This is a genomic window from Caballeronia sp. LZ008 (assembly GCF_031451435.1).
In the GTDB taxonomy this organism is placed as follows: domain Bacteria; phylum Pseudomonadota; class Gammaproteobacteria; order Burkholderiales; family Burkholderiaceae; genus Caballeronia; species Caballeronia zhejiangensis.
In genome coordinates, this window is the sequence record NZ_JARUXK010000045.1 from 57,672 (window position 1) to 114,109 (window position 56,438).

Consider the following 56,438-nt stretch of genomic DNA (forward strand, 5'->3'; position numbering starts at 1 on the left):
TCGAACTGCGGTTGATAGACGAGATCGAGCGCACCGCCGTCGACGGCCTTGCGCAATTCCGCTTCGAGATACGCACGGCGATGCGCTGCATTCATCAGTTCACGAGAGAATCCCACGACCATGTTCTTGCCGCGCGTTTTCGCTTCGTATAACGCGATGTCCGCGCTGGCGACAAGGCTTCCGCTGTCGTGCCCGGCCTCCGGAAAGCTCGCATAGCCGATGCTCGCCGTCACGCTGATCTCGTCGCCGTCGATTATCGCGGGCTGGCAGAGTGCGTGTCCGACTTCATTCGCGACTTCCTCAACCGCGCTCCGTTTCCAGGAGCACTCTACCGTTACGGCGAATTCGTCGCCGCCCATCCGGCTCACGATCCCACGACCGCGCACGGCACTCGTCAGCACGCGCGCCACATGCTGCAGCAGTTCGTCGCCGGCCCCGTGACCGAGCGTGTCGTTCACCGTCTTGAAGTCATCGAGATCGATCAGCACGAGACCAAGATGGCGATGCGGGTCCTTTGCCGCCCCGAGCCGCGCCTCCAGCGTTTCATAGAACGTACGCCGGTTCGACAGGCTCGTGAGCGGGTCCGTGCGCGCCAGGTGCTCCAACTCGCGTTCCGCTTCCGTCACTCGTCGCCGCATCCGGCGCATGACGAGTGTCGAAACCCAGAGCGCACCCAGACACGCGACGCCGAGAAAGCACGCATATTGCAGGAGTTGTCGACGCACCAGGTCGCTCGTTGCTACGAGCACCACATGTCCCAGCTTGTGGCCTTTATGCTCGATCGTCGCGCGCACGTAGACGTCACCGAGCGAGAGTGTCGTGCGATGCTCCGTCGACGCGAGCGTACCCTCGTCGATGTGCTCCGCGCTAATTCCTGCGCGCGCGTAGCGAGTGAAGATCCGGTTGTCGTCGCGATATACGCTGACACTCTCGACGTAGGGAACGCGGCGCAGCGATCGCAAGACGTCTGTCATCGACGCTTCGTCATCGAACATCAACGATGCGCTGACGTTCTCTGCGATGACGGACGCTTGCAGCGACGCATCGTCATAGAGAGCGCTGCGGAATGCCACCGCCTGGTACACGAGAAGCACGATACTCGCGACCACCAGCGCAATGCCGACGCTCACGAGATTCGCGTGCACCGTCAGACGCTCGGCGCTCCGACTGCTGCTCCGCATGGTCATTTGAGTCTCCTTGCAAGCCGCAGCAGTTTCGAGCTAAGAACCAGCTTTCGGCGTAAGGCCTCGGTGTTGCTGATGTCGAAGCGCAAATGTTCGTCCTCCGCGATCAGCTTGATGACCGCCTCACCAGGTGCGGTCGCGCCGGCGCCAGCGATGACGAGCACTGCATCGTCCGACCGCAACGCCTCGCGCATCTCCGCGCTCGTGCTGTCGCCGTCGTCCAGGGCAAGCACGTCGCATTCGCCGGCTCCCTTGCCGCCCACGGTCATAAAACGCCACACGCGCGCACCCACCAGCCGCCCATTGAGTCCAGCCAGCGCGTCGCGCAGCGAACTACGCTCGCTCGCACAGACGCGCAATTCGGCGCCGCGAGCGCGCTCAGCGGGCCATTGCGTGAATTGCGTGAAGTTGAAGATGTAGGCGCTCTCGAGCTTTGGCAGATCTACCTGCGCGTGCGCACACCATGCCGCGAGCGAACCGGCCGTGCACAAACAGAGCGCTATGCCTCGACGGATCCACATCTTCAGAACCCGTAGACCATTTTCGCCAGCAGCGTGCGGCTCTGCTGCACGATGACGTTCTGAGCGAAGCCGGGGCCGGCCGGATCCGCATATCGGCGGTCGAAGACGTTATAAACCGACAGCGACACATCTGCCGGCGCAATAAGTTTCCGGCTGTGGAGCGACACGTTGACGACGCAGTAGCCCCCCGCCGAACCCGCTTGTGCGAGCCGGGACGACAGACACTGCGCTTCCGAACCTGCGCGCGCCGACATGGCAAACAGCGGGACGCTCACGTTGACCTTGGCCATGTGGCGCGGCGAGTTTTGAAGCGCGCCGCCCGACACGGAATCGCGCGAGAACTGATAGGCGTAACTGGCCCGCGCGCGCACGCCCGAGGCAAACTGCTGCTGCCATGAGAGTTCCGCGCCGCGTGCCTGCGCGCGATCGACGTTGCGAAACACATAGAGACCCGAATCCGGGTCGATGGACTCGGTGATAAGGTCCCGAAGCGAGTAACGGAACAATGAGAGGGTCACGCGTCCCGTGCCGCCCAATGCACGCTCGTAGACGAACTCCTGCGTGCCGATACGTTCCGACTTCAACCAGGGATTCGCAAGCTGCCCGCCTTCGCCGGGAATTGCGTAATACATCTCGTAGGCATTCGGCGCGCGATATGCGGTGCCGTAGACGAGCTTGAACGTATCGCTTGCGGTCGGCCGCCAGATCAACGCGATACGGGGACTGAAATTGCCGCCGATGCGCGTCTCGCTATCGAAGCGGCCGCCGATGTCGAGCGTCAGCGGCTCGGCGAGTTTGATTTCGTCATCGACATACACGCCGACGCGCTGACTGACGCGATGGTCGTCGAGCAGGCGCTCATACGGCCCAACGTTGTAGTTCCACTGGTCGCGTGCCGTGTTTATCGTGTAATCGACGCCGGCCACGATGCGATTGCGCGGCACCGTGCGCACGGTCGCATGCACATCGCCGCCGTACCACACGGCATGATCGCCATCGACGTTGCTGATGCCCGGCGCGGGCGAGACGAGCTGACGGCTCGTGTAGTCGTAACGCCCCGAATAAAGCTCATAGTCGATCGCAATGTCGTTGCGCAAATGATGCGTGTACGTGGCATCCACGAAGGAATGCGTGTCCGTTACGCTGAAGGGTGCGTTGAAGATAGCGTCGTAAGGCGCGCCAGGAACGTCCTTCGTGCGGTTGCCGTAGCCCGCGCTGATGCGCAAGCCGCCGATGCCGAACTTCGCGAACAACTTCTGGTTGCGCTCGCCATCGAGTCCGCTTGCTACGCCGTTGTTGTTGTCCGGCGTATCGAACTCGGGAAAAAAGAGGTCTTGGCCGTGGCGCTCGTAGGCCGTCGCGGACAGCACGAGGTCCGCGCCGTGCGCGCCATGCCAACCATACGTCGCTCGGGCTTGCTTCTCACCGAAGCTGCCGACAGCGCCGGCGAGTTGAACGCCACCGATCTCGCTGCCCTTCTTTGTGATTACGTTGATGGTGCCAAGCAACGCATTGGAACCATACACGGCCGAGCCGGGGCCGGGTATGTATTCGATACGCTCGACGAGTTCCATGTCGATCGGAAAGTCGGAGCCGACGGGCGCCTGATCATAGACTCCGTCGTTCAAACGCATTCCGTCGACGAGCAGCAGGAAGCGGCTGTTGTAATCACCCGGGCGCTGGAAACCGCGCGCGCCGAGATACGAATACATGCGATCGGAGGTGATATACAGTCCGGGCAGGGTTGCAAGCGCATCGGCCAGCGTGCGCCAGCCGTAGTCGCGTATGTCACGGGCGGTCAGAACGATGACGGCGGCAGGCGCGCTCGCCGCGGACTGTGCGACCCGCGTCGCACCACTCACGGTCATGCTCATCAGCGACTCGAGCGGCATCGAAGCCAGGTCTTCGTTCTCCAGTTGGAGCGATGCGCGCGCGAGCGACGGAGCGGTAGCCGCACACGCGGGCGTCACGCACGCGCCGACGAACGCGGCCATGAACAGTCCGGCGACAAAGTGCAGCGGTGCATCAGCGGAACAAAGACTTGGCGGCTGGGTGAAGATCGACATCTGTACGGCATGTTCTAATGAATTCGAGGGTTCTTTTCTTATCGGCATCCGCACCCGGCCGCTTGAGTCGGACTCCATGCGTCGGCGCGCTTCAGCGGCCGTGTGTCGGTAATATTTTCGCGGCACCCCGCACCGCGCTGTGTGCCGGCGTGAGCGCACGCCAGCGCCGTCGTCTGATCGCTTACCCTGAAGCATGGCGGCACGGATGTTGCGCAACTGCCTTCTCCATCCTCCGGAGAATTCAAGGCGTCTCCTGCCGCGCCTCCGTCCCCATGGCCTCCCCTGAGATCTTCGCAGAAATTTTCGACACGGCGCCCGTCGGGAGCTACTTGCTCTCCCCCACACGGGACGCAATCATCCTTGCGGTCAACGATGCGTTCCTCAAGGCCTCGACGCTTCGCAGAGAAGAGATGGTCGGACGGAGCCTTTTCGATGTGTTCCCGCACAATGAAGCTGATCCGGAAGACACAGGAGTCGAAGCGCTGCGCCAATCGATTGCTCGTGCAATCGAGACGGGTGAACCTCAGACATTGCCGCTACAGCGATTCCCGCTCTGGGTGACCACCGACGACGGGAAGACACGTTACGAGGAACGCTTTTGGAGTGCTGTCAACACGCCGATTTTCAATTCAGAGGGCACGCTGCTCTGCGTCTCCCATACCACGACCGATGTCACGAATGCGCATTTGACCCGGCAAGCGCTCGCCGCAAGCGAACAGAGATTCCGAAGCCTCTTTGATGCGATCAACCAGGCGTTCTGCGTCATCGAGCTATCGTTCGATGAGGGCGCGGAGCCAATGGACTACAAGTTCGTCATGGTGAATCCCGCATTCCAGGCGCACACGGGCTTGGTGGACGTCGTGGGAAAGAACGTTTCCAAAGTGATTCCCGGCCACGACCGCCACTTCTTCGATATCTATGGCGCGGTCGCCAGGAATGGCCTCCCGATTCACGCACAGAGGGAGGCGTCGCAGCTAGGACGCTGGTTCGACATCTATGCATTCCGCCCTGACGCTGCAACGCCTCATCAGGTGGGAGTCCTCTTTTCTGACATTACCGAGCAGCGAGAAGATGAGCAACGTCTGGTCGCCAGCGAGCGGAACGCAAGAAGCGCCGCGCGCGAAGCACTGGACGCTACCCGCCGCCTGGACGCAGTATTGGAAGCCGCGCCGATCGGCATTGTCGTCAGCGACAAAGGCGGTGCGATCGAACGAGTGAATCGATCGTTTGCTCAGTTTTGGGGCGAGAATCATCCGCGCCCACAAAACATCGAAGACTTCGAGATGTGGAAAGGACGCTGGGCCGATCGTTCAGACAGACACGGTCATCCACTCACCGCCCATGAGTGGACTACGGCGCGCGTTTTAAACGGTGAAGCCGCCGCCAGGGATATCGTCTCCATCGAAAGCTTCGATGACCCGCCCAATCGACGGACATTACTGAGCACGGGGGCCCCCATCAGGGACGATCATGGCGCCATCGTCGGCGCCGTTGTCCCACAGTTGGACATCACCGATCGCGTCAACGCCGAAGAGGAGTTGCGTCTCGCCGATAGACGGAAGGACGAATTCCTCGCCATGTTGTCACATGAACTCCGCAATCCGCTCTCGCCTATCGCAAGCGCGGCAGAACTGATGAGGGTCGCACCTAACGATGCGCGACGGGTCAGCAAGTCGTGCGAAATCATCTCGCGACAAGTAAAACACATGACGGGACTCATCGATGACCTTCTCGATGTGTCACGGGTAACGCAGGGACTGATCAACCTCAACGTCGAGGTGCTCGACGCAAATCGGGTTGCGGCTGACGCAATCGAGCAGGTCAGACCGATCATCGAGAGGAAAAGGCATCGTCTTTCGCTGCGTACGTCGTCGACGGCGGCGCTGGTACGGGCAGACGAGAAGCGGCTGACCCAAGTCTTCGTCAATCTGCTCAATAATGCAGCCAAGTACACGCCGGAAGCAGGCGTTATCGACTTCACCGTGAGCTTGAACGACGACTGTGTCAAAGCCGTCGTAGCTGACAACGGCATCGGGATGACGCCGGAAATTGCCGCGCGCGCCTTCGACTTGTTCGCGCAAGGCGAACGCAGTTCCGATCGCTCTCAAGGTGGACTGGGGATAGGACTCGCACTCGTCAAGAGTCTGGTCCAACTCCATGGAGGTACCGTCACCGCGTACAGCGCAGGTCCCGGCGAAGGCAGCACGTTTGTTGTATGCATGAAGCAGGCTGAAACCTCGAATGTCCAACGAAATGACAAGACGGACAATTCTCTCGAGTTGCCTGTGTTATCCCGATTGCGGGTGTTGATCGTTGACGATAACCCGGACGCGTCGGAGACGCTTGCCATGCTGATGCAAACCTTGGGAAATGAAGTACGTGTCGCGGCAAACGGCAATGGAGCCCTGAAGGAAGTCGAACAGTGGAATCCCGACGTATGCCTTCTCGACATCGGCCTGCCCGACATGGACGGATATCAGTTGGCGTCCAAACTCAGGTGCCGCCCGGAGACCGCGCGCAAAGTTCTCATCGCAGTAACTGGATACGGCTTGCAACAGGACAAAGAGAAGGCGATCGCCGCCGGGTTCGATCATCACTTTGTCAAGCCCTTGGACGTGCGGAGACTTTTTTCCCTGCTTGGCGATGTCGCTTCGCGCGCGGATCGCGAATAGAACACCATCGCCCGACAGGCGAATTGCGTTGACAGGCAGGCGTCTGCCGACCCGTAATGGCGGATCTGGCGAAGTTGGTAGATCAAGTCCTGCGCTCCTCCCGATAACGCAGTGCGGAGTTCGGTACTCGGCCCATGCTGTCTATGAAATCGGCACCGCATCGCGGGCGGCGCTTCTCAGCCCGCGCGATAACGCGCGCCGGGATGCGTGTCACGCAGATGCGGCCCGCGTCCCGCGAACAGCTTCTCGCGCAGGGTGCCGTCCGCATACGCCGTGCGGTATCGGCCACGGTTCTGCAACTCCGGCACGACCAGATCGACGAACGCATGCAGGCTCTCCGGCATGACCGTGCGACGCAGATTGAAGCCATCGACGCCGGTTTCATCGGCCCACGCGACGAGTTGATCCGCCACTTCTGCGGGATCGCCGACAATGAACGGCCCGCGCCCGCCGATCTGATCGAAGCGCGTCATGTCGCGCGGCGTGATCGGCCGCCCGGCGCGCTTCGTCAGGTTTTCGACGGTCGATTGCAGCGCATTGCTTTTGACATAGCGGATCGGTTTGTCGAGATCCATCGCCGCGAAGTCGATGCCGGTCCATCCCGACACGAGCACGAGCTGGCCGAGCGTGTCGACATATTCCGCGTATTCGGCGTGGAGTGCCCGAGCTTCCCTGGACGTGCGCGCCACCACGACGGTCGCGCCGAGATAAAGCAGCACGTCGTCAGGCGCGCGGCCGGCATCGACCGCATGCTTGCGGATGTCACGCGCCGCCGCCGCGACGATGGCAGGCGTCTGGCCTTCGAGGAACACGCATTCGGCATGCTTGCCGGCGAACGCCTTGCCGCGTCCCGATGCGCCGGCTTGATACAACACCGGCGTGCGTTGCGGCGACGGCTCCACGAGATTGAAGCCATCGACGCGAAAGTACGGCCCTTCGTGCAACACGCGGCGGATCTTCGACGGGTCCGTGTAAGGCTTGCCCGCGCGCCTGTCATGCACGACCGCGCCCTCCGTCCAGCTTCCTTCCCATAACTTGTAGACGGCTTCGAGGAAGTCCTCCCCCGCCGCATAGCGCTCGTCGTGCTCGCGCGCCTTCTCCAGTCCCATGCCCCGCGCCGCGCTCTCCAGATATCCGGTGACGACGTTCCAGCCAGCGCGCCCGCCCGTCAGATGATCCAGCGTCGAGAAACGCCGCGCGAACTGATACGGATGCTCGTACGTCAAATTGGCGGTCACGCCGAAGCCCAGGTGCTTCGTCGCATGCGCCATCGCGGGCACCGTCAGCAGCGGATCGTGCGATGGCGATTGCGCGGCGGAGAACAGCGTCGCGTCGACGCCGCCGCCGTAGACATCGTAGATGCCGAAGACATCGGCCAGAAAAACGCCGTCGAACAGGCCGCGTTCGGCAGTCTGCGCAAGTTCGATCCAGTAGCCGAGCGTGTTGTGTTCGAGAGAACGGTCGCGCGGATGCCGCCAGAATCCGGCCCACGAATGCGCGGGCGCGTTCATGTGGAACGCGTTGAAATGCAGATGTCTGTTCATGGTACGCGCGCTTTCTCGCGGCCGGCATTTCGGAGCGATACACACTAGGAGAGAGGCCGCGTCGCGCCAACCAAGTTAATCAGCTAAGCAAATTGACCGGTCGCTGGCAAGCCCATTACGCCCATCGTGCAGAGCTTTCGCGAAATGATCCGTTCGTCCTGACGACACGAGGAATCAACATGGAGAGCTTCCATCCCATGTGCATCCGTCCATGTCCAGTCACGATCAGTTCAATGACCGGGTTTTCTGGGTCACAGGCGCATTCGGCGCGCTCGGCGCGGCCGTCGTGCGAAGACTCGCTTGCGCAGGCGCGCATGTGGTCGCGTCCTCGCGCAACATCGATAATCATTTCCCCGGTTCGAGCGTCAACGCCGCGCTGGACCTGCTCGTGCAAGGTCTCGGACGCAAGTACGGGCCGCATGGCGTGCGCGTCAACGCGGTCGCGCCCGGTCCGATCGAATCGCCGCGCTTCGCGTCGATGACGACCGGCCAGGTCGATGCCGAACCCACGCGTCTCACCGCGCTCGACGGCCCCGGCACGCCCGACGACGTCGCGGCCGCGGTCACGTATCTGCTCTCCGACGATGCCCGCTTCGTCACCGGGACGCGTCTCTATGTGGATGGCGGCGGCCCGCCGTACGCCTGATTTCTCGATTCCGCTTCCTACTTTCAAGGACTTCTCTCTCATGTCCCGTTCCGTATCCGCCTCGCAGTTGCGCACGCTCATCGCTCAACGCTCGGAACTCGCCGTGCTCGACGTGCGCGAGGAAGGCGTCTCCGCGCGAAAGCGTCTGTTCTATTCGTCGGTTGCGCCGGTGGGCCGGCTCGGACTGCTGATCGATCGCCTCGTGCCGCGCCGCGGCACACCCATCGTTCTCGTCGATACCCACGGCGAGTACACGCCGCGCGCAGCCGCCTTGCTCGAACGCTGGGGTTATACCGACGTCGCGATCCTCGAAGGCGGCGTCGAAGGCTGGGCGCAGGCGGGCTTCGAAGTTTTTTCGGGCACCAATGTGCCGGGCAAGGCATTCGGCGAAGTCATCGAGCACAAGCTGCATACGCCCAACATCGACGCCTCGACGTTGAAGGCCCGCCAGGATGCCGGCGACGATCTCGTCGTGCTCGACTCGCGTCCGTTCGGCGAATTCAACACGATGAGCATTCCCGGCGGCATCGATTGCGCGGGCGCGGAACTCGTCTATCGCGCGCTCGCTGTCGTGCCGTCGCCGGATACGCTGATCGTCGTGAACTGCGCGGGCCGCACGCGCAGCATCCTCGGCGCGCAGTCGCTCATCAACGCGGGCGTGCCGAACCCGGTCGCCGCGCTCACGGGCGGCTCCATGTCGTGGCTGCTCGAAGGCTTCGAACTCGAACACGGCAAGATCCGCACCGCGCCGCGCCCCGAAGGCGAGGCGCTCGCGACAGCGCGCGAGCTCGCCGCCGCCGCCGCGCGCCGCGCCCGTGTGCCGGTCATCGACCGCGACACGCTCGCCGCGCTCGAACGCGAAAGCGGGGAACGCACGCTGTATCGATTCGACGTGCGCGATCCGCTCGAATACGAAGCGGGTCATCCGGCAGGCTGGCAAAACGCGCCCGGCGGACAGCTCGTGCAGGCAACCGACGAATACGTCGGCACGCTGCATGCGCGCGTCGTGCTGCGCGACGACGACGGGGTGCGCGCGCGCATGACGGCGTCGTGGCTCAAGCAACTCGGCTATCTCGATGTCCGCGTGCTCGACGATGCGGGGAGCGCATCGCTCGTCGCCGAGCACCTCGAAGCCGGTTCGCAGGCCGTGCGCGTGCGTCCGCACGGCGCGCGCACGCGCTGGATAGAAGCCGATGCGTTGTTGCGCGAGATCGAAGCGGGCGCCGTGCAGACCATCGATATCGACAGCAGCCTCGCGTTCCGCCGCGCCCATGTGAAGGGAGCGCGCTTCGTCGCGGCGAGCGCCGTTCTCGCGCATCTGAGCGACTTGCCGCGCGACACGCCGATCGTGCTCACGTCAGAAGACGGCGTGCTCGCGGGACTTGTCGCGGCGGAAATCGCGCAGACGCGCGGCGGCGTATCCGCGCTCATCGGCGGCACGCGCCGCTGGCTCGCGCTCGGACTGCCCCAGGACGCCGGCGACGCGGGCAACCTGACCGGCGACGACGACGCGTGGTACAGCCCGTATCACGCAAAGGCGGATCAGGTCGCCGCGCAGATGAACGCGTATCTCGCCTGGGAGCTGCAACTCGTCGAACAGGTGGACCGCGATGCGATCGCGTCCATCGACGTGCTCGACTTCGAAACGCCCACCGCGCGGCGCAGCCGCGAACGGCTCGCCGACATCGCGGGGCGCGCGGAATGAGCCCCACGTTCGACGGCGCATCGAGCCCGGCGGACATCGAAGGCAGTCCGCTGCACGCGGCGTTCCAGCAACCGCTGATCCTCGGCCTCTTCCTGCCGATCCAGAACGGCGGCTGGTCCATTTCGACGCTGCCGCGCGGCACCGACTGGCGCTTCCACTACAACGCGCGTCTGACGAAGCAGGCGGAAGCGCTCGGCTTCGATCTCGTCTTCGGGCTCGCGCAATGGCTCGGCAAGAACGGTCACGGCGGCGAGATGAAGTATCGCGAGCAGTCGCTCGATGCATTCATCGCGACGAGCGCGCTCGCCGCGATCACCGAGCGCATCCTGCTGATCTCGACGGTTCATGCGCTCTACGGGCCGTGGCATCCGCTGCATCTCGCGAAGTTCGGCGCGACGCTCGATCACATTTCGAACGGGCGCTGGGGCATCAATCTCGTGACCGGTCACGTCTGCACCGAATGGGCGATGTTCGGCCAGCCGATGATCGAGCACGACGAGCGCTATGCGCGCGCGGCGGAATTCGTCGGCGTGCTCGACACGCTCTGGCGCAGCGACGCGAACCTGACGATCCGCACGCCGCGCTGGCAGCTCGACGATGCCTTCGTGAGCCCGCGCCCGCGCTATCGCCGTCCGGTACTCGTCAACGCGACCGGCTCCGATGCCGGCATCGACTATGCGGTGCGCCATTCGGACCTCGTCTTCATCACGAGTCCGGCGGGCGCGGATTTCGACGACGCCATCGGCGCCTTGCCCGCGCACACCGCAAAAATTCGCGAAGGCGCGGCGCGCGTCGAACGGCGCGTACGCACGCTCATTAACCCGACGATCGTATGCCGTCCGACCGAGCGCGAGGCGTATGCGTATCGCGACGCCATCGTCGCGCACGCCGATGAAGGGGCGCTCGACGGCTTCGTCGCGCAAGGCAGCCGCAGCGACGCGAAAGCGTGGTCGAAGCACAAGCGCGAGCAGCGCATCCTCGGCGGCAATCTGCATCTGATCGGTTCGCCCGAGCAGATCGTCGACAAGCTGCTCGCGCTGAAACGCGCCGGATGCGACGGCGTGCAACTGACCTTTTTCGACTTCGAACCCGATCTCGCCTATTTCGGTGAAGCGGTGCTGCCTTTGCTCGTCGAAGCGGGCCTGCGTCGCGACTTCGCCGGATCCAACTCTCCGCACACGACGACATGACCACCACGCGGCCACGGCAACTCCATCTGAACACGAACGTGACCGGCACCGGGCGGCATCCGGCGGGCTGGCGCACGCTCGACAATCCACGTTCGATCATCGATCTGAGCTTCTTCAAGGCGATCGCGGCGACGGCCGAGCGCGGCAAGCTCGATGCGGTGTTTCTCTCCGATACCCTGTCGCTGCGCAATCACGCCGAAGGCCCGTCGCAGGCGCTGGAACCGACCGTGCTGCTGACCGCGCTCGCGGGCGCGACGCAACATGTCGGCCTGATCGCGACGGCATCGACCACGTTCAACGATCCGTTCAATCTCGCGCGCCGCTTCGCATCGGTCGATCATCTGAGCGGCGGACGCATCGCGTTCAATGCGGTGACGACTTACGACACGCACGCCGCCGCGAACTTCAGCCACGAGATTCCGCTCTCGACCGAAGAGCGGTATGCGCGCGCACAGGAGTTCGTCGAGGTCGTGACGAAGCTCTGGGACAGCTGGGAAGACGATGCCTTCGTCGCCGACCGCCCGTCGGGCCGCTATACCGATCCCGCGCGCGTGCATACGATCGAGCATCGCGGCAAGTACTTCTCCGTGCGCGGGCCGCTGTCCGTGCCGCGCAGCCCGCAAGGGCGGCCCGTGCTCGTGCAGGCCGGCTCCTCGGAAGGCGGACGCGCGCTTGCCGCACGCTTCGCCGACGCCGTCTTTACCGCGCAGACGACGCTGCCGACGGCGCAGGCTTTCTACGCGGAGATGAAAGACCGCGTGCGCGCGCATGGCCGCAATCCCGATCATTTCCTGCTGCTGCCGGGGCTGTATCCGGTCATCGGCGGAACCGAGCGCGAGGCGCGCGAACGCAAGGCCGAACTCGACGCGCTGCTCGATACCGATCGCGAAATCGCGCGGCTTGCGGGCGCACTCGGCCTCGCGCCCGACGATCTGTCGATCGATGCGCCCTTGCCCTACGAGCTTATCGGCAAGGTCGCGCGTTCGGACCTGCCGCGCGGTTTCATCGACTCGACGGTCGCGCTCGCGAAGAGCGGGAACCTCACGGTGCGCGATCTGCTCGACCGCAACCCCGGCGCCCACCGGATGATCGTCGGCACGCCCGAGCAGATCGCCGACGATATCGAGCAATGGTTCCAGGCACGCGGCGCGGACGGCTTCAATCTCAACGCCGACGTGTTTCCTTCGGGCCTCGCCGCCTTCGTCGATCACGTCGTGCCGATCCTGCAGCGCAAAGGCATTTTTCGCCGCGACTACGAAGGCACGACGCTGCGCGACCATCTCGGCCTGCCGCGACCGGCCAGCCAGTATGCATCGTCGGCGCGTGCCGCATGAACATCGAGAGGACAGGAACCGCATGACACAGGACAAGCAACTCACGCGCGCGGCGCTCATCCGCTCGGACGACGAAGCCCTCGACACCGCGCGGCGTCTCGCCGCCGAATTCGCCGTCGACGCCGCCGCGCGCGATCGCGATCGCCGGCTGCCGCTCGACGAGATCGAAGTGTTCAGCGCGAGCGGCTTATGGGGCATCGGCGTGCCGCGCGCATTCGGCGGCATCGATGTCTCCGTGCGCACCATCGCGCAGGTGTTCGATACGATCTCGGCGGCGGATTCGTCGCTCGGGCAAATTCCGCAGAATCACTTCGCGACGCTCGAACGTCTGCGACACGACGGCACGCCGAGTCAGCAGGACTTCTTCTTTTCACGCGCGCTCGCCGGAGAACGCTTTGGCAATGCGACCGCCGAACCGGGCGACCGTCTGCCCTCGGAGCACGAGACGCGCGTGCTCCGCCGCGCCAATGGCAACGGCTTCGTGCTGACGGGCCGCAAGGTGTATTCGACGGGCGCGCTTTTCGCCCACTGGATTCCTGTCGCCGCGCGCGATGACGACGGTCTTCCCGTGACCGCTTTCGTCGCACGGCATGCGCGCGGCGTCGAGGTCATCGACGACTGGTCGGGATTCGGTCAGCGCACGACGGCGAGCGGTCAGGTGCGGCTCGACGAGGTCGAACTCGATGCGCTGCAGATCGTCGCGCGCGGGCGCCGTCCGAATATCGATACGGCCAATGCCGTGTCGCAGGCGCTCCATGCGGCGATCGATCTCGGTATCGGCCGGGCCGCGCTCGATGAGACGAAGCGCTTCCTGCACGCGTTCGCGCATCCCGCGCGCGGCAGCGGCGCATCGCATGCGACGGACGACCCGTACACGCTGCGCGACATCGGCGCACTGACGGTCGATTTACATGCGGCCGAGGCGCTGACCGCACGCGCCGCCGAGTCGATCGACCGGGCGCGCGACCCAAACGCGCCGCGCGAGGCCGTCGCCGCTGCCATCGTCGCGACGGCGGAAGCGAAGATCGTCACGACGCGATTCGCGCTCGATGCATCGAACAAGCTGTTCGAACTCGCGGGGACGCAATCGACGCGCTCCGAACACAATCTCGACCGGCATTGGCGCAATGCGCGCACGCACACTTTGCACGACAGCGTGCGGTGGAAATATCACGCGGTCGGGCAGTATGCGTTGAACGATCTACTCTGCGATCCGTTCACTTACGCGAATCCTTATACGAAGCTCGACGTGTAAGTCAAACGGCGTGCCTTCAGCACGAAAGGCACGCCGTTTCCGCGAAGCTTCAGTGCGATGCGACGGCCTGCCTGTCGAACACCGGGTTGAACTCTACGTCCACCTTGATCTGATTCTTGATGTCGCCGGATTTATAGAGCGTGTCCGCGATCTTCTGCTCGCGCGCCACCAGTTCCTTGTCGAGCGGATAGAACCGGGAACGTCCGTTTTCGGCGGAGAATTTCGCGCGCGCCGGGCTTTGCTTCATCTTCTCGAGATAGATCTTCTCGACGGCCGGCACGTTCTGCGCCCACCACGTCCACGAGTTCTTCAGGCGGCCGAGGAAGTCGCCGAGCGCCTCGCTCTTCTTCGGATCGCGCAGCACGTCGGTGCGGGCGGTGAACACGGACAACGCCGGTATGTCGAGTTCGTCGCTCCTGATGATGACGCGCGCATCGCCCTTGTCCACCGTTTCCTTGACCGGGCCGTAGCCGCCCGAATACACCGCGACCTGCCCCGCATTGAACGCGGACGCGGACACGTTGCCGTCGCCGAACTTGACGGCTTCGAAGTCCTTCGGCTTGAGTCCGGCCTTCACATACGAGAGCACGTATTGCAGATAGTTGAAGCCGCCGAAGTTATAGCCCCACGTTTTGCCCTTGAGATCGGCGAGGTCCTTGACGTCGGCGCTCTTGCGCACGACCGTGACGATAGGCGGATAGCTGCTATCCGGATTGCGCCAGCCCGCGATGATCTGCAAGGGCGCGGTGTCCGCGGTCCACGGCGTGCGTGCGTTGCCCTGTTCGATGATGAGCGACGTATCGCCCATCAGCCCGACATCGAGCACCTTCGAATACAGCGCGGACAGTTGCGCCGCCGGACCGGTCAGCACGGCCCATTTGACTTTGTACGGCGCGCCGTCGAGCACGTGCGACGCTTCGACGATCAATGGCCATGCGGCGTCCTGCGTGCCGATCGTGAGCGTCAGCGGTTCGCCTTGCGCGAACGATGCCGACGACCCCGCGACGAAACTCGTCACGAAAAAAGCGATGAAGCGTTTCCTGATGCGCATGAACGTGTGGTCTGAGTGAATGAAGTCTTCATGCCGCGTTTCGGGACGCGGCTTGCAATGCAGCGTCGTCGACGCCGAGTTCCGCGAGCAGCCGCGCGCGCAACGCGATGGCGTGCTCGTCGCCGCGCGAACGCGGACGCGGAGAATCGACCGTCACATCCGCGCTGATCTCGCCTTGCGATAGCACGACGATGCGATCGGACAGCAGAATCGCTTCGTCGATGTCGTGCGTCACGAGCACGACCGCAGGCGTATGCGCGCGCCACAGACGCGCGACGAGTTCGTACATGCGGATGCGCGTCAACGCATCGAGCGCGGCGAAGGGTTCGTCGAGCAACAAGAGCTTCGGCTCGCGCACGAGCGCACGCGCGAGCGCGACGCGTTGCGCCTCGCCGCCGGAAAGCGTCTTCGGCCAGCCTTGCGCGTGGCGCGACAAGCCGACTTCGTCGAGCGCGGCGAGCGCGGACTGCTTCGCCGCGCCCAGGCGGTCGTGGCCGATGACGACGTTTTCCCATACGCGCTTGGCGGGCACGAGACGCGGCTCCTGAAACACGACGGAACGCGCGCCCGCGACGCGCACGCGACCGCTGTCGGCGCGATCGAGCCCGGCGAGGATGCGCAACAGCGTCGTCTTGCCCGCGCCCGATGCGCCGAGCATCGACACGAACTGGCCGCGCCTGATGGTGAGCGAGACGTCCTTCAGCACCGCGCGCCCGGCGAACACGCGGCTCACGCGGTCGAGTTCGAGCGCGGCTTCGCGCTGTTGCAACGCGTCGAAGCGTTCGATGTCAGGCGAGTTCAAAACGCGGCCTCCACGGCAGGGCGAGATGTTCGAGCGCGCGCATCACGAGATCGGTGACGATACCGAGCGCCGCATACACCAGAATGCCCGCGATGATGATGTCCGCGCGCTGATTCTGGTTCGCATTCACGAGGATGTAGCCGATGCCGTTCTGCGCGTTGATCTGCTCCGCGACGACGAGCGCGAGCAAGGCGACGGCGCTCGAATAGCGCACGCCGACGAGGATCGATGGCAGCGCCGTCGGCAGAATGATGCGCAGCGCCATCTGCCGGCTCGACAGCCCGAAAACGCGCGCCGCTTCGAGCAGCTTCGGATCGACGCCGCGCACGCCGGCATACGTGTTGAGATACATCGGAAAGATGGTGGCCGCGAGGATCACGGCGACCTTCGCGCCTTCACCGATGCCGAACCAGGTGATGAAGAGCGGAATCAGGGCAATGAACGGAATGGTGCGCAGCATCTGCAGCGGCGCATCGACGATCTCTTCGCCGACGCGCCACAGGCCCGCAAACAGGCCCGCCAAAAGACCGATGCCGCCGCCGATGGCCAAGCCCGTCGCCGCGCGCACGAGCGACACGCCGATCGCGCTTTGCAGTTCGCCGTCCGCGATCAGTTCCTTCAGTGCCGCGACGATGACGGTCGGCGGCGGCAAGGTTTCGGGCGCGACGAGTTGCAGCGAGGATGCGAGCTGCCACAACACGATCAACCCGAGCGGAACGCCGATGCGCAAACCCCGCGAGCGCACCGCGCTCAACGTGCGCGCGCGTGCCTGCGCCGCTTCGCGTGTGGGCAGGTCGACTAGCGCGCGCGTATCGTTTGTGCGCTTGTCGTCCCGTTCGGGGGGCGCGCCGGCATCGAGCCGTAGCGCGGCGGAAGGATAGCGGGGAACGTTCATGGGCAGGCGGGCGGGAATGACCGGAAGCGGGTTGAACGAATGATGGTACGTTCGCCCCCATTGCGAGCAAACGAAGCGTTTGCCGGATGCTATGCGCGCTTTCCCGAATAACTATTGCAGTCGAGGGACTATCCGGACCCGGCGAGCCGCGCTGTTCCACCTCTTCATCTGTCAGGCCGATGCGGATCGGTCCGCCGACCAGCGCGAGCGTCGCATTTCACGCAGCCGCGTGTCCCGAGCTGAAGATCCGCGATGCGCTTCCGAAGCACGGAGCACGAGCCCGCCGCGGGGCTGCCATCCATCCACGCGCGGCCTGCCTGACCCATGCCGAAATCTGATGCGCCCCATGAGATCTTTTCGATTGGCTTCGCGACGGAGCCGCGTCGAGAATGATTGCACCCCAGCCGCCTCCGCAGTCCAACCAATCAGGAATGCAACGACCGATGAACCTTCGTGAATCCACCAGGCACTTCGACGATCGCAACGTGAGAACGGCAAACGGCCAGGCCGGCTCGCGCCATCGAACCTGTGGCGAATCGCTCGTCACCTTGCTCGAGATTTACGGGGTCCAGTATGTCTTCGGCATCCCGGGGGTGCACACAGTAGAGCTCTATCGCGGTCTTGCGCGCTCGTCGATCCGGCACGTGACGCCCCGTCACGAACAGGGCGCGGGCTTCATGGCCGACGGATATGCGCGTGTCACCGGCAAGCCCGGCGTGTGCTTCATCATCACCGGTCCGGGCATGACCAATATCGCGACCGCGATGGCACAGGCCCATGCCGATTCCATCCCGATGCTCGTGATATCGAGCGTCAATGCGCGCAGCGAACTCGGCAGCGGCGACGGACGCCTGCACGAACTGCCCTCGCAGCGCGAAGTATTCAACGGGCTCGCCGCGTTCTCGCACACCTTGCTCGATGCCGCCGATCTGCCTCAGGTGCTGGCCCGCGCGTTCGCGGTGTTCGAGAGCGCCCGGCCGCGGCCGGTGCATATCGAGATCCCGCTCGACGTCATCGTGTCGCCGGCGGGCGTCATCGAGGCGTCGTGCGCCGTGCGTGCGGCGAAACCCGCTGCACACCCCGCCGCGCTCGCCGCCGCCGCGGAACTGCTCGCGGAAGCGCGCCGCCCGCTGATTCTCGCTGGCGGCGGCGAGGCCGACTCTGCCGCCGAACTGCGCGAACTCGCCGAGCGGCTGCAGGCGCCGGTCGCGCTCACGACCAATGCGAAAGGACTGCTGCCGTCCGGACAGCCGCTTCTCATCGGGTCCACGCAGTCGCTGCCGCACACCCGCGCGATGATCCGCGAAGCCGACGTAGTGCTCGCGGTCGGAACCGAACTGGGCGAAACCGATTACGACGTCGTCTTCGACGGCGGCTTTGCGATCGCAGGCAAGCTCATCCGCATCGATATCGATGCGCAACAACTGATGCGCAACGTTCGTCCGGATGTGGCCATCGTCAGCGACGCGCGCGAGGCGTTGAGCGAGCTGTCGACGAGACTGCACGAGCGTCCCGTTCGCCCGGCCGCGACGGACTGGGGCGCGGCGCGCGTCGCCGCGGTGCGGGCCGCCAACCTGGCCGGCTGCGACGCCGCGATGCGCTCGCAGCAGCGCCTGATCGACACGATCGTCGGCACCTTGCCCGGCGTCGTCGTTGCAGGCGATTCGACGAGCCCGGTCTACGCGGGCAACTTTCTCCACGATGCACCGGCGCCGCGCTCATGGTTCAACTCGTCGACCGGCTACGGCACGCTCGGGTATGGACTGCCCGCCGCCATCGGCGCGAAGCTCGCCGCGCCCAGGCGGCCGGTCGTCTGCCTGATCGGCGATGGCGGTCTGCAGTTCACGCTGCCGGAACTGGCGAGCGCGGTGGAGGCGCGCGTGCCCGTGATCGTGCTGGTGTGGAACAACTTCGGCTACGGCGAGATCCGCAAATACATGGCGCAACGCGATATCACGCCCGTCGGCGTCGATATCTACACGCCCGACTTCGCCGCGCTCGCCAAAGCCTTCGGATGCGAGGCCGCACGAGTCGACGACCCGCGGACCCTCGAAGCCGAGCTGCGGCGCGCAGTATCGCGCGACGTCCCGACCGTGATCGAGGTCCGCGAAGCCGACTGGTTTGCACGGGTGCCGTCATGAACGCGAACGCACGCCCCGTCTTCGACTTTCCGCTGCGCACCCAGCTCTTCATCGACGGCTGCTGGTGCGCGCCCGAAACGCGGCAACGCTTGCCCGTCATCAATCCATCGACCGAAGAGACGATCGCCGAAGTGGACGCGGCCGGTCCCGCCGACGTCGATCGCGCGGTGCGCGCCGCGTCGCACGCATGGCGCGCCTGGAAACAGACTTCGGGCGCCGCGCGCGCCGCCTTTCTGCGAGCGATCGCACGCGGCGTGGAAGCCCGTGGCGAGCATCTCGCCGCGCTTCAGTCGCTCAACAACGGCAAGCCGATCGCCGAATCCCGCATCGATGTCGGCGACGTGGTTGCCACCTTCGACTACTACGCCGGGCTGGCCGAACGGCTGGATGAACCGGGCGAAGCGATCGCCATCCCGAGCGACCGGCATCGCGCGGTGATCCGCCGTGAACCCGCCGGCGTGGTCGGCCTGATCGTGCCGTGGAATTTCCCGATGGTGACCACGGCCTGGAAACTCGCGCCCGCGCTCGCCGCGGGATGCACGGTCGTGCTCAAGCCTTCCGAATTCACCCCGCTGCCGGAACTGGCGCTGGCCGCGATCGTCGAGCAGGCCGGCCTGCCACCCGGCGTGTTCAACATCGTGACCGGCGCCGGCACCGATGTCGGCGCGGCGCTCACCACGCATCCGCTCATCGCCAAGGTCTCGTTCACCGGCAGCACGGCGGTCGGCGAGCAGGTCATGAAGGCGGCGGCGCAGTCCATCAAGGGCGTGAGCCTCGAACTGGGCGGGAAGTCGTCCATCGTCGTTTTCGCGGACGCCGACCTCGATCTCGCCGTCGATCTCGTCATCGGCGGTGCGTTCTTCAATGCCGGACAGATGTGCTCGGCCACGTCGCGCGTGCTGGTCGAACGGCCGCTCGCGCAGGCGCTGATCGCTCGCCTCGCCGACCGGGTCGCGCGCACCGTCGTCGGCGATCCGTTCGCCGCCGCCGTGCAGATGGGGCCGCTCACGAACCGCGCGCAGCACGAACGCGTGCAACGCTTCATCGCGCGGGGCAAGGCGGACGGCGCGAGCCTCGTGGTCCAGGGCCAGGCGCCCGACGGACCCGGATACTTCGTGCAGCCAACGATGTTCGTCGACGTGCCCGCCGGCAGCGCCGTGTGGCGCGAAGAGATCTTCGGACCCGTCTTGTGCGTGCGCAGCTTCGACACGGAAGACGAAGCGATCGCCACCGCCAACGACACCGAGTTCGGGCTGGTCGCAAGCGTCGTCACGCGCGACGCGGCACGCGGACAGCGCGTGGCGGCCGCGTTGCAGGCGGGCGTCGTCTGGATCAACGCGCCGCAACTGATCTTTCCTCAGACATCCTGGGGCGGCTTCAAGAAGAGCAGCATCGGCCGCGAACTCGGGCCGTTCGGACTCGCGGCCTTCCAGGAAATCAAGCAGGTGCTGACCGCGGCCGATCCCGACTGAAAGCTTTTGTTAAGGCCGAGCCATGCGTTCGGCTCATGGCAACCATGCCGAGATTTCGATTGTTGCCGAAATTTTGCGTCCCTAGAGTGCTCTCACAACGCCGCTGTTGATCGACCGACCGCATTGACCGACTGCTGCACGTTCAGCGAGGAGTGAACCATGCATGACATCAAACGAGGCAGAAGGCAGGCCATCAAGACCATCGGCATGGCGCTCGCCGCATCGAGTCTGCCGATGCCGTTCATCAGCACCGCGAAGGCGCAGGAGAGGAGCTTCGCCGGCAAGACGCTGCGCCTGCTCACATGGTCCGACGACACCGGCGCGGCGGCCTTGCGCAATATTGCCGCGACGTTCAGCCAGAAGACCGGCGCGCAGGTCATCGCCGATCGCGCCGACGGCACCTCCGGCATGGTGGCGAAAGTGAAAGCGGCCGGAGACCGCCCGACCTACGACGTCATCACGCTCGCGGGCGTGGGCGCCTCGGGTCTCGCGGATGCCGGTCTGCTGATGAAGCCCGATCTGAACAAACTCCCCAACCTGAAGGATGTCGCCGCGCGGTATCAAACGGGCGCCAACGGCTTCGGCATCGGCTATCTGTTGTGGTCGGACGGTCTCGTCTACAGCACGTCGTCGGTCAAGACGGCGCCCACGACCTACGAAGCGCTTTGGGATCCCAAGTATGCGGGGCGGATTTTCCTGCCGCCGCCGGAATGGGCCGAAGCGGTCGATCTCGCGATCATCGCCGCCAAGATGGCGGGCGGCTCGCAGCAGAACATCGAACCGGGCTTCGCGAAGCTCGCGCAACTCAAGGACCGCGTGCTCACGCTCGGAGAGAATCCGAATCAGGTCGCCGACCTGTTCCGCACGGGTTCGCTGGATATCGGCGGCATCTACTCGCCGGCGTTCTTCCCCGATCAATTGCGCAAGCCCGAGTACAAGATGGCCGTCACGTATGGGATGAAGGAAGGCTTCGCCACCCAGCTGATGTTCACGGTCATACCGAAGGCGCACCCGGGCGACATCGACCTGATCCACGCGTTCATCAACCATTCGCTCGACGCAGGCGTGCAAGGCCGCATGGCCGCCGACGTGCTGAACGGTCCGGTGAACTCGAAGGCGGCGATTCCCGCCGAAAGCCGCGCGTTCGTGCCGTCTCCCCAGCAAATCGCGGAGAACGCCGTGCTGCACGACGACAAGGCATTGGCGGCGGTGCAACCGGCGTGGATCAAGCGCTATACGGAAATCTTTTCGGCCTGAGCTCCATGTCCGCACTCTCCTTCCGCCGCAGGACGGCCACGCTGGCAGACGCCGCCTCCGCACAGACGTCGGCTCCCGCGCTGCCCAGGGTGCCGCCGTGGGTGCTGCTCGCGCCGATCCTCGCGTTTCTCGCCGTGCTCGTCGCGGCGTCGCTCGCGGTGCTGCGCATGAGCTTCGGCGTGCCGGGGAACGAGTGGCGCGCACTCACGCTTCACAATTACGCGGACCTCGCCGATTCGTACTTCCTGCGTTCGCTCGGGCTGACGCTCAAGCTCGCGTTTGAGAGCATGGTCTGCGCGGTGGCGCTGGCGATTCCGGTGGCGCTCGCGATGGCGCGCACCGAATCGCGGCTCGCTCGCCGGCTCCTTCTTGCCGGCGTGCTGCTGCCGCTGCTCGTCAATCTGCTGCTGCAGGGTTACGGCTGGCTCGTGATGCTCGGGCCGGCGGGCATGCTGAATAACGCGCTGCTCGCGGCCGGCGTCGTGCGGCGTCCGGTGCAGTGGCTTTATCGCGAGAACGGCGTGCTGCTCGGCCTGATCCAGACCGCGTTCCCGCTCGCCGTGCTGCCGCTCGCGAGCGCCATGCGCGCCATCTCGCGCTCTTACGAGGAAGCGGCCGCTACGCTCGGCGCGACGCGCTCGCAGACGCTGCGCCACATCGTCCTGCCGCTCGCGATGCCCGGTCTCGTTTCCGGCGCGCTGCTCGTCTTCGCCTACAACGCGAGCGCGTTCGCCGTGCCGCTGCTGCTGGGCGGCCGCCGCGTGCCCATGCTCGCCGTGCTCGTGCACGACCAGGTGGCGCCGCTTCTGAACTGGCCCGCCGCGTCGGCATCCGGCGTGGTGCTGATGGTGGCGACGCTCGTCGTCATGTCGGTATCGCAACGGCTCGTACGCGGCATGCAAAGCACGGGGGAAGCCCGTTCATGAGCGCCCTGCGCCTTTCCGCGATCATGCCGGGACGCCTAAGCCGCGCCGCCAGCCTGCTCGCGACCGTCGTGCTCTTTCTCGCCGCCCTGCCGATCCTCACGATGGTGACGATGTCGTTCGGCAATTCGGACACGCTCCAGTTCCCGCCGCCGGGCTTCGGGCTGCGCTGGTATCGGGCCGCGTGGCACACGTTCGTATCGCCCGACGCAAGCGATGTGCTCTCGATGGGCACGGCCCTCACGACGAGCCTCGTCGTCGCGGTATCGACGATGATCATCGCCACCGCCGTCTCGGTGCCCGCCGCCTACGCGCTCTCGCGCTATCGCTTCCGCGGCAAGGCGGTTATCGAGCAGCTCGTCGCGCTGCCGCTGGTCTATCCGCTCGTAATGCTCGGGCTCTCGCTGCTGCTCGTGTTCAACGTGCTGCCCGTCGAGCTCGGCATTCTGCGGCTCATCATCGCGCACGTGATCCTCGCCTTGCCGTTCACGGTGAAGAACTGCGCCGCCTCGGTCGCGGCGATCGGCCCGGAGTTCGAGGAAGCCGCGTGCCTGATGGGCGCGAGCCCGCGCCGCGCGATCGTCGATGTGGTCCTGCCGCTCATGCGGCCCGGCATTCTCGCCGGCATGCTGTTCGCCTTCATCGTCTCGTTCAACGAGTTCACGGTCACGTTCTTTCTGTACGGCATCGACACGATGACGCTGCCCATCTGGCTGTACAGCCGCACCGTGTCCTCGCTCGATCCGACCGTGTTCTCGTTCGCGGTCGTCATCGTGCTCATCGACTTTGCGTTGATCTGGCTGCTCGAAAAGCTGGTCGGCGACGAAGGCGTCGCGCTGTAACCGGGGAACCCTCATGACTCATCTGACACTTCAGGCGGTAACGAAGCGCTTCCACGCCGCATACGCCGTCGATCATGTCGATCTCGCCGTGCCCGACGGCAAGCTGGTGTGCTTTCTCGGGCCGTCCGGCTGCGGGAAGACGACGCTCTTGCGCATCATCGCGGGGCTGGAAACGGCGTCGTCCGGAACAGTCGCCTTCGCCGGCCGCGATCTGACTGACGTGCCCGCGAACCGACGCGATTTCGGCATGGTGTTCCAGTCGCTCGCGCTCTTTCCTCACATGACGGTCGCGCAGAACATCGCCTATCCGCTGCGTCTTCGCCGGGTCGGCAAGGAGGCGGAAGCCAGCCGCGTCGCCGAGCTGCTCGATCTGATCCGGTTGCCGCACATGGCGGACCGGCCGGTCTCGCGGCTGTCGGGCGGACAGCGCCAGCGCGTGGCGATTGCGCGCGCCATCGCGTCGTCGCCGAAGCTCTTGCTGCTCGACGAGCCGCTCTCCGCGCTCGACGCGAAGCTGCGCGAGGCGATGCAGGTCGAGATCCGTCTCCTGCAGCAGCGCCTCGGCATCACGACGATCATGGTGACGCACGACCAGCGCGAAGCCATGACCATGGCCGACGAGATCGTCGTCATGGAAAAAGGACGCATCGCGCAGGTCGGCAAGCCGCTCGACATCTATCGCAATCCCGTCAGCGAATTCGTCGCCGACTTCATCGGCCTCGGCAACATCCTGCCCGTCACGCTCGAAGGCGGAGACCGGATCGCGCTTCCGGGCGGCCAGCAGATCGTCGTCGATGCCGCACCGCCCGCGCGCGGCGCGGCGGGCGACGTCCGCCTGCTGATTCGTCCCGAAGACGTCTGCATGCGGACAGCCGTAAACGGCGCCGTCGATCCCGGGCCCAACGTGCTCGCCGGAAAGGTGGCGTTCATCCGGGATGTCGGCGCGTCGCTCGAAGCGACCATCGATTGCGCGGGCTTCACGCTCACCGCCGCCACGACGCCGCGCGAGACGCCGGACCTGCGAATCGGCATGCCCGTCTTCGCGGAGCTTCCGCCGCACGCCTGCAAGCTCATCGCGGCACGCACCGCGCACTGAATTCACGCCGCCCACCGTATCGACACAGGAGAGACCTTCATGCACACGACGACTTCCGCGCAGCGCTTCCTCGCCCGCACCGCCGCCCTCCTCGCCTTCTCGGGCATCGCGGGCCTCGGCGCATTCGCGCCGCTGGCGCACGCCGACGCGCTCGACTCGATCAACAAGTCCGGCGTCGTCCGGATCGGCGTCTTCGAGGACTATCCGCCGTTCGGCTCGATCGGGCCGGACATGAAGCCGCAGGGCTATGACATCGACGTGTCCAGCCTGATCGGCAAGACCCTCAACGCGAAGGTCGAACTGATTCAGGTCACCGGCGACAACCGCATGGCGTATCTCGTCGACCATAAGGCCGACATGCTGCTCTCGGTCGGCAAGACGCCCGAGCGCGAAAAGGTGATCGACTTCTCGCAGGCCTACGCGCCGTACAACCTGGCCGTATTCGGTCCGAAGTCGCTGCCCGTGAAGAACGCGGGCGACCTTGCCGGCAAGAGCGTGGCCGTCGCGCGCGGCACGCTGGAAGACCTGAGCGTGAGCAAGGTCGCGCCGCCGTCCGCGTCGATCAAGCGATTCGACGACCCGAACGGCGCGATCTCCGCGTTTCTGGCCGGGCAGGCGCAACTGCTCGTGGTGGGCAACGACGTGGGCGCGACGATCATCGCCCGTCACCCGTCGAACGATCCCGAGCAGAAGTTCTCGCTCTTCAGCTCGCCCGATCACGTGGGCCTGAACAAGAACGAGCCGCGCCTCAAGCAGAAGGTCGACGAAGCCATCGCCGCGGCGAAGAAGGACGGCACGATGAACGCGATCTCGCAGAAGTGGCTGCGCGCACCGCTGCCGGCCGACCTGTGATGCGCGGAGCGCTCCGTTCACTCGCACGCGGGAGGATCGCTCGATGACCTACACGTTCGACTTCAGCGACGTCGGCCTCTATGTCGATGTGCTCGCGCATGGCGTCGCGGTGACGCTCGGCCTGACCGCCATATCGACGCTGCTGGGCGGCCTGGTCGGCATCGGCGGCGCGTGTCTCGCCGTGACGGGCCCGAAGCCGGTCCGCGCGGCGATCACCGCATATGTCGAGCTGATTCGCAACACGCCGTTTCTCGTTCAGCTCTTCTTCGTGTTCTTCGGGCTGCCCAGCCTCGGCGTGCATATCGGCGAAATCGAGGCCGCCGTGCTGGCGATGACGGTGAACCTCGGCGCGTACGCCACGGAAATCGTCCGGGCGGGCATCGACTCGATACCGCGCGGACAGCTCCAGGCCGCGATGGCGCTCGGCCTGCGGGGACCGCACGTGTTCCGCCACGTCGTGTTGCCGCAGGCGCTCGCCAACGTGTTTCCCGCACTGCTCGGGCAGGTGCTGATCGTGATGCTCGGCTCCGCGGTCGTATCGCAGATTTCGGTGCCTGACCTGACGCACGCCGCCAGCTTCATTCAGTCGCGCAATTTCCGTTCGTTCGAGTGCTACGTGATCGTCACCGCGATCTATCTGCTGCTGTCGATCGTGCTGCGCATGCTGATCAACCGACTCGGCAAGCGGCTGTTCGCGGGACGGGCCGGCCGCGCGGCCGCGACCGCTTCCCGGCGCGGTCTGCGCAACCTGTTGTCCCTGCGCATCGGCGCGGCCGAACCCGGCCTTCCGAAGGAGCGTTCACGATGATCGAGTTCACGCTGTGGGATATCGCCCGCAACCTGACGCTGGCCGCGCGCTGGACGGTAGTGCTTTCGGTGATCGCGTTCGTCGGAGGCGGCCTCACGGGACTGGTGCTGCTCGCCATGCGCGTGTCGCCGCTGCCGTGGCTGCGCCGGACGGTGGTGCTGTATGTCGAGGTGTTCCAGGGCACGCCGCTTCTGATGCAGCTTTTCCTCGGCTTCTTCGGCTTGCCGCTGCTGGGCGTTGAAGTGTCGCCCTGGGCTGCCGCGACCGTCACGCTCACGCTGTACACGGGCGCCTGTCTCGCCGACATCTGGCGCGGCTGCGTGGAGGCGGTGCCGCGCGGCCAGTGGAGCGCCGCGGCGAGCCTCGGCATGACGTGGACGCAGCAGTTGCGTTACGTCGTCTGGCCGCAGGCATGGAAGATCGCCGTGCCGCCCACCGTGGGATTTCTCGTGCAGGTCGTGAAGAGCACCGCGCTCACGTCGATCATCGGTCTCACGGAGCTGACCAAGACCGGCACCATGATCACCAACGCAGTGTTCCGTCCCTTCCCGATCTACGCCCTCGTCGCGTTGCTCTACTTCGCGATGTGCTTTCCGCTGACCTGGTATGCGCGCGCGCTCGAGCGCCGGTATCGCGTCGGCAGACATCGCTAAAAACGCCGCGTCTCAATGGCTAACGCACTTTCAAAAAGGTTTGCGCATGATTTCCATCGGTAACGTGTCGAAGTGGTACGGCCAGTTCCAGGTTCTGGCCGACTGCACCACCACCGTCGGCAAAGGCGAAGTGGTCGTGGTCTGCGGGCCGTCCGGGTCCGGCAAGTCGACGCTCATCAAGACCGTCAATGGGCTCGAGCCGTTCCAGAGCGGCAGCATCACGGTCAACGGGGAGTCCGTCCACGACAGGCGCACCAACCTGTCGAAACTGCGCTCGAAAGTGGGCATGGTGTTTCAGCATTTCGAGCTGTTTCCGCACATGTCGATCACGGACAACCTCACGCTCGCGCAGACGAAAGTGCTGGGGCGCTCGAAAGACGAAGCGTCCGACAAGGCGCTGCGTCTGCTCCAGCGCGTCGGCCTGCGCGCGCACGCCGACAAGTATCCCGCGCAGCTTTCAGGCGGCCAGCAGCAGCGCGTGGCGATTGCGCGCGCACTGTCGATGGACCCGGTCGCGATGCTGTTCGACGAACCCACTTCCGCGCTCGATCCGGAGATGATCAACGAGGTGCTGGACGTGATGGTCGAACTGGCACAGGAAGGCATGACGATGATGTGCGTCACGCACGAAATGGGCTTCGCCAGAAAGGTCGCGCACCGGGTGATCTTCATGGATCACGGGCGCATCGTGGAAGACGAAAATAAGGACGCGTTCTTTGCGCATCCGCGGTCCGACCGGGCGAGGGATTTTCTGGGCAAGATACTGCATTAGCACCGCGCCCGGCTTGCTACACTATTTCCGGCTGACGTGATTTTCATGATCGGAGACACGCCCCGATGCGACGACTTCCTCCGCTCAACGCACTGCAGATCTTCGAGACCGTCGCGCGTCATCGCAGCTTCACGCGTGCGGCGGAACATCTGTGCCTCACGCAGGGGGCGATCAGCAGACAGATTCTCGCGCTGGAGGAATACTTCGGCTTTCCCCTTTTCATCCGCGGCGCAAGGGGCCTGACCTTGACGGCGGAAGGCGACGTGCTGTTGCCCGTCGTGAGAGAGAGCTTCGGGCGCATCGAAGAGGTATCGCTGCGTCTCACGCGCCAGCGCACCGATCTCGCGCTGAAAGTGCCCACCTGCGTGATGCGATGGATGCTGCCGAGGATCATGCGCTTCCAGAGCGAGCATCCCGAACTGCAATTGCAGATCACGACGACCTGGCAGCACGATGTCGATTTCGAGGTCGAATCGTTCGATGCGGCGATCATCTACGGCTCGTCGCCCGGTGCGGACGTGCACGCCGTGCCGCTCTTCGACGAGCAGCTCACGCCCGTGTGCTCGCCCGAACTGCTCAATGAAAGTCCGCTCGCCGCCGCGGCTGATCTCGCGCATCATGCGTTGCTGCATCCGACGCGCGATCACCGCGACTGGAAGCTCTGGCTCGATTGCGCGGGTGCGAGCGAGATCGACGCGACGCTCGGACCGACATTCGAAACGCTCGATCTGGCGACCAACGCCGCCATGCAAGGGTTCGGCGTCGCGATCGGCGACCGGACGCTGGTCAGCGAAGACGTGGCGGCCCGGCGGCTCGTCATGCCGTTCGACACCGTGCTCCAAACGGGCTCACGCTATTACTTCGTCTATCCGGAGTGCGTCGCGAGTCAGCCGAAGGTCAAACTCTTCAGCGAATGGATCATGCGCAACCGTGAGGCGGCTGCGACGGCCGGGTAGTTCGAGGCCGCCGTACGCAACGCCACGTCGCGAGCGATTGTGTTTTGCGGAAACAAGCGCCTTAGTGGCCGCGTTCCAACGGTTCGCGCGCACGACCGGGAACGTCGCTGCGTGTGCCGAACAGCGTGTCGCAGATCGGGAACGTGAGGTTGAAATTCTGTGTCGCCATCACTTCGGGATCGTGGTGTGTAGCGTGCAGGCGCCGCACTGTGTTCACGAACGGAACGCGGTCGAGGAACGGGCTGTCGGTGACGTGCGAGAGCGTATGCAGGCCCTCGTACATCAGAAAGTATGCCGCCATCGTGAACAGCGCGATGTAGCCTGCGTTGCGGGAGAATACGAACCCGATCAGGAGCGCGAACGGCACGGCGGCCAGCACGAATGCAACCGGCGCGAAAGGCGGAAACAGCAGCGCGCGCCAGTGGCGGTGACCCTTGTATTCAAGCGTCACATGCGTGAAGAACCGGTGATGAACCGCGCAATGGCGCTTGTAGATCATGCTGAAATACTTCGTCGGACGATGCAGCACATAGCGGTGCGCCGCCCATTCCGCCCAGTTGCCGAACAGAAAGAGCGGAATGACGGCCATCCATTCGGCGAGCGTCGGCGCATGAAGCTGCATCAGGCAAAAGACGATCACGCCGCCCGTGAAGAGCAATGTGAAGCCGAGGTGCATTTCGCCGCGATACCACCATGGCGTGGCATCGACATACTCGTCGCGGAACTTGTAGGAACGCGCACGAACGTCATCTTCGTATTTCATCAATGTCTCCGGCTGTTGTGAAAGGCGTGTGCCCATTGGCGTCCGCCGTTATGCGCAATGATTCGAGAGGGAGTCCGCGCGTAGCCGCCTTCGAGCTTGTCGAGCGTCTCTGGCACCACGAATAACGCTGATCCCGAAGCCGATGCGCGCGCTCGTTCTGGAAGATCAGCACGGGCGCATGATCGGCGCTGCCGCGCGCGGACGACAACACCGGCTAGACGAATGCGGGATTGCCGTTCGCTGCGGCAGCGCGTGTTCATCAGCGTCTCCATCTGTGCGCGCCGACTGTGGTAAGCGAGCGCATTGGATGAAGCGTAGCGAGATCGCACCATAACGCCTAATACTGTTTATTGATGCGCCGGATAATTCGGGCTTATATCGGTGCTAGCCCGGATGACACCGTCCTTACGGTTCCGTATCAATGGGACGCGCGGGAATGGGCGGTTAAGCAGCAAGCCTGAATGAATGCCCGGCGCGCTCCGTCAAATCGATCTGATAACGGCGTCTTCGTCTATTAGCATCGCTGATGCCGCGAGGGACGGCTGATGTACCGCCCGTCTTTGCCGATCGTGCGAGAGTTGGCGCACGCGCGGGGCGGGCCACGGCGAAAGTGCTTCTTTTTCTGCGGGGGATCAACCTGTTGTTTCAGAGGGGCGCGTTCACGCCGAAGGACACCGTCGCTGTGACGAAACTGTTCCGCTGCGGACTCGCGAATCAGTTCGCGACCGAAACGCGCTATCGCATGATCTCTGAGGCTTCGCGGTTAAGATTCTCGCCAACGTCGTGCTGGCCAATCCTTACCGCGCACAAGGCGTCCACCTCGCGACGGGCGTCAACGCGGCGAGCGTGCTCGTGCGCTATCTCTTCCGCACGCGCCACATGCCACCCGTTCGCAACCGATCAGAAAGTCTCTTCCTGCGGCTCCGGCCCGCGCGTCGGCGCATCCGGCTGGGCGAGCTTCACGGCGCGGCCGGTGCGCGCCGATTCGTAGATCGCGTCGATGATCCGCTGATCCTGCAAGCCTTCCTCGCCCGGCGTGTGCGGCACGAGATCGTCCTTCACGCAGACCGACATGTGATCGATTTCGCGCGCGAACTGGTTCTGCGGATCGATCTGCACTTCGGTCGTCGCGCTCTTGCCGTCGACGAGCATGCCGTGACGCAAGCGCAATCCGTTATAGCCGAACGCCGGATCCATCTCGACCCAGCCTTGTGCGCCTTGCAGCCTGAAGAAACGGCATTCGTGGCTTGCATAACTCGACATGCACGTCGCCGTGAGTCCGCTCGGAAAGCGCAGGATGAAGTGCACCGATTCCTCGACCTCGGCAAAGCGCGGATCGCCTTGCGGGCGATGCACCGTCGCGACGACTTCCATCGGCTCTTCGTTCGACAGAAAGCGCGCCGCGTTGAGGCAATAGAGGCCGATGTCGGGCATTGCGCCGCCGCCCGCGAGCGCCTTCTTCAAGCGCCATTGCGATGGATCGCCCACATTCTGCGAATTTCCCGCGATGAACTCGCGCAATGTGCCGAGCTTCTTCTCCTTGACCATCTTCGCAACCATGCGATCCATCGGCTCGTACTGGCTGCGATACGCGATCATCAGCTTGCGATTGGCGCGCTTCATCGCTTAGACCATCGCCTCGCAGTCGGCGGCATTGTTCGCCATCGGCTTCTCGCAGAGCACATGCTTGCCGATCTTCGCCGCGCGCAGCGTGAACGCCTTGTGCATGCCGTTCGGCAACACGATATACACGACGTGCACGCGCGGATTGTCTGCAAGACGCTCGAAGTCCTGATAATCGTGGATGTCGGCATCGGCGATGCCGTATTGACGCGCGACGCGCCGCGCCTTTTCGCGATCGCCGGAAACCAGCGCCGCCACCTTCGAGTATTTGCATTGCGCGAGCGCGGGCAGAATCTGATTCAACGAAAGACGTCCGAGCCCGACGATCGCATAGCCGATGCGCGCGTCGGGCGGCAGATTCGCGTCGGGCGTTTCTTCCTTCTGCTCCGTGTTCGGGTCTTGAATCAGCGGCAGCTTGACCTGATTGGCATCGGCACCTGAAGGACCGGCGGCCCATGCGCTGCCGGTTCCGGCCGCGAGCGCGACTGCAATGCCCGCGCCGCCGCGTGTCAGAAACGAACGGCGCCCCGCTTCCGGTTCGGCGGGCGCGGCGTTGGGCAAAAGCTGATCGGGTTGGCCGCGAAAAGGCATGGAGAACTCCGGCGGGGAAATGTGATCCCTGCGTTCAGCATTGCGCGTGCCATTCGAAGTAAGCTTGTTGGTTAGCGAGTCGTCGATGAGGATTGAGCGCTGCGCGCGTCGGTTCACCGCCGAACGCACAACGCTACGATAAGCGCATCACCATTCCTTTTGGAGCGCACACGATGCTTTCAGATATTTACAGGCAATACATCGCTTGCCTGAATGCGCGCGACTGGCCGAATCTCGGCGCGTTCGTTCACGATGCGCTGCAGTACAACGCGCGCGCGCTCACGCTCGATGACTATCGCGAGCTCCTGAAGAAAGATGTGCGCGAAATTCCGGACCTCCGCTTCGATATCGAGCTGCTGATAGCGGAGCCGCCGCGCGTCGCTTGCCGGTTGCGCTTCGAATGCACGCCGAAGGCTGACTTCCTCGGCCTGCATATCGATGGAAGACGCGTCGTGTTTTGCGAGAACGTCTTCTATGAGTTCCGCGATGGCAAGATCGAGCGCGTGTGGTCCGTTATCGATAAAGCGGCGATCGAAGCGCAGCTTTAGGCCGCTTCGGTAAAGAAGCTGTCCACGATATCGTCGCGCAACCTGGCGACCTTGCTATCTCCAACCTTTCGCGGCCGCGGCAGCGATACATCCACCACTTCCCCGATGCGTCCCGGCCGCGCCTGCATCACCACGATCCGGTCCGACAGCAGCACGGCTTCCTCCACATCGTGCGTGACGAGCACCATCGTGATCCTTTCATGCTCCCATATCCGCTGCAATTCGAGCTGCAAGCGGCTTCGCGTAAGTGCGTCGAGCGCACCGAAGGGTTCATCGAGCAACAGCAGACGCGGCCGGTTCACCAGTCCTCGCGCAATCGCAACGCGCTGCGCCATGCCCCCCGATAACTGATGCGGATAAAGCCGCTCGTAGCCCTTCAATCCGACGAGCTCGATATGCTCGGCCACCGCGCGCGCCTTCTCGGCCTTCGATAACGGCGCGTTGCGCAACGCGACCGCGACGTTCTGCGCGACATCGAGCCACGGAAAAAGCCGATGATCCTGAAACACGATGCCGCGCGACAGATCCGTCGTCACGACGCGCTCGCCGCCGAAATCGATCTCGCCGTCGTAATCTCCATCTAGGCCCGCGATCAGCCGCAGCAACGTCGACTTTCCGCAACCGCTCGCCCCGACGATGCTCACGAACTCGCCGCTCGCAATCGACAGCTCGATGCGATCGAGCACCGGCGGCCCCGCATCGCCAGCGAAGCGCTTGCTCACGTGCCGAAGCGTCAGGCCACTGTCTTGCTCTATTTGCGTCGTCATATCCGGATTCTCCTCAAGCCGCGCGCGACGCGCCGAACCAGCGCCGCTGCACGCCGCGTGCGAAAGCATTCAACGCCCACCCCGTCAAACCGACCACGATCACGCCGAACACGACGAGATCCATACGAAACTGTTCGCTGCCATCGACGAGCGTATTGCCTATGCCGCTGCCCGCAACGAGCAGATACTCCGCGCCGAGCGTCGCGAGCCACGAATAGATGAGCGCCAGATACACGCCCGTGAAGATGGACGGCAACGCTGCGGGCACCACGACATAGGCCACCGTTTGCAGCCTGCCATAGCGATATGCGCGCGCCACGTCGAGCCAGTTCGCGGGAACGGCGCGGATGCCGTCGCTCGTATGCATCACGACGGGCACGAGCGCGGCAAGCGACAGGAACACGACCTTCGCGACATCGCCGAGTCCGAACCACACGGAGATCAACGGAATCCACGCGAACAGCGACACTTGCTTGAACGTGTTGAAGCTCGGTGCGATCGCGCGATTCGCGAGCTTCGATATGCCGAGCAATGCGCCGAGCGCGAGGCCGAGACTGGTGCCGATCGCAAAGCCCGTCAACTCGCGCGCAAGCGATGCCGACAACGCGCGCGCGAGCGCCCCGCTGCGGACCTGATCGACCGCCGTACTCCACACGTGTGCAGGCGAAACCATCACGCCTCGCCCCACTTGCGCATCGCGGGACACGTACCACCACACGGCGAGCGCGGCTATCGGCAGCACGAGTCCGCGCCACGATCCTTTGACTGTTCCCGCTTCCCAATCCAGAGTCGACATGGCTGATGCTCAATTGACGCGGCCGCGTTGCAGCTTGCGCTCGAATGCATCGAGCAGGCGATCTGCCGCATAGCCGATTGCGCCGACGATCAGCACCGCGGCCAGCACGAGATCGAGCTGAAAAAGCTGACGTCCATACACGATCAGATAACCCAGCCCTTCCGACGACGCGACGAGCTCGACGACGACGAGCGTCAGCCACGCTTTCGTGAACGCGAGCCGCACGCCCGTGCCGATGACCGGAATCGCGGATGGCAAAGTCACGCGCGTGATGACTTGCCAGCGCGTATAGCGATACACCGACGCTACTTCCTGCAACGCACGCGGCGTGCCGCGAAAGCCTTGCAGTGTCGAGAGCGTGACGGGCACGAGCGCCGCATGCCCGATCAGCAGATACTTCAGCGGCTCGCCGATGCCGACGACGATCATGAGAAACGGCAACCAGCCGAGCACCGGCACTTGCACGATCGCGTTGAAGCTCGGCAGGACGTAGGCTTCCAGCGTGCGCGACAGGCCGAGCAATCCGCCGAGCGCGATGCCGAGCAGCACGCCGCCGCCGAATCCGACAGCGGCGCGCGTCGTGCTCGCCAGCAGATGCGTCCACAACTCGCCGCTCTTCGCGAGTGCGCCGAGCGTTTCGAAGACGAGCGCGGGCGCCGGCAACACTTGCGCGGAGATCCAGCCGTAGTGCGAGCCGAGCACCCACAGCAACGCGCAGACGCTGGGCACGATCCACGGCAACGCAGTCCAGCCGATCGTGCGCCACGCATCAGTCGATGACATTCCGCGCGCACGATCCGCGGGCTGAAACACACGCGTCAGTGCATTGGCCATTTATCTGTTCTCCGCGAGACGTTCGCCGGAAGGCTTGCCCGTTGCATCGAAACGCGGCCAGTAGGCTTCGAGCTTCAGCGACTTCAGCGCCTGATCCAGATACTTCGGCTCGAACCATCCATTCACGCTGACGGGCTGACGAATCAGATTCAGACGCAACGCATCGTCGGCGACGGCCTGATAACGCGCGACCAGAAACGGATCGATGAGCGGCGACATGCGGTCCTTCATCGATTGATTCGCAAACTCGGACGACCACGATTCGACCGGCACGCCGCTCTTCGCCCACAACGCGAAGAGTGCATTGCGATTGGTTTCATCGGACGACCATTGCGCGGCCTGCACCACGGCGGTCACGACCTTCTGCACCGTGTCGGGATGCGCGCGCTCGTAGTCTTCGAGCACGAGAAGATGCGCCTGGCGCGTGAACTGCACGCCGTCATCGCGCGATGCATAGACGATCTTCGCGAGCCCCTGACGTTGCAGCTTGAAGAGCGAGTAGTCGAGGAACACCGCATCGACGCCCTTCGACGCCAGCGCGGCCTGCGAGGCAGCGGTATCGAGATTGATGACGCGCAGATCGCGTTCGCTGAGGCCGTTTTGCTTCAGCACGTTATCGGCGACGAGTTGCAGATTCGTCCCGCGAAAGATGCCGACGCGCTTGCCCTTCAGATCCTTGACGCTCTTGATGTCCGAATCAGGAGGCACCGCGAGGTACACACCCGTCCGGACGTTCGACGCCAGCAGCAGATGCGTCTTCAATCCGTTCGCGCGGCCGAGCACGGAAGGCAAATCGCCCTGATACGCGAAGTCGAGCTGCTTGTTCGCGAGCGCCTCGTTGACGGCGGGCCCCGCGCCCTTGAAGAAGATCCACTCGACCTTGATGTGCTCGGGCTGCAACGCATCTTCGACGCGATGCTGCAAAAGCGCGGTCGCCGCGGGCGAGCCGCCGAAAACGGGCGGATCGCCGGTTCCCTGCTGCGCGACGCCGATGCGCACCACGGCCGGATCGGCGGCCTGCGCGGGACCGATGAGCGCAGCGAACAGCGTCGCCGCGCCGACGAAGAGCTTGAATCGTAGTGTCATCGTGCAATGAGAAAGAGTGGATCGCCGGCGATGCGATCGCCGGTGCATGGGGTATCGCGCCACGCGTCAGGCGGTGCGCGTTTCCTGCTTGACGATGCGGCTCTTGCGCCCGTCGATGCCTACGGGCACATCGCCGTGCACGGTCGCGCGACGCACGACGCGATGCGCATCGGCGTAATCGGCCACCGCGTAATGCTGCGTCGCGCGGTTGTCCCAGATCGCGACATCGCCTTGCGTCCAGCGCCAGCGCACGGTGTTTTCGAGGCGCGTGACGTGATCGTGGAAGATTTCGGCGAGACGGTCCGAATCGCGCTGCGAAAGACCGATGAAGCGCTGCACGAAGTGACCCAGCACGAGCGTGCGTTCGCCCGTTTCCGGATGCACGCGCACGACCGGATGCTCCGTTTCATAGAGCGTCGAGGTGAATTGCTTGCGGTACTCGCGCTCGGATTCCGTATCGGGCACGTTGCGCGTGGCGGCATAGTCGTAGGCGTTCGAATGCAGCGCCCAGAGTTTGTCGGCGAGATCGCGCAGCGCTTCCGGCAGGTTCGCATATGCGGCGGCCGTGTTGGCCCATACCGTGTCGCCGCCGGCGGGCGGGATCACGACGCCGCGCAGAATCGAAATCTTCGGATAAGCATCGACGAACGTGACGTCCGTATGCCATGAATTCGCGCGCGTGCCATGCTTCGAATCGAGTTCGAGCAGACGGCTTCCACTCGAAAGCGACGGCACGGTCGGATGCGCGACGGTCTCGCCGAAACGCGCGGCGAAGGCTTCCTGCGCGGCGTCGTCGAGATGCGACTGGCCGCGGAAGAACAGAACCTTGTGTTCGAGCAGCGCATTGTTGATCGCGGCGATGGCGTTATCGTCGAGATCGGCGGAAAGCGTCACGCCGCGCACTTCGGCGCCGATGCGCCCGCCGATCGGGCGCACCTGGAACGGTTCATTCGACGTGACGGGAGACAGCGTGGATTCGGCGGCGAGCGTGGAAAGTTCGGACATCGAAAATCTCCGTTGTGGTTTGCGTTTGTCGGATGCAGGCCGCATTCAATGCGACGGAAACATTGAAGCATCGACAAGACGCGTCGCCAACGAAGCGTTTCGACTATGCATATCGCTGCAATCCCGCGATGCTTTCCCGCAGCTCGCCCATTGCGCGCCGTAGCCGAATTCGTTCGTTGCTTTCGCGGCCGCGTGCGATGCCTTCCTCTGCGATACCGAGTTACCTTTTCGTATTTGCAGCGCGTACCAGGCTTGCTCGGAAGTACCTCAGAAGAACAGCAGGCTGCGCAACTCGATGCTGCGGCGTGGCCGTGCATCGGGCGGCGATGCGGGATCGTCGAAGGCCGTGTGCGCGGTGAAACGCGCAACGCCGTCGCCGGCCGAGTCGTAGATCTTGATGAGCAGCGCCTCGTCGGGCGACATCAGCGGGAAGTAGTACCAGCGATGCAGCGGGTTATGCACGAACGCGTAGGTTTCGCCCGTCATCGTCGGATAGATGAAGTCCTGCGCGACCGCATCGCGTTCGTCGATGCTGCGCGAATCGCACAGTGCGAGCGGTGACGATTCCACGACCTCGCCCACCGGCCGCCACAGATTGACGATCGCAAAGCGCCCTTGCAGCAGGCGGGCGGCTTCATCGGCGGGAAGATGATCGCGCACCCGGCGCGGCCCGGAAACGAAGGTCTGATCGTTGTGGATCAGATGCACCGGCTCCTTCACGCCGTTCGCGCGTGCCGCCGCGCCATCCCGCAGTGTGTGATCGAAGATGACGACGCGCTTCGCCCCCGTCCATTGCTTCAGCAGGCGCTCGGATTGCGGGTAGTAGACCGAACGAATCGCGGCATCGTCGGAGAAATCGCTGAGCGCGCTCGCTTCGCGATGCAACTCGAAACCATTCCGGTCCAGCGACAGGCCGCCCGGCGGCGGTCGCAGCCGCGCATTCGAAATCCTCACCGCGTGCGTGCGATATTCGCCGGTGCGGCGCGGCACGCCGGGCGGCGGATCGTAGGCGTAGGAGGCGGGCTTCACGCCCGTAGGCACGAGATAGTTCAACCCGGCCTCGACTTCGACCGGCTGCTCGATCACGACATCGCTCATGATTGCACGCCCCGCTGGCTAGGTTCGACAGATCGAATCTAGGCTCGCCGGAACGGTTCAACAACGAAGCATTTCTTCAATGCATTGCACGCGAGGAACGCGCGGCATCGTCAGACGGTCGATCAGCCCGAGCGCAAGCGCGACCAGCGGTGGCTCGAGGTCATAGCTGCTCGCCTGGCCCACGCGCCTGCCGCGAAGATGGCCGTCGACACCAGATAACGGCGAATAGCGGCGATTGCGCTTAGCTTCTGATGATTCATCGTTTAGCGTTGGCGCACGGGTTGCAGATAATCGACGCTTTCACGAATCACATCGGAGCGCCATGCCTTTCGATCGCAATGCTCCCCTGCCTTCCGGCGTCGAAGTCGGCGCAGCGTGGGGTCCCGGTCCCACGGAACGGTACGCCGCGCTCGCCGCGCACTTTCGGCCCGTGTTCGCTCGCATCCGCGCACAGAGCGTCGCGCGCGAGCTCGAACGCCGTCTTCCCACCGACGAAATCGCCTGGCTGCGCGACGCCGGCTTCACGTCCTTGCGCGTGCCGGCCGACTATGGCGGCCAGGGCATCCGCCTCGTCGAATTGTTCGAATTGCTGATCGAGTTGTCGGAAGCCGATTCAAACATCACGCAGGCGCTGCGCGCGCACTTCGGCTTCATCGAGCACGCGCTCGACAGTCCCGTCGAACGACGCGAGCGATGGCTCGCGCGGCTCGCGAAGGGCGTCATCGTCGGGGCGGCGTGGTCCGAGACGGGCGAAGCGCCGCGCAGCCAGTTCGCGACGCGCCTCACCCGCGACGCGAACGGCTGGCATCTGAACGGCACGAAGTTCTATACGACCGGCTCGCTCTTCGCCGACTGGATCCACGTCGGCGCAACCAATGCGGACGACGAGGCCGTGTCCGTCACGGTCGATCGTCGTGCGGACGGCGTCGAAGTGATCGACGACTGGGACGGCATGGGCCAGCGCCTCACCGCGAGCGGCACGAGCCGCTTCGACAACGTGAAGGTCGACGAACGCGAAATCGTCGCGGGCCGCGCGCCGTTCCCGTACTCCGAAGCGTTCTATCAGCTCGTGCATCTGGCGACGCTCGCGGGCATCGGCCGGGCCGTCGCGAGCGATGCGGCCGCCGCCATCGCCGCACGCACGCGCAGTTACAGCCACGCGGTCAGCACGCGCGCCGCGGACGATCCGCAATTGCTGCAAGTAGTCGGCCGCGCCCGCGCGCACGCCTGGACGGCCGGCGCGATCGTCGCGCAGGCGGCGCGCGCGCTCGAACGCGCGGCGGCGTCGTTCGACAGGCCGGATGCGCTCGCCGTCATCGCGGAAACGGAGATCGAGATCTGGCAGGCGCAGACGGTCGCGTCGCAACTCGTTCTCGACGCGAGCGCGAGCGTGTTCGACGCGCTCGGCGCATCCGCGACGCTGCGCACCGCCGGGCTCGACCGCTACTGGCGCAACGCGCGCACCATCGCGTCGCACAATCCGCGCATCTACAAGGACCGGATCGTCGGCGATTTCGCCGTGAACGGCACGCTGCCGCCGGGCCAATGGCGCATCGGCGTGGCCTGACTTTTTCTTCGTTCGCCCCGCCCTTTCATGAGCAAGAAGCACATCATTCTGAACGCGTTCAACATGAACTGCGTCGGCCATATCAATCATGGCCTCTGGACCCATCCGCGCGACCGTTCGACGGACTATCGCAAACTCTCCTATTGGACCGACCTCGCGAAGCTGCTTGAGCGTGGCCTCTTCGACGGGCTGTTCATCGCGGATATCGTCGGCGTGTACGACGTTTATCAGCAATCGGTCGATGTCACGCTGAAGGAGTCGGTGCAGTTACCCGTCAACGATCCGATGATGCTCGTCTCCGCGATGGCCGCCGCGACGCAGAACTTGGGCTTCGGCATCACCGTCAATCTCACCTATGAAGCGCCGTATCTGCTCGCGCGGCGCTTCTCGACGCTCGATCATCTGACCGAGGGACGTATCGGCTGGAACATCGTGACCGGCTATCTCGACAGCGCCGCCCGCGCGATGGGCGCAACCGAGATGATCGCGCACGACGAGCGCTACGATCGCGCCGACGAGTATCTGGACGTGCTCTACAAGCTGTGGGAAGGAAGCTGGCAGGACGATGCCGTGCTGCGCGATCGCGAGGCGCGCGTGTTCGCCGATCCCGCGAAGGTGCGCAAGGTGCGGCATCGGGGCCGTTATTACGACGTCGACGGTTATCACCTGTGCGAGCCGTCGCCGCAACGCACGCCGGTGCTGTTCCAGGCCGGATCGTCGGGGCGCGGCCAGGCGTTCGCCGTGCGTCATGCCGAATGCGTGTTCGTGTCGAGCCAGAGCAAGGAAGGCACGCGCAAGCTCGTGAACGCGCTGCGCGCGCAAGCCGTCGAAGCCGGACGCGATGCGGGCGATCTGAAGATCATCATGGGCATCACCGTGGTAGTCGGCCGCACGCAGCGCGAAGCCGAAGAGAAGTTCGCCGAGTACGCGCGGTATGCGAGTCCTGAAGCGGGTCTCGCGCACTTCGCGGCGGGCAGCGGCATCGACTATTCGACCTACGCGCCCGATGACGAACTCGCGCCGCCCGGCGGCCACAAGGGACGCGGCATCGAATCGTCGGTGCAGCGCGTGACCGACGGCAAGCGCGGCGTCACCGTGCGGCATCTGCTCGACCAGATGCAACTGGGCGGCCGCTACACGACGATCGTCGGCGACCCGGTTCAGGTGGCCGACGCGCTGCAATCCTGGGTCGACGAGGCCGGCATCGACGGCTTCAATCTCACGCGGACCGTGACGCCGGAAAGCTACGAGGACTTCATCGATCTCGTCATTCCGGAATTGCAGTCGCGCGGCATCTACAAGACGGCGTATGCAGAAGGCACGCTGCGCGAGAAGCTCTTCGGCGGCGGCGCGCGGCTCGGCGCGCGTCACACGGCCGCCGGCTTCCGCGATCCGTCCGGGCCGGCCGACAGGCAGGCGACATGAGCGCCGCGACGCCCCTGCTCGAGATCGACCAGTTGAGCGTGTCCTTCGGCGGCCATGCGGCGGTTCGCCCGTTCGATCTGACGATCGCGCGTGGCGAGATCGTCGCGCTCGTCGGCGAATCGGGCAGCGGGAAATCGACCGTCGCGCTCGCGACGATGGGACTGCTGCCGGAACGTGCGCGCGTGCAAGGCGCGATCCGCTTCGAAGGGAAACCGCTCTTCGCGCAAAGCGAGCGTGAATGGAGCGCGCTGCGGGGCGATCGCATCAGCATGATCTTTCAGGAGCCGATGACCTCGCTGAATCCGCTTCAGCCCGTCGGCAAGCAGGTCGCCGAAGCGCTCACGCTGCATCGCCCGATGTCCGCTCAGGCCGCGCGCAAGGAAGCGCTCGAGCTGCTCGAACTCGTGCATCTGCCCGAGCCGCGCCGGCGCTTCGCGCACTATCCGCATCAACTGTCGGGCGGACAGCGGCAACGCGTGATGATCGCCATCGCGGTCGCGTGCCGCCCCGGCCTCCTGATCGCCGACGAGCCGACCACCGCGCTCGACGTCACCATTCAGGCGCAGATTCTGGCGCTGATCGACCGCCTGCGGCGCGAACTGTCGATGGCCGTGCTGCTCATCACGCACGATCTCGGCGTGGTCGGGCGCTGGGCGGATCGCGTGGTCGTGATGAAGGACGGCGCGAAGGTCGAGGAAGCATCGAGCCGGCAACTGTTCACGCAGCGCGCGCAACCGTACACGCGCGCGCTGCTCGGCGCGTCGCTGCATTTCGGCGCGGGACTGCATTATCGCGACGCGCGGCTCACCGACGCGCCGCGCGCCAAGCCGCGATCCCCCGCCGAAACGCCCGCGCGCGTGCTGCTGGACGCCCGCGACGTGCGCGTCGACTACGACGGCGTGCGCGCCGTGGACGGCGTCAGCTTCGAGATTCGCGCGGGCGAGACAGTGGGCCTCGTCGGCGAATCGGGATGCGGGAAGTCATCGCTGTCGCGCGCGCTGACGCGGCTCGTGGAGCCCACGGGCGGGCGCATCGTCTTCGACGGCGACGATGTCACGCATCGTGGACGGCGTGCGTTGCGGCCCTATCGCCGCCGCGTGCAGATGATCTTTCAGGATCCGTACGGCTCGCTCAATCCGCGTCATACCGTCGAACGCACGCTCGGTCATGCGCTCGCCATTCACGGCGTCTCGAACCGGCGCGAACGGCACGACAGGATTCGCCGCATCGTCGATGCCGTCGGTCTGTCGGAATCGGCGCTGCGGCGCTATCCGCACGAGTTCTCGGGCGGGCAGCGGCAGCGCATCGGCATCGCGCGGGCGCTCGTGCTGCGGCCGGAACTCGTCATCTGCGACGAGCCCGTGTCCGCGCTCGACGTCTCCATTCAGGCGCAGATTCTCGACCTGCTCGCCGACCTCAAGCACGAGCTGGGCCTCGCGCTGCTCTTCATTTCGCATGACCTGTCGGTAGTCCGCTATATCGCCGACCGCGTGCTCGTGATGCAGGCGGGACGCATCGTCGAGAGCGGCGATCACGCTTCGATCTGGACTTCGCCGCAACACACCTACACGCGCGCGCTGATCGACGCGGTGCCGTCATCGCATGCGCCATTCTTATTCGATACAAGGAAAATTGATCGTGACTTTCAAGCGCAAGCCGCAGCCGACCTCGACCTCGACCTCGACGCTTCTGTTCCGCGATGATCCGCTGGGCGCCGCCGTGGCCGATCTGAAGCGGCGCAGGCTGCTCAAGGGCGCGGGCGCGCTCGTCGCGGGCGCGGCGACGCCGTTCGTGTTCACGGGCAACGCCTGGGCCACGACCGAAACGACGCCGATCACGCTGAACGGCGCGAAGCGCGGCGGCACGCTCACGGCGGTCATCCATCCGGAACCGCCGACGCTCGCCTTCTTCGTCAACTCCGCGACGATGATCGGCGCGGTCGCAAGCAAGATCTTCGACGGCCTCGTCGAATACGGCCCGGACCTCAAGCCGCGCCCGCAGCTCGCGGAGAGCTGGACCGTCTCGCCCGACGGCCTCGCATGGACCTTCAGGCTGCGCCGCCATGCGCTGTGGCACGACGGCCAGCCCTTCACGTCCGCCGACGTCAAATTCTCAGCCGAGGAAGTGTGGTTGAAGATCAGCCCGGCGTCGCGGCGCGTGCTGCAATACCTGACGAAGATCGATACGCCGGATGCGCATACGGTCGTGCTGCATCTGTCGAAATCGACGCCCGCGACCTTCGGCATTCTCGATTCGCTCGGCACGCCGATCCTGCCGAAGCATCTCTATGAAAATACGGACATCCGCAACAATCCGTACAACAACAAGCCGGTCGGCACGGGTCCGTTCAAGTTCACGGAATGGGCGCGCGGCGACCGCATCGTGCTCGACCGCTTCGACAAGTATTGGGCGCCGGGTCAGCCGTATCTCGACCGCATCACATGGAAAATCACGCCCGACGTTTCCGGCCGCGCGACCGCGCTGGAAACCGGCGCGGCGCAATATGGCGAACGCAATCCGGTGACTTTCGCAGATGCCGACCGGCTCGCGAAGCTGCCCCATCTCGTCGTTTCGCGTGAAGGCTATAACGGCTACGCGGCGTGGCTCTGGCTGGAACCGAATCTGCGCGATCCGATTCTCGGCAAGCTCGAAGTGCGTCAGGCGATCGCGCACGCGATCAACCGCGACGTGCTCGTCAAGACCGTGTGGGGCGGCTACGCGGTGCCCGCGACGGGGCCGGAGTCGTCGCTGGTGAAGTCTTTCTATACGGCGGATACGCAGCAGTATCCGTACGATCCGAAGCGCGCCGAGGCCTTGCTCGACAAGGCCGGATTCCCGAAGAAGGCGGACGGCTGGCGCTTCAAGCTCGATCACGATTTCATTCCCTACGGCGACGACTATCGGCGCACCGGCGAGTTCGTGCGTCAGGCGCTGCGGCGCGTGGGCATCGACGTGAATCTGCGCGGACAAGACTTGCCGACGTGGATCAAGAACGTCTTCACCGATTACAACTTCCAGCTCATCAGCAGTTGGGGCACGGACGGCCTCGATCCGCAGATCGGCATCGAGCAGCATTACTGGTCGAAGGCGGCCTCCAACGGCACGCCGTGGTTCAACGCGTCCGGCTATGCGAGCACCGAGATGGACCGCGTGATCGAAGCGGCGCAGACGGAAACCGATCCGGCCAAACGGCGCGACCTGTACGTCGAGTTGCAGAAGATCGCGCAGCGCGACCTGTCGCTCATCAATCTGTTCGAGTTCCGCTGGTTCGGCGTGTGGGCGAAGGACTTGCGCAACGTCACCGACACCGCCAGCCATTCGCGCGCCAATTTCGCGCGCGTCTGGTTCGACAAGGCGTGACCGTCATGCGGCTTACATCGGCGCTCGCGGGACGCAGGATCGGGCACAGGCTGATTCAGCTCGTGCTCGTGCTGCTCGGCACCACCGTGCTCAACTTCGTGCTGCTCAAGCTGATGCCCGGCGATCTCGTCGATGTCATCGCGAGCGAGAGCGGCAACGTGTCGCCGCAATACGTCGCGCAGTTACGCGAAGCATATGGCTTGAATCACGGCGTCGGGTGGCAACTGCTGCATTACATCGAACATGCGCTGCGGCTCGATCTCGGCTTTTCGTTTCGCTTCGGCGAACCGGTCGCGTCGCTGATCTTCGCGCGCCTGCCCGCCACGCTCGCGCTGATCGGCACGGCGCTCGTCGTCTCCGTCAGTCTCGGGCTCATGCTCGGCGTGCTCGCCGCGCGCCGCCCGCACGGCGTCGTCGATACGCTCGTCTCCACGCTCGCGACCATCGGCTATTCCGCGCCGATGTTCTGGACCGCGCTGCTCCTGATCGTCGTCTTCGGCGTGCATCTCGACTGGCTGCCGATCGGCGGTGTCGCCGATACCAACGTTGCGCATCGCGGCGTTTCGCGCCTGCTCGATCATCTGCGCCATCTCGTGCTGCCCGCCGCGACGCTCGTGCTGTATTACGTGGCCATTTTCGCGCGGCTCGCGCGGGCTTCGATGATCGAGACGCTGCAGGAGGATTTCATCCGCACCGCGCGCGCGAAGGGCGGCCGGCCGTGGTACGTGACGACGCATCATGCGCTGCGCCATGCGGTGCTGCCCGTGCTCACGATGCTCGGCCTGCAGGGCAGCGCGCTGATCGGCGGCTCGGTGATCGTCGAGACGGTGTTCGGCTGGCCGGGGCTCGGGCAACTGTCGTTCGAGGCCATCAAAAGCCGCGACGTCAACCTGCTGGTCGGCGTGCTGCTGCTCTCGGCGTGTCTCGTCGTCCTGCTCAATCTGATGGTCGATCTGCTCTACGGACTCGTCGATCCACGCACGAGGTCGAACCGATGAAGCCGCTCACTTTCCTGCGCCAGCCTTCCGCGTTCGTCGGCGCGCTCCTGCTCGCGCTCGCGCTTGTCGCGGCGCTCTCGGCCAACTGGCTCTTTCCCGGCGATCCGCTCGACATGGTCGCCGCGCCCTATCAATGGCCCGGCGCCGATCGCGCGTTTCCGCTCGGCACCGACCTAATGGGCCGCGACCTGCTCGCCGGTCTCTTTCACGGCGCGCGCGTCTCGCTGTCCGTCGGCGGGACGGTCGCCGTCATCGCGCTCGTGCTGGGCGTGCTGATCGGCGGCGTCGCGGGTTACTTCGGCGGCGCGATCGACCGCGTGCTCATGGCGATCACCGAGTTCTTCCAGACCGTGCCGCCGTTTCTGCTCGCGATCATCCTCGTGGCGATTCTCACGCCGTCGCTTTCGACGATCGTGTTCGCGCTCGGCGTGACCGCGTGGCCGGGCATCGCGCGGCTCACGCGTGGCGAATTCATCGTGCTGCGCGAGCGCGAGTTCGTCCGCGCGAGCATCGCGCTCGGCGCAAGCGATGCGCATCTGATCTTCATCGAGATCCTGCCCAACGCGCTCACGCCGATTCTCGTTTCGACCGCGCTGCTCGTCGCGAACGCGATTTTGTCGGAGGCGGCGCTGTCGTTTCTCGGGCTCGGCGATCCGAACGTGGTGAGCTGGGGCTCGATGGTCGGCACCGGGCGCGAAGCGCTGCGCACCGCGTGGTACATGATCGCGGTGCCCGGCTCGGCGATCGCCCTGACGGTGCTCGCGCTCAATCTGCTGAGCGATGCGCTGCACGCCGCGTTCAATCCGCGTCTGTCGAGAAGCCGCCGCGACGATGCGGCGTCGCGGCTCGAAGCCGTCGAAGGGCTGCGGCCTTGAGCGTTGCGCCGCAGCGTTCCCGCTTACTGCGCCGGCTTGGAGAATCCCGCGAAGCGCTGCTCGATCACGCGCGCGAAATCCGCCGACCGGTACGCGTTCGCGATGTCCGTCACATACGGCTTGTTCAGATCGGCCGTGCGTACCGCAACGAGATTCAGGTAGTACGGCGGAATCTTTTCGAGCAGGAGCGCGTCATTGAGCTTAAGGCCGGCCGCGAGCGCGAAGTTGCCGTTCACGAACGCATAGTCGACGTCATCGAGCGAGCGCGGCAGTTGCGCGGCTTCGAGCGGCACGAGCTTGATCCTGTGCGGATTCGACGCGATATCCCGCTCCGACGATTTCACCGGATCGACGCCGGGCTTGAGCGTCACCCAGCCGAGTTGCTGCAACAGAATGATCGCGCGCGCCTGGTTGGTGACGTCGTTCGGCAGCGACACGGTCGCGCCGTCCTTCAGCTCGTCGAGGCGCTTGTGCTTGTGGCTGTAGAGTCCGATCGGCGCGGTGGGCACCTTCACGAGCTCCGAGAGCGCGAGCTTGTGGTCCGCCGAGAACTTCTTGAGATACACCGCGTGCTGGAATGCGTTGGCGTCGAGCGCGCCGTCGGCGAGCGCGAGGTTCGGCTGCACGTAGTCGCTGAACTCGACGATCGTCACCTTGTAACCTTCCTTCTCCAACTGTGGCTTGATACCGTAGCGAATCTGGTCCGAGTACGGACCGGCCGTCGCGCCGAAGCGAATCTCGGGCTTGTTCGGATCGGCGGCCTGCGCGAGCGATGCGATCATTGCGCTCAATGCGATGGCCAGCACGCCGGCCCGCAACGGATGGAACTTCTTCATTGGGTTCTCCTCTTGCTTCGCGCGCGCGAGGCAGCGAAGCGGTTATCGTCGATGGTGCGCGACAAGCTTACAAATCGGCCCATCCAAGCCAAACCAATGTATTTATCTATGGTTTTCCGGTTTGACGCCAAAGCCGGGCATCGAACACGGCGCACCCTTCATCGACAGGAGACACTGCAATGAGCCGCACTCAAGACGCCCCGTGGGCCGAGCCTTTGGAAGCGGTGCTGCGCGAATGGGCGAAAACCGCCGCGGCACGCGACAAGGCCGGCGGCACCGCCTTTCATGAGCGCCGCCTGTTGCGCGAGAGCGGCCTGCTGCGACTGTCGTTGCCGGTGGAGTACGGCGGCGACGGCGCTCCGTGGTCGACGACGCTCGATGTCGTCAGACGGATGGCACGAGTCGACAGCTCGCTCGCGCATCTGTTCGCGTTCCATCATCTGCAACTCGCGACGATCCGCCTCTTCGGCAGCGATGCGCAGATTCGCCATTGGTCGCGTGAGACTGCCGCGAAGGGCTGGTTCTGGGGCAACGCGCTCAATCCGCTCGACAAGAGCACGCGCGCGCTGCCAGGCGACGCCGGCGGCTATGTCTTCGATGGCCGCAAGAGCTTTTGTTCCGGCGCCCGCGATTCGGACCAGCTGCTCGCGTCCGCGTTCGATGGCGACGGGCGGCTGCTGATCGGCATCACACCGACGAATCGCGCGGGCATCACCGTGCTCGACGACTGGGACAACATGGGGCAGCGCCAGACCGACAGCGGCACGGTGATCTTCGAGCGCGTGCCCATCGCGGCGGACGAATTGCTGCTCAATCCCGGACCGCTTTCCAGCCCGTTCGCGACGCTGCGGCCGCTGCTCGCGCAGTCGATCCTGTGCCATATCTATCTCGGCATCGGCGAAGGCGCATTGCAGGCGGCGCGCGACGCGACGCTCGCGCAGACGCGGCCGTGGATTGCCTCGCAGGCCGAGCGTCCCGCCGAGGATCCGTATGTGATCGCGCACTACGGCGACTTCTTTGTCGCGCTCGAAGGGGCGTGTCTGCTAGTCGAACGTTCGATGCAGGCCTTCGATCGCGCGTGGGCGCGCGGCCTTTCCCTCACCGAAAGCGAGCGCGGCGAAGTGGCCGTCGCAGTCGCCACGGCGAAGGTGGCGGCGGCGCGCGCGGGGCTCGACGTCGCGCATCGCATGTTCGAAGTGACGGGCGCGCGCTCGACGACGGCGGCGTTGCGGCTCGACCGCTTCTGGCGCAATGTGCGCGTGCATACGCTGCACGATCCGCTCGATTACAAGGTGCGCGAGCTGGGCGACTGGGCGCTCAACGGACGAATTCCGAAGCCGTCGTTCTATTCGTGAGACGACGCGCCGCGCCATGCGCTTTCGCCATGGCGCGCGGCCATTCCAGCAAACTGCGCGCGATCTTCAGGCCGCGCACTATTCGAATCCGGAAGTGGACCGACTGCTCGAAGCGGCCTCGGTGGAAACCGACGAAAACAGGCGCCATCAGCTGTTCCGGCAGTTCCAGCAGATCGTGCATGACGATATTCCGTCGATCGAGTTCGGCGCCAATCCGAACATCACGATCGCATCGACCAAAGTGAAGAACCATGCATCCACAGGCGAAGGTCTGAGAGGCAATTTCGCGGACCTTTACATCCTGCCGTGACCCGCGCCGAAACCGAAGGCAGGCCGGCATAAGGTTATGCCAACGGATTGGTTATCGGAACGGGATCGGGTCCATAGAATGACCGGGTTCGCCATCCTCACGACAAGGACACAGTTCTCGTGCAACGACTCTCCCTTTCCCTTCTGCGCGCGCTGCTATGCGCATTTTTTGCCGTGGTCGTGAGCGCGACCGCGCAGGCGGAAACGCCCTTGCTCAAGATCGGCGTGACGAGCGGACCTCATGAGGAAATCTTCGAGGCGGTGAAAAAGGTCGCGGAGCGCGACTACGGTCTGCGCATCAAGATCGTGTCGTTCAACGACTATATTCAGCCCGACGCGGCCCTCGACGCAGGCGATCTCGATGCCAACAGCTACCAGCACCGGCCTTTCCTCTCCTCGCAGATTCGCGCGCGCGGCTACAAGCTGGTCGGCATCGGCCGCACGTGGATCGGGCCGATCGGACTCTATTCGAAGCGTTACCGGAAGTACTCGGACCTGCCGGACGGCGCGACCATCGGCATTCCGAACGATCCCGCCAACGAGAGCCGGATTCTCCTGCTGTTGCAGAAGGCGGGCAGCATTCGGCTGCGACAGGGCATCGATCCTGTCACGGGCGTCAACGCGACGCCCCTCGACATCATCGACAATCCCAGGCACTTCCGATTCAAGGAAGTGGATGCGGCGCAGCTTCCGCGCACGCTCGACGATTTCGACGCCACGACGGTCAATGCGGACTATGCGATCAAGGCCGGACTCAACCCGGCGAAGGACACGATCCTGCGCGAGGACGGCTCCGGGGTCTACGCGTGTCTAATCGCCGTACGCGAGCAGGATGCGAACAAGCCGTGGGTGCAGCAGATCGTCGCCGCCTATCAGTCTCCCGAAGTCAGGCAGTTCATCCTGTCGCGCTATCGAGGCGCGATCATTCCGGCGTTCTGAGGGGCCGACAGACGCGCCTTCGACGACCGATGCAAACCGCGGATAAGACACGATATCGCGCCCGACCGACTTCGCGCTCAGCGCGACAGAGACTGCGGAGCGTGCCCTCGCGGATGTGTATCCAGCGCGGGGGAGGCGTCGTCTTCCGGCTCGGCGGACAGGTCCCGCTTGAAGGTGCCCGAGCGCCGGTCCTGGCGCATTGGCGCTCGAACCGACGATGGTGCTGGCCGAAATGGCACGGGGTCGCCATCGACATGTCCACGGCCCTGCAATGCCGTGAGTGATGGCGCGCCGGACTCAACGAGGCGCCGCCCTCGCAGCGGCATGAATGCTCGATCTCGAAGCGACGATAGACAGGACGGCCGAAACGGTCAGACTGCCGCCGACGCACATCATGGCGATGACCAGTGCCCTGGCCAAGGTCACCGGATCCGGCGAAGTCCCCGCGACACTGAAGAAAACACCGCCGATGACCGCGACACCCAGTGCTGCGCTGATTTGCAACGCCGAATTCGTGATGCCCGCGATCATCCCGGAACCGGTCGCCGGTGCGCGATTGATAACCGAGCGCACCAGCGTCGGCAGCGCCCAGCCCTGACCGAATCCCAAGAGCGCTACTGCTCCTATCAGCGGAAACTGAGCCGGCATCTGTCCGGGCGCGCCGGCCACGAGGGCGGCGAGGAGTATGCAGCCGGCGGCCTCCAGCATCATGCCGATGGCGGGGACGCGGTCGCCGAAGAGGCAAATGGCCAGCGGGGTCGTCAGCGGCCCGATAAAGGCGCCGACCCCGAACGGCAGGAAGACCAGCCCTGTCTCGAATGGGCTCATCCCAAGCGCCGCCTGGAGGTAGACGGAGAACGTCAGGAAGAATGCAGAGACGACGTAGAAGAAAAGGACGCCCGTAAGCCCGCTCATCAGGCCGGGCCTGCGGATCAACTCCACGCTGATTAGAGGCACGCCGCCTCGGCGGGCGTAGGCCATCTCATATCGGCAGAAGCCCACCCCGGCGAAGGGGCACGCGATCAGCATTGCGCAGGCCCACCACGGCCAATCCAGTTCCCGCCCTTCGACCAGAGGCACGATGAGCAAGCCCAGCGTGAGTGCGCAGAGCAGCACGCCGATTCGGTCTACAGGTGCCGGGCTGTCACCGCGGACGTCGGGTAGCAACGGCAGCCCGAAGATCAGAACAGCGGCGACGACGGGCAAGTTGATGAGAAAGACGACGCGCCACTCAAGGTGAAAGACGTCCGCAGAGATCAACGCGCCCCCGAGCGCCTGCGCGGCTACGGCGGCCAGACCCACCGCCGCGCCGTATAGGCCCAAGGCGCGCGCACGCTCTCTCTCTGGAAACAGGGCGTGAATGGAGGCCAGTCCTTGCGGCGCCATGGCGGCGGCGCTCAGACCCTGCAGCACTCGCCCGAGGATCAGTATGGCGGGCGACGATGCGAGCCCGCAGATCACCGATGTCAGTCCGAAGCCCGTGACGCCGATCAGAAATATACTTCGTCGTCCGAATAGATCGCCTAGCCGTCCGCCTGTGATAAGGAAAACCGCGTAGGCCGCGGCATATCCGGAAATGACGAGTTGCAGCTCCGCAGCGCTCGTGTGGAGCGTGCTTTGGATGGACGGCAGGGCGACGTTCACGATGAAGAAGTCCAGCGGCGGCAGAAATGCGCCCACCAGCAACACCGCGAACGCCGACCATCGACGTGTGGAAGAGGTTGTCATATGCATAAGTCCCGGCGGCCGCGGGCCGCATCAAGCCGGACGGCCGAAGCGCTCCGTTCCCGCGATGGGGTGCCAGTTCTGGAGCGGCGTCGCGTAGTGCATGGTGAAGGTGCGCTCCACGAATGCCCAGCGGCCTTCGCGTCGCTGATAGATGTCGCGGTATTGGCCGCTCACCTGTAGCGTGCCCTGATCGACGTCGTAGAAAAGACAGTCCGCCGCTACAAGGCCGTGGCCGTTGTCTCCGTCCACCGTGATTAGCGCGTTCGCCATCCAATGATGCATGTGGGGCATGCGCTTCATGTTGATGCGCGCTTGCGCCAGGATCGCCTCCAGGCCATCGGAGTTGCCGTTCGCGCCCAGGTGCAGTCGCGAATCGGAATGCCAGAGCGTGGCCAGCAGCTCGATATTCATGGTGTCGAACGCCTCGGCGTAGTTGGCGATCAGCGCCTCGATGGCGAAGCGGCTTTCGATGGCGTCAAGACGTGCTTCGAGTTCTTTGGACATTGGCTTATTCCATACCGAATGGTACACAAATAGCTAAAAAAATGCGGGATTCGTGTGATGACCCCGCGCGGCTCCGGCTTTACATACCGAATGGTACATATCTAAAAGAATACGGAAGGCTGTGTCAACCGCTTTCTTGAACGGCCCGCTGACATGCACCAGAGGTGCCAGCTCGCGACTTGCAACGAAATTATGTATCGACTAGTATGTATATTTCGACTGAAGGAGATGTTCATGGTTCAGCGGGGTCGGCCACGCACGTTCGACCGCGATGCGGCAATCATTTCGGCGATGCATCTGTTCTGGGAACATGGCTATGAATCGACGTCTTTGTCGCAGTTGAAGGCCGCGATCGGCGGGGGCATCTCCGCGCCCAGCTTCTATGCGGCCTTCGAGTCCAAAGAGGCGCTGTACAAGGAGGCGCTGGAACGATACATGGAGATTTACGGCAAGGTGACGCGCAGTCTCCATGACACGTCGCTTCCGCCACGGGAGGGCGTGTTTCTGGCGATGCTTCGGTCGGCAAGGATGCAGACCCAGAGCGGCCACCCGAAAGGCTGTATGGTCGCGCTAGGCGTTGTGGGGGCCAGTTCCACCGGCAGCGAAGCCGTCACTCAGTTGCTTCGTGAGGTGCGCAATCGCACGCGCGCTGGCTTCCGCGCCTGCGTGGCACGGGGCATCAAGAGTGGGGAGCTGCGCAGCAGCACGGATCCGGCGTCGCTATCCATCGCGCTCGACTGCTTTTTTCAGGGGTTGTCCGTGCTCGCCCGCGATTCAGTCCGGCATGCCGTCATCGAGAAGGCCGTGAACGACGCGATGGGGATCTGGGATGCCGCAGTAGACCGGCCGATGCCGCAGTAGAAGCGCGTGGTGCCGTGGAAGGTACCGATGCATATCATCACGATCGCCTATTCCCGCCGCCGCGCATGTACCGCTGTTAGCACCGGCAACACGCGGCCGGCGTCGTATATGTCGCGATACTGCTTCCGCTGTCCGTTCACGCGCTTCCAGATGACAAGGTAATCGCCCGCGTCATTCCGCAGGGACTCGGCCATCGGCCTTGCTGTCGCATCCGAATGAGGATGACCGGAAGCTGCCGGGGATAGCGCTCTCCGCGCTGTATTCGACGGGGCGCATGGCGCATGGCGAGCGGCAGAGCGCGTCGTCTCCCTGCTTTCGTTTGAAGGATGTCTGTCGGCCGAATTTGCGCCGACGCTCCGCTCTGCGTAAAAGAGCCGACAAAAAACTTGACTATACGAGCATATGCACCTAATCTCCATCTCAAGAGAGCATATGCTCTCACTTTCAAACGGAGCGTAGCGATGAACAAGCCTGAGATTCTTGTGAGCGGTGCAACCGGACGGACCGGAGGCAATGCTATTGACGAACTGCTCGAGATGGGCAAACGCGTGCGGGCATATGTGCGTACGGATGACGATCGAGCGGAAGCGCTGAGGCAGCGCGGCGTCGATGTCGCGGTCGGGGACTTTACCGACATCGACGATATTCGGGCAGCGATGGAAGGCATTCGATCGGCCTATTTCCTTCATCCGATTGCGCCTGGAATCATCGGGGCCGCGGCCTATTTCGCGCAGGCAGCACAGGAAGCGGGCGTCACGGCGATCGTCAACATGTCGCAGATTTCCGCGCGTCGGGAATCGATGAGCCACGCAGCACAGGATCACTGGGTCTCCGAGCGAGTCTTCGATTGGTCGGGTGTCGCGACTACGCATTTGCGCCCGACGTTCTTTGCCGATTGGCTCGTCTATCCGCATTTCGCGCGGGAAATTTGGGCCACGAAGAAGATCGAATTTCCGTTCGGCAACGGCCGTCACGCGCCTATCTCCAGCGACGATCAGGGACGCGTGATCGCCCACATCCTCGCCAACCCCGAAGGCCACGAGGGCAGGACCTACACGCTCCACGGCCCCGTCGAGATGAATCACGTCGAGATCGCAGCCAAAATGAGCGAGGTTCTCGGCGCCCGGATCGAATACGCGCCGACTTCCATCGAGGAGTTTCGGATCAAAATGGAAACCCTTTACAAGTTTCCGCCGTTCCTCACGCAGCATCTGGTCGAAGTCGCGCAGGACTATCGCGACGGCATTTTCTCGGGCACCAACGACGCCGTCGAGAAGATCACCGGGAAGCCGCCGCTGTCGGTCCAGGAGTTCGTCGCGAAGTATCGGGACGCCTTCGTGTGAACAGGTCCTTGAATAGCTATCGCCGCACTTTCGCACGACGCGCGCGTAAGCTTCTCGCAATTAACCGAATGAGGAGTGCACCGGATGTTGCCAGTAAATAAGCCGCTCGGCATCGATCAATGCAACTGCTTCGCCGTGAGGAAGGCGAGCAGGCAGATCTCCCGACTCTACGATAGCCATCTCGAGCCCTCGGGTCTGCGCATCACGCAATTCCTCACCCTGGCCGCCCTGCGCGAAGTGGGAAGTACCCCGGTCAACGCGCTTGCCGAACGGCTCGATATCGAACGAACCGCGATGGGGAAGATGGTGGGCTTCCTGGAGCGCGACGGTTTCGTCACGATCAAGCCCTCGCCCACCGATGGCCGAAGCCGCCTTGTCGAACTCACCAAGGAGGGACGGCGCCTGCATGAAAGAGCAGCCCCTCTCTGGCAGGAAGCGCAACGGGAGTTCGAGCAGTTGAACGGTGCGGACAACGTTCTCGAGTTACGAGAACGGTTGAGAGGGGTACTCATCGGCGACGTGTCGATGCGTTCGTCGGAAGACTGAGCCTTCCGATGCATTGCGGCAAGAACGTCATTCGTCAAGCACGTGTTCCGCAACCAGATCACCGCACATGTCGAATCAATCGCGCAAACATCTTTCCTGCACGCCGGCACCGGCCACCCCCGGTCCGGCCTGCAACGCCAAAGACCCGCACGCGAGAATGAGGCCGACACCACACACTCCCGGCCATTGCCATACGCTCCACGCCCACACGCCCAGCAACGAACCGAGCGCGCCGCCCGCGAAGCGAATCGTCATATACAGCGTGTTAATGCGGCTCATCGCATCGCTCCTGATGCTCATGCTGCGTGCCATGTTCGCGACGTGTGCGCTTTGCAGCCCGAAATCAAGAAGGATCACACCGGCGATCAGACCGGCGATACCGTAGCCCACCCACGCGAAGATTGCGAACGCCATGAAGAAAATTGCGGAGCTCGCCAAAACCACAAGACGCGGATTGCGCTCGTCTATCAGCTTGCCCGCTCCCGTCGAGGCCAGCGCTCCGACCACGCCCACAAGTCCGAACAGACCGGCGATCTCGCTGCCGTAATGCGCATTCATGCTGCGCAAATGAAACGTCAGCGTGACCCAGAATGCGCTGAACGCAGCGAACTGAAGGGCCGCGATCGCCGACGTCCGGCGCAAGAGCGCCTCTTCGCGGATCAGCGTCCATAGCGAACCCATCAGGCGTCGGTACGTGCCCGACCAAGTCGGCGTCGAGCGAGGCAGCCTGTGCGACAGTACGGCGGCCGTGACAAGCATCGCTGCGGATGCAAGCCAGTACACGGTCCGCCATCCCCAATGCTGGGCGATCGATCCGGATACCGCGCGCGACATGAGGATGCCGGATAGCAATCCGAACATCACGATGCCGACCGCTTCGCCGCGTCGCTCGGGTCCTGCAATTTGCGCCGCGAAGGGTGTGAGCAACTGCGGCGCGACACTGGTAAGCCCGGTCAGGAAACTGGCGGCCACGAGCCAGTCGAGTGTCGGTGACACTGCCACTGCGGCGAGTGCGAGGCTCGAGATGCACAGCAGCGTGCCCAGTATCGAACGTCGATCGAGCTTGTCGCCCAGCGGAACGAAGAGCAGAAGTCCGAGCGCATAGCCGGTCTGCGTCGCAACCGATGCTGCACCGGCTGCGCGCTCGGTGGTGTGAAACGTGAGCGCGAAGTCGGCGAGCAAGGGCTGGTTGTAGTAGTTGTTCGCGACCACGATGCCCGCCGCCGCGGCCATCAGCCAATACACCGACCGTTTCATCTCTGTGCTCCTCAGGCTGCGCCCCGCCTTTGCTATTCCGTTTGCGACGAATGTAGACTATTCCGGATTTCGCCAGTATCCCTCTGATGCGGCAATCACCCTTGCTGAATACGGAAGAGCCGAATCATGGACCGCCTCGAAGCAATGAACGTCTACGTGCGGGTCGTCGATGCCGGTAGTTTGTCGGCCGCCGCGCGCGCGATTCCGATGTCGCTAACTTCGGTCAGCAGGCACATTTCGGCGCTGGAAGAGCATTTCGGCGCGCAACTGCTTCGACGCACCACACGCCATCTCGCGATGACCGACGAAGGTCGCATCCTGTACGACCGCGCGAAGGCAATCCTTGGCGAAGTGGATGAACTCGGCAGTGCGATGTCGGCGGGGCGTGGCAAGCTCTCTGGCCGCCTACGGCTCAGCGCGCCGAACCTGCTCGGCCGGCTGGTGATCGCGCCACTTTTGCCGCGCTTTCTCGAGCTTCATCCGGACGTGGCTGTTGATCTCCTGCTCGTCGATCGTGCGGTCAATCTGGTCGACGAGGGTCTGCATCTCGCCGTGCGCATCGGGCGTCTGCCGGATTCGAGCCTCGTCGCGCGCAAGCTCGGCGACATTCAGATGGTGACCTGCGCAGCGCCCGCGTACCTCGCGCATCGCGGCACGCCTCGTACTCCCGGCGATCTGCGCAAGCACGATTGCCTCGTCTTTTCAGACGCACCTGGGGCCGTTGACTGGCGCTTCGAGTCGCGTGCGATGCGCACGCGCGTCAGCGTAACGGGCCGTCTGTGGATGA

The 56,438-nt window shown here is 64.4% G+C and carries 51 protein-coding genes (2 of these 51 cut by a window edge); 31 read left to right on the top strand and 20 right to left on the bottom strand.

Going from position 1 to position 56,438, the window contains the following annotated elements; genetic code table 11:
- The 3 genes in view from QCE49_RS33805 to QCE49_RS33815 are tightly spaced (at most 2 nt apart) and all read right to left on the bottom strand, a layout consistent with a single transcriptional unit that may run on beyond the window.
- A protein-coding gene (locus QCE49_RS33805) for a bifunctional diguanylate cyclase/phosphodiesterase (protein ID WP_008345467.1) crosses the window boundary here: on the bottom strand, positions 1 to 1,187 show its 5' portion. Its footprint begins 748 nt before the window's first position; 1,187 of the gene's 1,935 nt are visible here — the first part of the coding sequence; it begins with the start codon at positions 1,185 to 1,187; the stop codon falls past the left edge of the window.
- Positions 1,184 to 1,705, bottom strand: coding sequence for a YfiR family protein (locus QCE49_RS33810; RefSeq protein WP_250457634.1), 522 nt, complete (start codon positions 1,703 to 1,705; stop codon positions 1,184 to 1,186). Before QCE49_RS33810 ends, QCE49_RS33805 begins: the two co-directional genes overlap by 4 nt.
- 2 nt (positions 1,706 to 1,707) lie before the next feature.
- Complete coding sequence (locus QCE49_RS33815) at positions 1,708 to 3,699, bottom strand: TonB-dependent siderophore receptor (RefSeq protein ID WP_250457637.1); 1,992 nt, start codon at positions 3,697 to 3,699, stop codon at positions 1,708 to 1,710.
- Positions 3,700 to 4,043: 344 nt separating this feature from the next.
- Here QCE49_RS33815 and QCE49_RS33820 point away from each other — a divergent pair, with 344 nt between their 5' ends.
- Entirely contained in the window at positions 4,044 to 6,443 is a 2,400-nt protein-coding gene (locus QCE49_RS33820) for an ATP-binding protein (protein ID WP_309806869.1), read from the top strand.
- 176 nt (positions 6,444 to 6,619) lie between these two features.
- Here the strand turns inward: QCE49_RS33820 and QCE49_RS33825 are convergent, their stop codons facing one another.
- A complete protein-coding gene (locus QCE49_RS33825; protein WP_250457639.1) occupies positions 6,620 to 7,987 on the bottom strand; it encodes an LLM class flavin-dependent oxidoreductase in 1,368 nt (455 codons plus the stop codon).
- Positions 7,988 to 8,198: 211 nt separating this feature from the next.
- On the opposite strand from QCE49_RS33825, the gene QCE49_RS33830 reads away from it, so the two are divergent.
- Genes QCE49_RS33830 through QCE49_RS33850 form a run of 5 tightly spaced genes read left to right on the top strand, consistent with a single transcriptional unit; the run spans position 8,199 to position 14,117 of the window.
- Positions 8,199 to 8,633 (top strand): SDR family NAD(P)-dependent oxidoreductase, encoded by a 435-nt coding sequence (locus QCE49_RS33830; RefSeq protein WP_051078948.1) that lies wholly within the window; start codon positions 8,199 to 8,201, stop codon positions 8,631 to 8,633.
- Between the two features lie 40 nt (positions 8,634 to 8,673).
- Positions 8,674 to 10,338 carry a rhodanese-like domain-containing protein gene (locus QCE49_RS33835; RefSeq protein WP_250457641.1) on the top strand — a complete coding sequence of 555 codons (1,665 nt, stop codon included), beginning with the start codon at positions 8,674 to 8,676 and terminating at the stop codon, positions 10,336 to 10,338.
- Positions 10,335 to 11,528, top strand: coding sequence for an LLM class flavin-dependent oxidoreductase (locus QCE49_RS33840; RefSeq protein WP_250457643.1), 1,194 nt, complete (start codon positions 10,335 to 10,337; stop codon positions 11,526 to 11,528). Before QCE49_RS33835 ends, QCE49_RS33840 begins: the two co-directional genes overlap by 4 nt.
- Positions 11,525 to 12,862, top strand: coding sequence for an LLM class flavin-dependent oxidoreductase (locus QCE49_RS33845; RefSeq protein WP_175982467.1), 1,338 nt, complete (start codon positions 11,525 to 11,527; stop codon positions 12,860 to 12,862). The genes QCE49_RS33840 and QCE49_RS33845 overlap by 4 nt, the downstream gene beginning before the upstream one ends.
- A 22-nt stretch (positions 12,863 to 12,884) precedes the next feature.
- The gene (locus tag QCE49_RS33850) at positions 12,885 to 14,117 is read left to right on the top strand and encodes an SfnB family sulfur acquisition oxidoreductase (RefSeq protein WP_250457645.1); all 1,233 of its coding nucleotides are present in this window, start codon (positions 12,885 to 12,887) and stop codon (positions 14,115 to 14,117) included.
- A gap of 49 nt (positions 14,118 to 14,166) precedes the next feature.
- On the opposite strand, the gene QCE49_RS33855 is transcribed toward QCE49_RS33850, so the two are convergent.
- The 3 genes from QCE49_RS33855 to QCE49_RS33865 form a co-directional block, all read right to left on the bottom strand.
- A complete protein-coding gene (locus QCE49_RS33855) occupies positions 14,167 to 15,135 on the bottom strand; it encodes an ABC transporter substrate-binding protein (RefSeq protein WP_235366136.1) in 969 nt (322 codons plus the stop codon).
- 61 nt (positions 15,136 to 15,196) lie between these two features.
- On the bottom strand, positions 15,197 to 15,970 hold the full coding sequence (locus QCE49_RS33860; protein WP_250437720.1) for an ABC transporter ATP-binding protein: 774 nt from the start codon (positions 15,968 to 15,970) through the stop codon (positions 15,197 to 15,199).
- Positions 15,957 to 16,865 carry an ABC transporter permease gene (locus QCE49_RS33865; RefSeq protein ID WP_250457646.1) on the bottom strand — a complete coding sequence of 303 codons (909 nt, stop codon included), beginning with the start codon at positions 16,863 to 16,865 and terminating at the stop codon, positions 15,957 to 15,959. The genes QCE49_RS33860 and QCE49_RS33865 overlap by 14 nt, the downstream gene beginning before the upstream one ends.
- Before the next feature lie 443 nt (positions 16,866 to 17,308).
- On the opposite strand from QCE49_RS33865, the gene QCE49_RS33870 reads away from it, so the two are divergent.
- From QCE49_RS33870 to QCE49_RS33920, 11 genes are all read left to right on the top strand, one after another.
- Entirely contained in the window at positions 17,309 to 19,006 is a 1,698-nt protein-coding gene (locus QCE49_RS33870; protein ID WP_309806870.1) for a 5-guanidino-2-oxopentanoate decarboxylase, read from the top strand.
- On the top strand, positions 19,003 to 20,478 hold the full coding sequence (locus tag QCE49_RS33875; protein WP_250457654.1) for an aldehyde dehydrogenase family protein: 1,476 nt from the start codon (positions 19,003 to 19,005) through the stop codon (positions 20,476 to 20,478). The genes QCE49_RS33870 and QCE49_RS33875 overlap by 4 nt, the downstream gene beginning before the upstream one ends.
- A gap of 159 nt (positions 20,479 to 20,637) precedes the next feature.
- Positions 20,638 to 21,735 (top strand): PotD/PotF family extracellular solute-binding protein, encoded by a 1,098-nt coding sequence (locus tag QCE49_RS33880; RefSeq protein ID WP_008345450.1) that lies wholly within the window; start codon positions 20,638 to 20,640, stop codon positions 21,733 to 21,735.
- Positions 21,736 to 21,740: 5 nt separating this feature from the next.
- Positions 21,741 to 22,661, top strand: coding sequence for an ABC transporter permease (locus tag QCE49_RS33885; protein ID WP_250457656.1), 921 nt, complete (start codon positions 21,741 to 21,743; stop codon positions 22,659 to 22,661).
- Positions 22,658 to 23,500, top strand: a complete 843-nt coding sequence (locus QCE49_RS33890; protein WP_250442104.1) for an ABC transporter permease — start codon at positions 22,658 to 22,660, stop codon at positions 23,498 to 23,500. Before QCE49_RS33885 ends, QCE49_RS33890 begins: the two co-directional genes overlap by 4 nt.
- Positions 23,501 to 23,513: 13 nt before the next feature.
- Positions 23,514 to 24,596: an ABC transporter ATP-binding protein gene (locus QCE49_RS33895; RefSeq protein WP_250442105.1), complete on the top strand. Its 1,083-nt coding sequence runs from the start codon at positions 23,514 to 23,516 to the stop codon at positions 24,594 to 24,596.
- Between the two features lie 39 nt (positions 24,597 to 24,635).
- Complete coding sequence (locus QCE49_RS33900; protein ID WP_008345445.1) at positions 24,636 to 25,448, top strand: transporter substrate-binding domain-containing protein; 813 nt, start codon at positions 24,636 to 24,638, stop codon at positions 25,446 to 25,448.
- A 43-nt stretch (positions 25,449 to 25,491) separates the two neighbouring features.
- Positions 25,492 to 26,256 carry an amino acid ABC transporter permease gene (locus QCE49_RS33905; RefSeq protein ID WP_250457657.1) on the top strand — a complete coding sequence of 255 codons (765 nt, stop codon included), beginning with the start codon at positions 25,492 to 25,494 and terminating at the stop codon, positions 26,254 to 26,256.
- Entirely contained in the window at positions 26,253 to 26,909 is a 657-nt protein-coding gene (locus tag QCE49_RS33910) for an amino acid ABC transporter permease (protein ID WP_250457658.1), read from the top strand. Before QCE49_RS33905 ends, QCE49_RS33910 begins: the two co-directional genes overlap by 4 nt.
- A 46-nt stretch (positions 26,910 to 26,955) precedes the next feature.
- Entirely contained in the window at positions 26,956 to 27,681 is a 726-nt protein-coding gene (locus tag QCE49_RS33915) for an amino acid ABC transporter ATP-binding protein (RefSeq protein ID WP_008345440.1), read from the top strand.
- Between the two features lie 65 nt (positions 27,682 to 27,746).
- Positions 27,747 to 28,637, top strand: coding sequence for a LysR substrate-binding domain-containing protein (locus QCE49_RS33920; protein ID WP_008345439.1), 891 nt, complete (start codon positions 27,747 to 27,749; stop codon positions 28,635 to 28,637).
- Positions 28,638 to 28,698: 61 nt separating this feature from the next.
- Here QCE49_RS33920 and QCE49_RS33925 read toward each other — a convergent pair whose 3' ends face one another.
- The 3 genes from QCE49_RS33925 to QCE49_RS33935 all read right to left on the bottom strand — a co-directional run bounded on the left by QCE49_RS33925 (position 28,699) and on the right by QCE49_RS33935 (position 31,614).
- Positions 28,699 to 29,400, bottom strand: coding sequence for a sterol desaturase family protein (locus tag QCE49_RS33925; protein WP_250437727.1), 702 nt, complete (start codon positions 29,398 to 29,400; stop codon positions 28,699 to 28,701).
- Positions 29,401 to 30,300: 900 nt separating this feature from the next.
- Positions 30,301 to 31,023, bottom strand: coding sequence for a Gfo/Idh/MocA family oxidoreductase (locus QCE49_RS33930; RefSeq protein ID WP_309806871.1), 723 nt, complete (start codon positions 31,021 to 31,023; stop codon positions 30,301 to 30,303).
- Between the two features lie 3 nt (positions 31,024 to 31,026).
- Entirely contained in the window at positions 31,027 to 31,614 is a 588-nt protein-coding gene (locus QCE49_RS33935; RefSeq protein WP_309806872.1) for a Gfo/Idh/MocA family oxidoreductase, read from the bottom strand.
- Between the two features lie 173 nt (positions 31,615 to 31,787).
- Between QCE49_RS33935 and QCE49_RS33940 the strand changes: the two genes are divergently transcribed.
- Entirely contained in the window at positions 31,788 to 32,162 is a 375-nt protein-coding gene (locus QCE49_RS33940) for an ester cyclase (RefSeq protein WP_008345436.1), read from the top strand.
- Here QCE49_RS33940 and QCE49_RS33945 read toward each other — a convergent pair.
- From QCE49_RS33945 to QCE49_RS33970, 6 genes are all read right to left on the bottom strand, one after another.
- Positions 32,159 to 32,929, bottom strand: a complete 771-nt coding sequence (locus QCE49_RS33945; protein WP_033535709.1) for an ABC transporter ATP-binding protein — start codon at positions 32,927 to 32,929, stop codon at positions 32,159 to 32,161. The two genes, QCE49_RS33940 and QCE49_RS33945, sit on opposite strands and share 4 nt — an antisense overlap.
- Positions 32,930 to 32,942: 13 nt before the next feature.
- Positions 32,943 to 33,725, bottom strand: a complete 783-nt coding sequence (locus tag QCE49_RS33950; RefSeq protein WP_008345434.1) for an ABC transporter permease — start codon at positions 33,723 to 33,725, stop codon at positions 32,943 to 32,945.
- A 9-nt stretch (positions 33,726 to 33,734) separates the two neighbouring features.
- Positions 33,735 to 34,508, bottom strand: a complete 774-nt coding sequence (locus QCE49_RS33955; RefSeq protein WP_239295339.1) for an ABC transporter permease — start codon at positions 34,506 to 34,508, stop codon at positions 33,735 to 33,737.
- A 51-nt stretch (positions 34,509 to 34,559) separates the two neighbouring features.
- On the bottom strand, positions 34,560 to 35,645 hold the full coding sequence (locus QCE49_RS33960; RefSeq protein ID WP_008345426.1) for an ABC transporter substrate-binding protein: 1,086 nt from the start codon (positions 35,643 to 35,645) through the stop codon (positions 34,560 to 34,562).
- Positions 35,646 to 35,711: 66 nt separating this feature from the next.
- Positions 35,712 to 36,650: a TauD/TfdA family dioxygenase gene (locus tag QCE49_RS33965; RefSeq protein ID WP_008345425.1), complete on the bottom strand. Its 939-nt coding sequence runs from the start codon at positions 36,648 to 36,650 to the stop codon at positions 35,712 to 35,714.
- Positions 36,651 to 36,917: 267 nt separating this feature from the next.
- On the bottom strand, positions 36,918 to 37,748 hold the full coding sequence (locus tag QCE49_RS33970; RefSeq protein ID WP_008345423.1) for a CmcJ/NvfI family oxidoreductase: 831 nt from the start codon (positions 37,746 to 37,748) through the stop codon (positions 36,918 to 36,920).
- Positions 37,749 to 38,070: 322 nt separating this feature from the next.
- Between QCE49_RS33970 and QCE49_RS33975 the strand changes: the two genes are divergently transcribed.
- Genes QCE49_RS33975 through QCE49_RS34000 form a run of 6 tightly spaced genes read left to right on the top strand, consistent with a single transcriptional unit; the run spans position 38,071 to position 45,973 of the window.
- On the top strand, positions 38,071 to 39,315 hold the full coding sequence (locus QCE49_RS33975; RefSeq protein ID WP_250457662.1) for an acyl-CoA dehydrogenase family protein: 1,245 nt from the start codon (positions 38,071 to 38,073) through the stop codon (positions 39,313 to 39,315).
- A gap of 27 nt (positions 39,316 to 39,342) precedes the next feature.
- Positions 39,343 to 40,740 (top strand): LLM class flavin-dependent oxidoreductase, encoded by a 1,398-nt coding sequence (locus QCE49_RS33980; protein ID WP_008345420.1) that lies wholly within the window; start codon positions 39,343 to 39,345, stop codon positions 40,738 to 40,740.
- Complete coding sequence (locus QCE49_RS33985; RefSeq protein WP_250457664.1) at positions 40,737 to 42,443, top strand: ABC transporter ATP-binding protein; 1,707 nt, start codon at positions 40,737 to 40,739, stop codon at positions 42,441 to 42,443. Before QCE49_RS33980 ends, QCE49_RS33985 begins: the two co-directional genes overlap by 4 nt.
- Positions 42,379 to 44,100: an ABC transporter substrate-binding protein gene (locus QCE49_RS33990; RefSeq protein ID WP_175982449.1), complete on the top strand. Its 1,722-nt coding sequence runs from the start codon at positions 42,379 to 42,381 to the stop codon at positions 44,098 to 44,100. The genes QCE49_RS33985 and QCE49_RS33990 overlap by 65 nt, the downstream gene beginning before the upstream one ends.
- A gap of 5 nt (positions 44,101 to 44,105) precedes the next feature.
- A complete protein-coding gene (locus tag QCE49_RS33995) occupies positions 44,106 to 45,098 on the top strand; it encodes an ABC transporter permease (protein ID WP_008345414.1) in 993 nt (330 codons plus the stop codon).
- On the top strand, positions 45,095 to 45,973 hold the full coding sequence (locus QCE49_RS34000; protein ID WP_008345413.1) for an ABC transporter permease: 879 nt from the start codon (positions 45,095 to 45,097) through the stop codon (positions 45,971 to 45,973). Before QCE49_RS33995 ends, QCE49_RS34000 begins: the two co-directional genes overlap by 4 nt.
- Before the next feature lie 23 nt (positions 45,974 to 45,996).
- Here QCE49_RS34000 and QCE49_RS34005 read toward each other — a convergent pair whose 3' ends face one another.
- The gene (locus QCE49_RS34005; RefSeq protein ID WP_250457666.1) at positions 45,997 to 46,809 is read right to left on the bottom strand and encodes a MetQ/NlpA family ABC transporter substrate-binding protein; all 813 of its coding nucleotides are present in this window, start codon (positions 46,807 to 46,809) and stop codon (positions 45,997 to 45,999) included.
- Positions 46,810 to 46,988: 179 nt separating this feature from the next.
- Here QCE49_RS34005 and QCE49_RS34010 point away from each other — a divergent pair, with 179 nt between their 5' ends.
- From QCE49_RS34010 to QCE49_RS34020, 3 genes are all read left to right on the top strand, one after another.
- Positions 46,989 to 48,164: an acyl-CoA dehydrogenase family protein gene (locus QCE49_RS34010; protein WP_250457668.1), complete on the top strand. Its 1,176-nt coding sequence runs from the start codon at positions 46,989 to 46,991 to the stop codon at positions 48,162 to 48,164.
- A 16-nt stretch (positions 48,165 to 48,180) separates the two neighbouring features.
- Positions 48,181 to 48,474: a hypothetical protein gene (locus QCE49_RS34015; protein WP_309806873.1), complete on the top strand. Its 294-nt coding sequence runs from the start codon at positions 48,181 to 48,183 to the stop codon at positions 48,472 to 48,474.
- 119 nt (positions 48,475 to 48,593) lie between these two features.
- Positions 48,594 to 49,412: a MetQ/NlpA family ABC transporter substrate-binding protein gene (locus QCE49_RS34020; protein ID WP_175982444.1), complete on the top strand. Its 819-nt coding sequence runs from the start codon at positions 48,594 to 48,596 to the stop codon at positions 49,410 to 49,412.
- A 297-nt stretch (positions 49,413 to 49,709) separates the two neighbouring features.
- Here the strand turns inward: QCE49_RS34020 and QCE49_RS34025 are convergent, their stop codons facing one another.
- Complete coding sequence (locus QCE49_RS34025) at positions 49,710 to 51,146, bottom strand: MFS transporter (protein WP_409017635.1); 1,437 nt, start codon at positions 51,144 to 51,146, stop codon at positions 49,710 to 49,712.
- Between the two features lie 24 nt (positions 51,147 to 51,170).
- On the bottom strand, positions 51,171 to 51,644 hold the full coding sequence (locus QCE49_RS34030; protein WP_250457672.1) for a nuclear transport factor 2 family protein: 474 nt from the start codon (positions 51,642 to 51,644) through the stop codon (positions 51,171 to 51,173).
- A 234-nt stretch (positions 51,645 to 51,878) separates the two neighbouring features.
- On the opposite strand from QCE49_RS34030, the gene QCE49_RS34035 reads away from it, so the two are divergent.
- The 3 genes from QCE49_RS34035 (at position 51,879) to QCE49_RS34045 (ending at position 54,394) form a co-directional block, all read left to right on the top strand.
- Positions 51,879 to 52,505 carry a TetR/AcrR family transcriptional regulator gene (locus QCE49_RS34035; protein ID WP_250457674.1) on the top strand — a complete coding sequence of 209 codons (627 nt, stop codon included), beginning with the start codon at positions 51,879 to 51,881 and terminating at the stop codon, positions 52,503 to 52,505.
- Positions 52,506 to 52,966: 461 nt separating this feature from the next.
- Positions 52,967 to 53,848 carry an NmrA family NAD(P)-binding protein gene (locus tag QCE49_RS34040; RefSeq protein ID WP_008345404.1) on the top strand — a complete coding sequence of 294 codons (882 nt, stop codon included), beginning with the start codon at positions 52,967 to 52,969 and terminating at the stop codon, positions 53,846 to 53,848.
- An 84-nt stretch (positions 53,849 to 53,932) separates the two neighbouring features.
- Complete coding sequence (locus tag QCE49_RS34045) at positions 53,933 to 54,394, top strand: MarR family winged helix-turn-helix transcriptional regulator (RefSeq protein WP_250457676.1); 462 nt, start codon at positions 53,933 to 53,935, stop codon at positions 54,392 to 54,394.
- Between the two features lie 75 nt (positions 54,395 to 54,469).
- Here QCE49_RS34045 and QCE49_RS34050 read toward each other — a convergent pair whose 3' ends face one another.
- Entirely contained in the window at positions 54,470 to 55,651 is a 1,182-nt protein-coding gene (locus QCE49_RS34050; protein ID WP_250457678.1) for an MFS transporter, read from the bottom strand.
- A 144-nt stretch (positions 55,652 to 55,795) separates the two neighbouring features.
- Here QCE49_RS34050 and QCE49_RS34055 point away from each other — a divergent pair, with 144 nt between their 5' ends.
- A protein-coding gene (locus QCE49_RS34055) for a LysR family transcriptional regulator (protein WP_241814143.1) crosses the window boundary here: on the top strand, positions 55,796 to 56,438 show its 5' portion. 227 nt of this gene lie beyond the right edge of the window; only the first 643 of its 870 coding nucleotides appear in the window; its start codon is at positions 55,796 to 55,798; the stop codon falls past the right edge of the window.

What these genes read in the sequence shown, in the direction of transcription:
- QCE49_RS33835 (WP_250457641.1), top strand. Translation starts at nt 8,674, where the DNA reads ATGTCCCGTTCCGTATCCGCCTCGCAGTTGCGCACGCTCATCGCTCAA.
- QCE49_RS33815 (WP_250457637.1), bottom strand. Translation starts at nt 3,699, where the DNA reads ATGGCCGCGTTCGTCGGCGCGTGCGTGACGCCCGCGTGTGCGGCTACC.
- QCE49_RS34000 (WP_008345413.1), top strand. Translation starts at nt 45,095, where the DNA reads ATGAAGCCGCTCACTTTCCTGCGCCAGCCTTCCGCGTTCGTCGGCGCG.
- QCE49_RS33830 (WP_051078948.1), top strand. Translation starts at nt 8,199, where the DNA reads ATGTCCAGTCACGATCAGTTCAATGACCGGGTTTTCTGGGTCACAGGC.
- QCE49_RS33900 (WP_008345445.1), top strand. Translation starts at nt 24,636, where the DNA reads ATGCACACGACGACTTCCGCGCAGCGCTTCCTCGCCCGCACCGCCGCC.
- QCE49_RS33820 (WP_309806869.1), top strand. Translation starts at nt 4,044, where the DNA reads ATGGCCTCCCCTGAGATCTTCGCAGAAATTTTCGACACGGCGCCCGTC.
- QCE49_RS33875 (WP_250457654.1), top strand. Translation starts at nt 19,003, where the DNA reads ATGAACGCGAACGCACGCCCCGTCTTCGACTTTCCGCTGCGCACCCAG.
- QCE49_RS33965 (WP_008345425.1), bottom strand. Translation starts at nt 36,650, where the DNA reads ATGTCCGAACTTTCCACGCTCGCCGCCGAATCCACGCTGTCTCCCGTC.
- QCE49_RS33970 (WP_008345423.1), bottom strand. Translation starts at nt 37,748, where the DNA reads ATGAGCGATGTCGTGATCGAGCAGCCGGTCGAAGTCGAGGCCGGGTTG.
- QCE49_RS34035 (WP_250457674.1), top strand. Translation starts at nt 51,879, where the DNA reads ATGGTTCAGCGGGGTCGGCCACGCACGTTCGACCGCGATGCGGCAATC.
- QCE49_RS33825 (WP_250457639.1), bottom strand. Translation starts at nt 7,987, where the DNA reads ATGAACAGACATCTGCATTTCAACGCGTTCCACATGAACGCGCCCGCG.
- QCE49_RS33865 (WP_250457646.1), bottom strand. Translation starts at nt 16,865, where the DNA reads ATGAACGTTCCCCGCTATCCTTCCGCCGCGCTACGGCTCGATGCCGGC.
- QCE49_RS33895 (WP_250442105.1), top strand. Translation starts at nt 23,514, where the DNA reads ATGACTCATCTGACACTTCAGGCGGTAACGAAGCGCTTCCACGCCGCA.
- QCE49_RS33980 (WP_008345420.1), top strand. Translation starts at nt 39,343, where the DNA reads ATGAGCAAGAAGCACATCATTCTGAACGCGTTCAACATGAACTGCGTC.
- QCE49_RS34040 (WP_008345404.1), top strand. Translation starts at nt 52,967, where the DNA reads ATGAACAAGCCTGAGATTCTTGTGAGCGGTGCAACCGGACGGACCGGA.
- QCE49_RS33960 (WP_008345426.1), bottom strand. Translation starts at nt 35,645, where the DNA reads ATGACACTACGATTCAAGCTCTTCGTCGGCGCGGCGACGCTGTTCGCT.
- QCE49_RS33905 (WP_250457657.1), top strand. Translation starts at nt 25,492, where the DNA reads ATGACCTACACGTTCGACTTCAGCGACGTCGGCCTCTATGTCGATGTG.
- QCE49_RS33845 (WP_175982467.1), top strand. Translation starts at nt 11,525, where the DNA reads ATGACCACCACGCGGCCACGGCAACTCCATCTGAACACGAACGTGACC.
- QCE49_RS33880 (WP_008345450.1), top strand. Translation starts at nt 20,638, where the DNA reads ATGCATGACATCAAACGAGGCAGAAGGCAGGCCATCAAGACCATCGGC.
- QCE49_RS33955 (WP_239295339.1), bottom strand. Translation starts at nt 34,508, where the DNA reads ATGTCATCGACTGATGCGTGGCGCACGATCGGCTGGACTGCGTTGCCG.
- QCE49_RS33995 (WP_008345414.1), top strand. Translation starts at nt 44,106, where the DNA reads ATGCGGCTTACATCGGCGCTCGCGGGACGCAGGATCGGGCACAGGCTG.
- QCE49_RS33920 (WP_008345439.1), top strand. Translation starts at nt 27,747, where the DNA reads ATGCGACGACTTCCTCCGCTCAACGCACTGCAGATCTTCGAGACCGTC.
- QCE49_RS33930 (WP_309806871.1), bottom strand. Translation starts at nt 31,023, where the DNA reads ATGAAGCGCGCCAATCGCAAGCTGATGATCGCGTATCGCAGCCAGTAC.
- QCE49_RS34050 (WP_250457678.1), bottom strand. Translation starts at nt 55,651, where the DNA reads ATGAAACGGTCGGTGTATTGGCTGATGGCCGCGGCGGCGGGCATCGTG.
- QCE49_RS33810 (WP_250457634.1), bottom strand. Translation starts at nt 1,705, where the DNA reads ATGTGGATCCGTCGAGGCATAGCGCTCTGTTTGTGCACGGCCGGTTCG.
- QCE49_RS33985 (WP_250457664.1), top strand. Translation starts at nt 40,737, where the DNA reads ATGAGCGCCGCGACGCCCCTGCTCGAGATCGACCAGTTGAGCGTGTCC.
- QCE49_RS34015 (WP_309806873.1), top strand. Translation starts at nt 48,181, where the DNA reads ATGCGCTTTCGCCATGGCGCGCGGCCATTCCAGCAAACTGCGCGCGAT.
- QCE49_RS34025 (WP_409017635.1), bottom strand. Translation starts at nt 51,146, where the DNA reads ATGCATATGACAACCTCTTCCACACGTCGATGGTCGGCGTTCGCGGTG.
- QCE49_RS33910 (WP_250457658.1), top strand. Translation starts at nt 26,253, where the DNA reads ATGATCGAGTTCACGCTGTGGGATATCGCCCGCAACCTGACGCTGGCC.
- QCE49_RS33940 (WP_008345436.1), top strand. Translation starts at nt 31,788, where the DNA reads ATGCTTTCAGATATTTACAGGCAATACATCGCTTGCCTGAATGCGCGC.
- QCE49_RS34005 (WP_250457666.1), bottom strand. Translation starts at nt 46,809, where the DNA reads ATGAAGAAGTTCCATCCGTTGCGGGCCGGCGTGCTGGCCATCGCATTG.
- QCE49_RS34010 (WP_250457668.1), top strand. Translation starts at nt 46,989, where the DNA reads ATGAGCCGCACTCAAGACGCCCCGTGGGCCGAGCCTTTGGAAGCGGTG.
- QCE49_RS34045 (WP_250457676.1), top strand. Translation starts at nt 53,933, where the DNA reads ATGTTGCCAGTAAATAAGCCGCTCGGCATCGATCAATGCAACTGCTTC.
- QCE49_RS33950 (WP_008345434.1), bottom strand. Translation starts at nt 33,725, where the DNA reads ATGTCGACTCTGGATTGGGAAGCGGGAACAGTCAAAGGATCGTGGCGC.
- QCE49_RS34030 (WP_250457672.1), bottom strand. Translation starts at nt 51,644, where the DNA reads ATGTCCAAAGAACTCGAAGCACGTCTTGACGCCATCGAAAGCCGCTTC.
- QCE49_RS33840 (WP_250457643.1), top strand. Translation starts at nt 10,335, where the DNA reads ATGAGCCCCACGTTCGACGGCGCATCGAGCCCGGCGGACATCGAAGGC.
- QCE49_RS33945 (WP_033535709.1), bottom strand. Translation starts at nt 32,929, where the DNA reads ATGACGACGCAAATAGAGCAAGACAGTGGCCTGACGCTTCGGCACGTG.
- QCE49_RS33915 (WP_008345440.1), top strand. Translation starts at nt 26,956, where the DNA reads ATGATTTCCATCGGTAACGTGTCGAAGTGGTACGGCCAGTTCCAGGTT.
- QCE49_RS33975 (WP_250457662.1), top strand. Translation starts at nt 38,071, where the DNA reads ATGCCTTTCGATCGCAATGCTCCCCTGCCTTCCGGCGTCGAAGTCGGC.
- QCE49_RS33925 (WP_250437727.1), bottom strand. Translation starts at nt 29,400, where the DNA reads ATGAAATACGAAGATGACGTTCGTGCGCGTTCCTACAAGTTCCGCGAC.
- QCE49_RS33870 (WP_309806870.1), top strand. Translation starts at nt 17,309, where the DNA reads ATGAACCTTCGTGAATCCACCAGGCACTTCGACGATCGCAACGTGAGA.
- QCE49_RS33890 (WP_250442104.1), top strand. Translation starts at nt 22,658, where the DNA reads ATGAGCGCCCTGCGCCTTTCCGCGATCATGCCGGGACGCCTAAGCCGC.
- QCE49_RS33935 (WP_309806872.1), bottom strand. Translation starts at nt 31,614, where the DNA reads ATGCCTTTTCGCGGCCAACCCGATCAGCTTTTGCCCAACGCCGCGCCC.
- QCE49_RS33850 (WP_250457645.1), top strand. Translation starts at nt 12,885, where the DNA reads ATGACACAGGACAAGCAACTCACGCGCGCGGCGCTCATCCGCTCGGAC.
- QCE49_RS33885 (WP_250457656.1), top strand. Translation starts at nt 21,741, where the DNA reads ATGTCCGCACTCTCCTTCCGCCGCAGGACGGCCACGCTGGCAGACGCC.